59 protein-coding genes (2 of these 59 only partly in view) are annotated in these 56,623 nt (G+C 71.9%); 46 read left to right on the top strand and 13 right to left on the bottom strand.

Annotation, left to right across the window (positions count from 1 at the left end; translation table 11 throughout):
- From O7617_RS32130 to O7617_RS32075, 12 genes are all read left to right on the top strand, one after another.
- A protein-coding gene (locus tag O7617_RS32130) for a CHAT domain-containing protein (RefSeq protein ID WP_282260321.1) crosses the window boundary here: on the top strand, positions 1-550 show its end. It extends 800 nt beyond the left edge of the window; the window shows 550 of its 1,350 coding nt (coding positions 801-1,350); the start codon falls outside the window, past its left edge; it ends in the stop codon at positions 548-550.
- A 35-nt stretch (positions 551-585) separates the two neighbouring features.
- Positions 586-882: a hypothetical protein gene (locus O7617_RS32125; RefSeq protein ID WP_282260320.1), complete on the top strand. Its 297-nt coding sequence runs from the start codon at positions 586-588 to the stop codon at positions 880-882.
- Complete coding sequence (locus O7617_RS32120; RefSeq protein WP_282260319.1) at positions 879-1,490, top strand: hypothetical protein; 612 nt, start codon at positions 879-881, stop codon at positions 1,488-1,490. Before O7617_RS32125 ends, O7617_RS32120 begins: the two co-directional genes overlap by 4 nt.
- Positions 1,475-1,630: a TraR/DksA C4-type zinc finger protein gene (locus tag O7617_RS32115; protein WP_348774208.1), complete on the top strand. Its 156-nt coding sequence runs from the start codon at positions 1,475-1,477 to the stop codon at positions 1,628-1,630. The genes O7617_RS32120 and O7617_RS32115 overlap by 16 nt, the downstream gene beginning before the upstream one ends.
- Positions 1,631-1,776: 146 nt before the next feature.
- Positions 1,777-2,820, top strand: a complete 1,044-nt coding sequence (locus O7617_RS32110; RefSeq protein WP_282260317.1) for an aromatic ring-hydroxylating dioxygenase subunit alpha — start codon at positions 1,777-1,779, stop codon at positions 2,818-2,820.
- A complete protein-coding gene (locus O7617_RS32105) occupies positions 2,817-3,023 on the top strand; it encodes a hypothetical protein (protein WP_282260315.1) in 207 nt (68 codons plus the stop codon). The genes O7617_RS32110 and O7617_RS32105 overlap by 4 nt, the downstream gene beginning before the upstream one ends.
- Positions 3,020-3,973 (top strand): PDR/VanB family oxidoreductase, encoded by a 954-nt coding sequence (locus tag O7617_RS32100; protein ID WP_348774160.1) that lies wholly within the window; start codon positions 3,020-3,022, stop codon positions 3,971-3,973. The genes O7617_RS32105 and O7617_RS32100 overlap by 4 nt, the downstream gene beginning before the upstream one ends.
- A 54-nt stretch (positions 3,974-4,027) precedes the next feature.
- Positions 4,028-4,759 (top strand): IclR family transcriptional regulator, encoded by a 732-nt coding sequence (locus O7617_RS32095; protein WP_282260313.1) that lies wholly within the window; start codon positions 4,028-4,030, stop codon positions 4,757-4,759.
- 76 nt (positions 4,760-4,835) lie between these two features.
- Positions 4,836-5,762 carry an SDR family NAD(P)-dependent oxidoreductase gene (locus tag O7617_RS32090; protein WP_282260312.1) on the top strand — a complete coding sequence of 309 codons (927 nt, stop codon included), beginning with the start codon at positions 4,836-4,838 and terminating at the stop codon, positions 5,760-5,762.
- A 23-nt stretch (positions 5,763-5,785) separates the two neighbouring features.
- Positions 5,786-6,667, top strand: coding sequence for an amidohydrolase family protein (locus O7617_RS32085; protein ID WP_282260311.1), 882 nt, complete (start codon positions 5,786-5,788; stop codon positions 6,665-6,667).
- A 17-nt stretch (positions 6,668-6,684) separates the two neighbouring features.
- Positions 6,685-7,137: a MaoC family dehydratase gene (locus tag O7617_RS32080; RefSeq protein ID WP_282260309.1), complete on the top strand. Its 453-nt coding sequence runs from the start codon at positions 6,685-6,687 to the stop codon at positions 7,135-7,137.
- Positions 7,138-7,194: 57 nt separating this feature from the next.
- A complete protein-coding gene (locus O7617_RS32075) occupies positions 7,195-8,721 on the top strand; it encodes a long-chain fatty acid--CoA ligase (protein WP_282260306.1) in 1,527 nt (508 codons plus the stop codon).
- Here the strand turns inward: O7617_RS32075 and O7617_RS32070 are convergent.
- The 7 genes from O7617_RS32070 to O7617_RS32040 all read right to left on the bottom strand — a co-directional run bounded on the left by O7617_RS32070 (position 8,645) and on the right by O7617_RS32040 (position 15,897).
- Entirely contained in the window at positions 8,645-9,532 is an 888-nt protein-coding gene (locus O7617_RS32070; protein ID WP_282260304.1) for a PaaX family transcriptional regulator C-terminal domain-containing protein, read from the bottom strand. The two genes, O7617_RS32075 and O7617_RS32070, sit on opposite strands and share 77 nt — an antisense overlap.
- Before the next feature lie 39 nt (positions 9,533-9,571).
- Positions 9,572-10,384: an ABC transporter ATP-binding protein gene (locus tag O7617_RS32065; RefSeq protein ID WP_282260302.1), complete on the bottom strand. Its 813-nt coding sequence runs from the start codon at positions 10,382-10,384 to the stop codon at positions 9,572-9,574.
- Positions 10,377-11,201 (bottom strand): ABC transporter permease, encoded by an 825-nt coding sequence (locus O7617_RS32060; RefSeq protein WP_282260300.1) that lies wholly within the window; start codon positions 11,199-11,201, stop codon positions 10,377-10,379. The genes O7617_RS32065 and O7617_RS32060 overlap by 8 nt, the downstream gene beginning before the upstream one ends.
- Positions 11,198-11,998, bottom strand: a complete 801-nt coding sequence (locus O7617_RS32055; RefSeq protein ID WP_282260297.1) for an ABC transporter permease — start codon at positions 11,996-11,998, stop codon at positions 11,198-11,200. Before O7617_RS32055 ends, O7617_RS32060 begins: the two co-directional genes overlap by 4 nt.
- 66 nt (positions 11,999-12,064) lie before the next feature.
- Complete coding sequence (locus tag O7617_RS32050) at positions 12,065-13,039, bottom strand: ABC transporter substrate-binding protein (protein ID WP_282260296.1); 975 nt, start codon at positions 13,037-13,039, stop codon at positions 12,065-12,067.
- A 197-nt stretch (positions 13,040-13,236) separates the two neighbouring features.
- Positions 13,237-14,409, bottom strand: coding sequence for a 4-hydroxybenzoate 3-monooxygenase (gene pobA / locus O7617_RS32045; RefSeq protein WP_282260295.1), 1,173 nt, complete (start codon positions 14,407-14,409; stop codon positions 13,237-13,239).
- A 27-nt stretch (positions 14,410-14,436) separates the two neighbouring features.
- Positions 14,437-15,897 carry a benzaldehyde dehydrogenase gene (locus tag O7617_RS32040; protein WP_282260293.1) on the bottom strand — a complete coding sequence of 487 codons (1,461 nt, stop codon included), beginning with the start codon at positions 15,895-15,897 and terminating at the stop codon, positions 14,437-14,439.
- Positions 15,898-16,171: 274 nt separating this feature from the next.
- Between O7617_RS32040 and O7617_RS32035 the strand changes: the two genes are divergently transcribed.
- Genes O7617_RS32035 through O7617_RS32000 form a run of 8 tightly spaced genes read left to right on the top strand, consistent with a single transcriptional unit; the run spans position 16,172 to position 22,348 of the window.
- On the top strand, positions 16,172-16,990 hold the full coding sequence (locus tag O7617_RS32035) for a CoA-transferase (protein WP_282260292.1): 819 nt from the start codon (positions 16,172-16,174) through the stop codon (positions 16,988-16,990).
- A gap of 29 nt (positions 16,991-17,019) precedes the next feature.
- Positions 17,020-17,766, top strand: a complete 747-nt coding sequence (locus O7617_RS32030) for a CoA-transferase (protein ID WP_348774207.1) — start codon at positions 17,020-17,022, stop codon at positions 17,764-17,766.
- Entirely contained in the window at positions 17,763-18,512 is a 750-nt protein-coding gene (gene pcaH, locus O7617_RS32025; RefSeq protein WP_282260289.1) for a protocatechuate 3,4-dioxygenase subunit beta, read from the top strand. Before O7617_RS32030 ends, pcaH begins: the two co-directional genes overlap by 4 nt.
- Positions 18,505-19,077 (top strand): protocatechuate 3,4-dioxygenase subunit alpha, encoded by a 573-nt coding sequence (gene pcaG, locus O7617_RS32020; protein WP_282260287.1) that lies wholly within the window; start codon positions 18,505-18,507, stop codon positions 19,075-19,077. Before pcaH ends, pcaG begins: the two co-directional genes overlap by 8 nt.
- The gene (gene pcaB / locus O7617_RS32015) at positions 19,052-20,392 is read left to right on the top strand and encodes a 3-carboxy-cis,cis-muconate cycloisomerase (protein WP_282260285.1); all 1,341 of its coding nucleotides are present in this window, start codon (positions 19,052-19,054) and stop codon (positions 20,390-20,392) included. The genes pcaG and pcaB overlap by 26 nt, the downstream gene beginning before the upstream one ends.
- Positions 20,389-21,168 (top strand): 3-oxoadipate enol-lactonase, encoded by a 780-nt coding sequence (gene pcaD / locus O7617_RS32010; RefSeq protein ID WP_282260283.1) that lies wholly within the window; start codon positions 20,389-20,391, stop codon positions 21,166-21,168. Before pcaB ends, pcaD begins: the two co-directional genes overlap by 4 nt.
- Complete coding sequence (gene pcaC, locus O7617_RS32005; RefSeq protein ID WP_282260282.1) at positions 21,165-21,545, top strand: 4-carboxymuconolactone decarboxylase; 381 nt, start codon at positions 21,165-21,167, stop codon at positions 21,543-21,545. Before pcaD ends, pcaC begins: the two co-directional genes overlap by 4 nt.
- Positions 21,542-22,348 carry an IclR family transcriptional regulator gene (locus O7617_RS32000; protein WP_282260281.1) on the top strand — a complete coding sequence of 269 codons (807 nt, stop codon included), beginning with the start codon at positions 21,542-21,544 and terminating at the stop codon, positions 22,346-22,348. The genes pcaC and O7617_RS32000 overlap by 4 nt, the downstream gene beginning before the upstream one ends.
- Here the strand turns inward: O7617_RS32000 and O7617_RS31995 are convergent.
- A complete protein-coding gene (locus tag O7617_RS31995; protein ID WP_282260280.1) occupies positions 22,339-22,503 on the bottom strand; it encodes a hypothetical protein in 165 nt (54 codons plus the stop codon). The genes O7617_RS32000 and O7617_RS31995 overlap by 10 nt on opposite strands.
- Before the next feature lie 38 nt (positions 22,504-22,541).
- On the opposite strand from O7617_RS31995, the gene O7617_RS31990 reads away from it, so the two are divergent.
- The 3 genes from O7617_RS31990 (at position 22,542) to O7617_RS31980 (ending at position 25,556) form a co-directional block, all read left to right on the top strand.
- The gene (locus O7617_RS31990) at positions 22,542-23,870 is read left to right on the top strand and encodes an SWIM zinc finger family protein (RefSeq protein ID WP_282260279.1); all 1,329 of its coding nucleotides are present in this window, start codon (positions 22,542-22,544) and stop codon (positions 23,868-23,870) included.
- Between the two features lie 132 nt (positions 23,871-24,002).
- Entirely contained in the window at positions 24,003-24,572 is a 570-nt protein-coding gene (locus O7617_RS31985; protein WP_282260278.1) for a sigma-70 family RNA polymerase sigma factor, read from the top strand.
- A gap of 18 nt (positions 24,573-24,590) precedes the next feature.
- Complete coding sequence (locus O7617_RS31980; protein ID WP_282260277.1) at positions 24,591-25,556, top strand: CU044_5270 family protein; 966 nt, start codon at positions 24,591-24,593, stop codon at positions 25,554-25,556.
- A 71-nt stretch (positions 25,557-25,627) separates the two neighbouring features.
- Here the strand turns inward: O7617_RS31980 and O7617_RS31975 are convergent, their stop codons facing one another.
- Together O7617_RS31975 and O7617_RS31970 are read right to left on the bottom strand one after the other, a co-directional pair.
- The gene (locus O7617_RS31975) at positions 25,628-26,704 is read right to left on the bottom strand and encodes an SMP-30/gluconolactonase/LRE family protein (RefSeq protein ID WP_282260275.1); all 1,077 of its coding nucleotides are present in this window, start codon (positions 26,702-26,704) and stop codon (positions 25,628-25,630) included.
- A 258-nt stretch (positions 26,705-26,962) separates the two neighbouring features.
- On the bottom strand, positions 26,963-29,293 hold the full coding sequence (locus O7617_RS31970; RefSeq protein WP_282260274.1) for a S1 family peptidase: 2,331 nt from the start codon (positions 29,291-29,293) through the stop codon (positions 26,963-26,965).
- Between the two features lie 422 nt (positions 29,294-29,715).
- Between O7617_RS31970 and O7617_RS31965 the strand changes: the two genes are divergently transcribed.
- From O7617_RS31965 to O7617_RS31945, 5 genes are all read left to right on the top strand, one after another.
- Positions 29,716-30,894, top strand: a complete 1,179-nt coding sequence (locus tag O7617_RS31965) for an aminotransferase class I/II-fold pyridoxal phosphate-dependent enzyme (RefSeq protein ID WP_282260273.1) — start codon at positions 29,716-29,718, stop codon at positions 30,892-30,894.
- A gap of 127 nt (positions 30,895-31,021) precedes the next feature.
- Positions 31,022-31,696, top strand: coding sequence for an HNH endonuclease family protein (locus O7617_RS31960; protein WP_282260272.1), 675 nt, complete (start codon positions 31,022-31,024; stop codon positions 31,694-31,696).
- An 82-nt stretch (positions 31,697-31,778) separates the two neighbouring features.
- Positions 31,779-32,621 carry a helix-turn-helix domain-containing protein gene (locus O7617_RS31955; protein ID WP_348773822.1) on the top strand — a complete coding sequence of 281 codons (843 nt, stop codon included), beginning with the start codon at positions 31,779-31,781 and terminating at the stop codon, positions 32,619-32,621.
- Between the two features lie 178 nt (positions 32,622-32,799).
- On the top strand, positions 32,800-33,705 hold the full coding sequence (locus O7617_RS31950) for an alpha/beta hydrolase (protein ID WP_348774206.1): 906 nt from the start codon (positions 32,800-32,802) through the stop codon (positions 33,703-33,705).
- 5 nt (positions 33,706-33,710) lie between these two features.
- Positions 33,711-34,067 (top strand): DNA polymerase ligase N-terminal domain-containing protein, encoded by a 357-nt coding sequence (locus O7617_RS31945; RefSeq protein ID WP_282260269.1) that lies wholly within the window; start codon positions 33,711-33,713, stop codon positions 34,065-34,067.
- A 32-nt stretch (positions 34,068-34,099) separates the two neighbouring features.
- Here the strand turns inward: O7617_RS31945 and O7617_RS31940 are convergent, their stop codons facing one another.
- Complete coding sequence (locus tag O7617_RS31940; protein WP_282260267.1) at positions 34,100-34,819, bottom strand: VOC family protein; 720 nt, start codon at positions 34,817-34,819, stop codon at positions 34,100-34,102.
- 179 nt (positions 34,820-34,998) lie between these two features.
- Between O7617_RS31940 and O7617_RS31935 the strand changes: the two genes are divergently transcribed.
- From O7617_RS31935 to O7617_RS31925, 3 genes are all read left to right on the top strand, one after another.
- The gene (locus O7617_RS31935; protein ID WP_282260265.1) at positions 34,999-35,637 is read left to right on the top strand and encodes a TMEM175 family protein; all 639 of its coding nucleotides are present in this window, start codon (positions 34,999-35,001) and stop codon (positions 35,635-35,637) included.
- Positions 35,638-35,830: 193 nt separating this feature from the next.
- Positions 35,831-36,601, top strand: a complete 771-nt coding sequence (locus O7617_RS31930) for an ABC transporter ATP-binding protein (RefSeq protein WP_282260263.1) — start codon at positions 35,831-35,833, stop codon at positions 36,599-36,601.
- Positions 36,586-38,547 carry a hypothetical protein gene (locus tag O7617_RS31925; protein WP_282260261.1) on the top strand — a complete coding sequence of 654 codons (1,962 nt, stop codon included), beginning with the start codon at positions 36,586-36,588 and terminating at the stop codon, positions 38,545-38,547. The genes O7617_RS31930 and O7617_RS31925 overlap by 16 nt, the downstream gene beginning before the upstream one ends.
- A gap of 8 nt (positions 38,548-38,555) precedes the next feature.
- On the opposite strand, the gene O7617_RS31920 is transcribed toward O7617_RS31925, so the two are convergent.
- On the bottom strand, positions 38,556-39,977 hold the full coding sequence (locus tag O7617_RS31920) for a PLP-dependent aminotransferase family protein (protein WP_282260260.1): 1,422 nt from the start codon (positions 39,975-39,977) through the stop codon (positions 38,556-38,558).
- 329 nt (positions 39,978-40,306) lie between these two features.
- Here O7617_RS31920 and O7617_RS31915 point away from each other — a divergent pair, with 329 nt between their 5' ends.
- From O7617_RS31915 to O7617_RS31845, 15 genes are all read left to right on the top strand, one after another.
- Entirely contained in the window at positions 40,307-41,869 is a 1,563-nt protein-coding gene (locus O7617_RS31915; protein ID WP_348774159.1) for an anthranilate synthase component I family protein, read from the top strand.
- Entirely contained in the window at positions 41,866-42,474 is a 609-nt protein-coding gene (locus tag O7617_RS31910) for an aminodeoxychorismate/anthranilate synthase component II (protein ID WP_282260256.1), read from the top strand. Before O7617_RS31915 ends, O7617_RS31910 begins: the two co-directional genes overlap by 4 nt.
- Positions 42,471-43,181: an SDR family oxidoreductase gene (locus O7617_RS31905; protein ID WP_282260254.1), complete on the top strand. Its 711-nt coding sequence runs from the start codon at positions 42,471-42,473 to the stop codon at positions 43,179-43,181. The genes O7617_RS31910 and O7617_RS31905 overlap by 4 nt, the downstream gene beginning before the upstream one ends.
- Before the next feature lie 62 nt (positions 43,182-43,243).
- A complete protein-coding gene (locus O7617_RS31900) occupies positions 43,244-44,668 on the top strand; it encodes a phenylacetate--CoA ligase family protein (protein ID WP_282260252.1) in 1,425 nt (474 codons plus the stop codon).
- On the top strand, positions 44,652-45,302 hold the full coding sequence (locus O7617_RS31895) for a prephenate dehydratase (protein ID WP_282260251.1): 651 nt from the start codon (positions 44,652-44,654) through the stop codon (positions 45,300-45,302). Before O7617_RS31900 ends, O7617_RS31895 begins: the two co-directional genes overlap by 17 nt.
- Before the next feature lie 32 nt (positions 45,303-45,334).
- Entirely contained in the window at positions 45,335-46,624 is a 1,290-nt protein-coding gene (locus O7617_RS31890) for an amidohydrolase family protein (RefSeq protein WP_282260250.1), read from the top strand.
- Positions 46,624-47,904 carry an MFS transporter gene (locus O7617_RS31885; protein ID WP_282260248.1) on the top strand — a complete coding sequence of 427 codons (1,281 nt, stop codon included), beginning with the start codon at positions 46,624-46,626 and terminating at the stop codon, positions 47,902-47,904. The genes O7617_RS31890 and O7617_RS31885 overlap by 1 nt, the downstream gene beginning before the upstream one ends.
- Entirely contained in the window at positions 47,901-48,677 is a 777-nt protein-coding gene (locus tag O7617_RS31880; protein ID WP_282260246.1) for a phenylalanine--tRNA ligase beta subunit-related protein, read from the top strand. Before O7617_RS31885 ends, O7617_RS31880 begins: the two co-directional genes overlap by 4 nt.
- Positions 48,674-49,900 (top strand): ATP-grasp domain-containing protein, encoded by a 1,227-nt coding sequence (locus O7617_RS31875; RefSeq protein WP_282260245.1) that lies wholly within the window; start codon positions 48,674-48,676, stop codon positions 49,898-49,900. The genes O7617_RS31880 and O7617_RS31875 overlap by 4 nt, the downstream gene beginning before the upstream one ends.
- Positions 49,897-51,120, top strand: coding sequence for an MFS transporter (locus O7617_RS31870; protein WP_282260244.1), 1,224 nt, complete (start codon positions 49,897-49,899; stop codon positions 51,118-51,120). The genes O7617_RS31875 and O7617_RS31870 overlap by 4 nt, the downstream gene beginning before the upstream one ends.
- A gap of 21 nt (positions 51,121-51,141) precedes the next feature.
- Positions 51,142-52,446 carry a TrpB-like pyridoxal phosphate-dependent enzyme gene (locus O7617_RS31865; RefSeq protein WP_282260243.1) on the top strand — a complete coding sequence of 435 codons (1,305 nt, stop codon included), beginning with the start codon at positions 51,142-51,144 and terminating at the stop codon, positions 52,444-52,446.
- 53 nt (positions 52,447-52,499) lie between these two features.
- Positions 52,500-53,204 (top strand): flavodoxin family protein, encoded by a 705-nt coding sequence (locus O7617_RS31860; RefSeq protein ID WP_282260241.1) that lies wholly within the window; start codon positions 52,500-52,502, stop codon positions 53,202-53,204.
- The gene (locus O7617_RS31855; protein WP_282260240.1) at positions 53,194-53,541 is read left to right on the top strand and encodes a cupin domain-containing protein; all 348 of its coding nucleotides are present in this window, start codon (positions 53,194-53,196) and stop codon (positions 53,539-53,541) included. Before O7617_RS31860 ends, O7617_RS31855 begins: the two co-directional genes overlap by 11 nt.
- The gene (locus tag O7617_RS31850; protein ID WP_282260238.1) at positions 53,538-53,906 is read left to right on the top strand and encodes a chorismate mutase; all 369 of its coding nucleotides are present in this window, start codon (positions 53,538-53,540) and stop codon (positions 53,904-53,906) included. The genes O7617_RS31855 and O7617_RS31850 overlap by 4 nt, the downstream gene beginning before the upstream one ends.
- Positions 53,903-55,360 (top strand): UbiD family decarboxylase, encoded by a 1,458-nt coding sequence (locus O7617_RS31845; protein ID WP_282260236.1) that lies wholly within the window; start codon positions 53,903-53,905, stop codon positions 55,358-55,360. Before O7617_RS31850 ends, O7617_RS31845 begins: the two co-directional genes overlap by 4 nt.
- Here the strand turns inward: O7617_RS31845 and O7617_RS31840 are convergent.
- Positions 55,305-56,623, bottom strand: the 3' portion of a protein-coding gene (locus tag O7617_RS31840) for a PLP-dependent aminotransferase family protein (protein ID WP_282260234.1). 193 nt of this gene lie beyond the right edge of the window; the window shows 1,319 of its 1,512 coding nt (coding positions 194-1,512); its start codon lies off the right edge, out of view — the gene reads right to left on this strand; the stop codon is at positions 55,305-55,307. The two genes, O7617_RS31845 and O7617_RS31840, sit on opposite strands and share 56 nt — an antisense overlap.

Raw genomic sequence — 56,623 nt, 5'->3', positions numbered from 1 at the left:
GCCGCTCGGCGGGGTGGCGGACGAGCTGGCGACCCTGGCGGAGCTGCTCCCCGCCGACCGGCTCACCGAGCTGACCGGCTCGGCCGCGACGCGTGACGCGATCCGTGCGCAGCTCGTGGGTCACCGGTGGGCGCACTTCAGCTGCCACGGCATCCAGGATCTCCGCGATCCGTCCCGCGGCGACCTGGTGCTGGCCGACGGCACGCTGACGGTCACCGACATCGCCGCCGGGCAGTATCACGCGGACTTCGTCGGGCTCTCCGCCTGCAAGACCGCCACCGGCGGCGTCAATCTGCTCGACGAGGCGATAAGCCTCTCGGCCGCGCTGCACTACACCGGATACCGGCACGTCATCGGCACCCTGTGGTCGGTGTACGACAGCGACCACACCACCCGGTTGTTCCGCGCGCTCTACGAGGAGATAATCAGCGACGGACGCCTGTATCCGCACCGCAGCGCCCACGCGTTGCACCGGGCGACGCGCGCACTTCGCGACACCGCCGCCGACCAGCCGAGTGTCTGGACACCGTTCACCCACACCGGGCCGTGAAGGGAAACTCCTTGTCGACTGCCGAGGAGACCGACATGCGTTACCTCGAAGCCAGTGAGGACGACTTCGGGCAGGCCGCCTCGGCCTTCCTGCGGGAGACCACCGCCGACGGCACGGTCGTGCTCAGCGGGCCGTGCCCGCGCTGCGGGCACGCCATGGAATACCTGATAACCACGAGCGTGGTCAAAGGATGGCGAGCGCGGAAGGCCCCCGACCCGACCGTGGCCCGACGGGTCGAGGAGATGTGCTGTACGTGTGAGCAGGACCATCCAGGACGCCCGGTCGACTACCTCGGCTGTGGGGCGTTCTGGGACCTGCCGCTGGGCTCGTGACCGGGCCCGCGCCGACCCGTCGACCCGGCCGGCAGAACGCCCAGGCGCTCCAGCGCCTCTACCGCGAGGAACTCCCACGCGTACGGACCGCCGCCCTCGCCTGGCGCAACGGGCTCGGCGCCCTGCTCGCCGGGGTGCTCGGTTTCAGCCTCGTCAAGGGCCGCGCGGACATCAGCGGGTTGGCGAGTCCCTGGGCCGTCCTCGTCGGGGTGCTCCTGTTGGCCTCCCTGCTGGCCGGCGCGTACGCGGCGATGCGGCTGCTGCGCGCGGCGCACGGGCTGCCCGAGCTGGTCGAACGCGCCGTGGTGCGGTCCCGGATCGCCGCCGACCACGACGAGGCCGTCCGTGCCCAGCGGGCTCTGCGCGATGGCATCGGGGCGTTCGCGGCGTGCTCGGCTCTGCTGATCGCCGCGGTGGCGGTCACCTGGTACGGGCCGGCCAAGGAAGCGCAGCGGGTGCGGGTGGTCGTGACCGGCGAGACCGTCTGCGGCACCGTCGTCCGGGTGGGTGCCGGCACGCTCGTCCTCAAGACCCCACACGGTGAGCGGACCATCGACCTGAACGCGGTGTCCGGCCTGAGCCCGGCGGACGCCTGCCCGCCGGCCTGACCACCGGTGCGCTCGGCCGGATCAGCGACGGCACCTACGGCCTCTGCGAGAGGTGCCACGAGAGCATCCCGGCCGAGCGGCTCGACGTGCTCCCGCATGCCCGCTTCTGCGTCCCGTGCCAGGAGAAGCAGAACAGGTGACGTGGGTGTGGCTGCCGCGCCGACGGCACGGCAGCCACCCACGGAACGCCGAGGTTTTCACTCAGTGAAAGCTTCGGCCTCCGCTGCGGAGGGCGCGCGGGATGATTCGACTCCATCGACGTTCGTCTGGCTGGAGGGTCGATCGCATGGCATTCGCTCGTAACCAGTGGTATGTGGCGGCCTACGCCGCTGAGGTCGGTCGGGACCTGCTGGCCCGTACGGTGCTCGGCGAGCCGATGGTGCTGTACCGCACCGGCGCCGGACAGGCGGTCGCCCTCGCCGACCGGTGCGTGCACCGGCGCTTCCCGCTGTCGGGGAGCCGGCTCGACGGCGACACTATCGTCTGCGGCTACCACGGCTTCACCTACGACCCGACCGGCGCGTGCGTCTTCGTACCCGGTCAGCAGCGCATCCCGCGCACCGCCCGGGTCGTCTCGTTCCCGGTGGTGGAACAGGACTCCTTCGTCTGGGTCTGGATCGGTGACCTGGACCGGGCCGACCCGACGACGATTCCCCGCGCGCCCTGGCTGGCGGACCCCCGCTACGCCGTGGTGCGGGGCATGGCCCCGTTGAACGCGCGGTACGGCCTGCTGGTGGACAACCTGATGGACCTGTCCCATGAGACGTACCTGCACGGCGGCTACATCGGCACGCCGGAGGTGGCCGACACCCCGATCACCACCACCGTGGACGAGGACCGGGGCATCGTCTACGTCAGCCGGCACATGGACGACGCCGCGTGTCCACCGTTCTACGCGCGCTCGACCGGGATCCAGGGTCGGATCACCCGGTGGCAGGACATCGAGTACCACCCGCCCTGTCTCTACCTCCTGCACAGCCGGATAGCGCCGCAGGGCGTCTATCCGCCGGCCGAGGGTGCGGACGACAAGGCCTTCCACGCCGAGATCGTGTACGCGATCACCCCGTCGACCGAGCACACCACCTACGACTTCTGGGCCGTGGCGCGCGACTTCGCCGTCGACGACGAGTCGGTCAGCGAGTACCTGCACGACAGCAACCACACGGTGGTGATGCAGGACGTGACGGCGCTCGACATCCTGGAGAAGGTGATCGCCGCTGAGCCGGACCGCTACCAGGAGTTGAGCATCAACATCGACACCGGGGGCCTGGCCGCCCGGCGGCTGTTGGCCCGCCTGGTCGGGTCGGGGACGGTGGGAGCGCCGCGGTGAGCGACCGGGCCGGGGAGCGGCTCTACCGGGTCCACTGGTTGCCGGGCACCGACATCCTGCGGGGGAGCTGTCACTGCGGCGCGGAGCGTCTCGCCGAGGAGCCGATCGAGCTGTGGGAGTGGCTGCTCGCCCACCCGCAGGGCCACCAGGGCGCGGCCGTGCCCTCGTCCGAACCGCCGACCCGGCTGGCGATGCCGGCGTGACGGTGGACGAGTCGGCCGGCGTGGAGCTGGTGGTCACCCGCCGGGAGCAGGTGGCGGCGGAGGTCGTCGCGATCAGCCTGGGTCGGCCGGACGGTGGTGACCTGCCCGACTGGATGCCGGGCGCGCACATCGACCTGGAGTTGGGCACCGGGCTGACCCGCCAGTACTCGCTCTGCGGCGACCCGGCGGACCGGTCGATCCTGCGCATCGCCGTGCAGCGCGAACCGGACGGGCGCGGCGGCTCCCGGCTGGCGCATGAGCGGCTCACCGTCGGCGCGACCGTCCGGGTGCGCGGGCCCCGCAACACCTTCCGGCTGGTCGCGGCACGGCGATACCTCTTCGTCGCCGGTGGCATCGGCATCACACCCATCGTCCCGATGGTCGCCGCCGCCGACGCCGCGGGCGCCGACTGGCGGCTGGTGTACGGGGGCCGCAGCCGCGCCACCATGGCCTTCGCCACCACCCTGCGGGAGAGGTACGGCGACCGGGTGAGCCTGTGTCCGCAGGACGAGACCGGGTTGCTCGACCTGACCGGGTTGCTGGGTCGGCCGACCGACGGGTTGGTCTACTGCTGCGGACCGGAACCACTGCTCACGGCGGTCGAGGAGCAATGCCGTGGCTGGCCGCCCGGTCGACTGCACGTCGAGCGCTTCACGCCGTCGGCCGCCCCCGGCGGGCAGGAGACGACCATCGAGGTCGAGCTGGTGCTCTCCGGGCGGACGGTCACCGTGCCGCCGGGCACGCCGATCCTGCAGGCGGTCGAGGAGGCCGGCGTGTCGGTCCTCTCGTCCTGCCGGGAGGGCACCTGCGGCACCTGTGAGACGCCGGTGCTCGACGGGGTGCCGGATCACCGCGACAGCCTGCTCACCGCCCAGGAACGGGCTGCCGGGGACACCATGATGATCTGCGTGTCCCGGGCCCGTACGCCCCGACTCGTGCTGGAGCTGTGACCGACCGGCGCGGGCGGGGATGATGGCGGAGTGCGCGCGCAACCGGGACGGTCGGTGACGAGCAAGGTGCTGGCGATGCTCGACGCGTTCAGCCCGACCACCCCGGCGCTGACCCTGAGCGAGCTGGCCCGGCGCTCCGGGTTGCCGGTGCCCACTGTGCACAGACGGGCCGCGGAGTTGGTCGCGTGGGGGGCGCTGGAGCGCGGCGACGACGGGCGGTACCGGATCGGCCTGCGCCTGTGGGAGGTGGGTTCGCTCGCACCGAGAGGGCTGGGGTTGCGCGAGCTCGCGCTACCGGTCATGGAGGACCTGTACGAGGTAACCCACGAGAACGTCCAACTCGCCGTCCGGCAGGACCTCGAACTCGTCTTCATCGAACGGATCTCCGGGCGGCACGCGGTGCCCGTGCTCACCCGGGTCGGCGGCCGCTTCGCGTTGCACGCCACCGGAGTCGGGCTGGTGCTGCTCGCCCACGCGCCGGTCGACGTGCAGGAGCAGGTGCTGGCCGCGCCGTTGGAGCGGTACACCGAGATGACCGTCACCGACCCGAGGCGGCTGCGCCGCCGCCTCGCCGAGGTACGCCGGGTCGGGTACGCGGTCAGCGACCGCCAGGTCACGATGGACGCCCTCTCGGTGGCCGCGCCGATCCGCGTACCGGAGGGTGTGGTGGCGGCGATCTCCCTGGTGGTCGCCCACGACCGGGCGGACCCGGTGGCGCTGGCCCCGCTGGTGCGGGCGGCGGGCCGGGCGCTCTCCCGGGCACTGGGAAAGACTGCAGATCGTTGACGCCCGATCAAATTCTGCATTACGTTGCCGGTGCGCGTGGTACCCGGAGGTCCACCATCGACGGCAGGGAGCGCTCATGTCACTGGACGGCAAAGTCGCCATCGTCACCGGGGCCGGGCGCGGTCTGGGCCTCGCCTACGCGCTCGAGTTGGCGCGGCGCGGCGCGGCTGTCGTGGTCAACGACGTCGACGCCGACGCCACGGCCGACGCGGTGACGGCGATCCAGGCGTCCGGCGGCCGGGCCGTCGCGGTCGTCGCACCCGTCGGTCCGACCGAGACCGCGAAAGAACTCGTCAGCACCGCCGTCGGGCAGTTCGGGCGCCTGGACATCCTCGTCACCAACGCGGGCGTCCTGCGCGACACCGTGCTGTGGAAGATGAGTGACGACGACTTCGACACCGTCATCAACGTGCACCTGCGTGGCACCTTCACCACCGTGCGCGAGGCGGTGCAGCACATGCGGCAGGCCGGTGCGGGCGGGCGGATCATCTGCGTCGGGTCACCCACCGGGCAGCGGGGCACCTTCGGCCAGACCAACTACGCGGCGGCCAAGGCCGGCATCGTCGGCATGGTCCGCACCTGGGCGCTGGAACTCGAACGGGCCGGTATCACCGCCAATACCGTCGTCCCGGTCGCCGCGACCGCGATGACCGCCACCGTCCCCTACTTCGCGGCGGCGGTACGGGCCGAGGCGAACGGTGAGCCGATGCCCGCGTTCTTCCGACACGATCTGGGGTTCGGCACGGCGGACGACGTGGCCGGGCTCGTCGCGTTCCTCGGCTCCGACGCGGCGGCCTCGGTGACCGGGCAGGTGATCGGCGTCGGTGGGGACCGCCTGCAGATCTGGACGCACCCGGAGGCGGCGTTGACCGCGTACCGCGAGGGCGGCTGGACGTACGACGCGCTGGTGGACGCCTGGCCGACGACGTTCGCCGGCGCGGCGCAGAGCGTCGGCGAACGCTTCCCGAAACTCCCGGAGGAGTTCGAGCCCGCGGCGTCCTGACCCGCCCGACGAAGGTTGACCCCATGTACCAGCCCGCGATCGACCTCGACACGGTGACGGCGATCGACATGCACGTGCACATCGAGGTCGACGACCACGGCCACGGCTCACTGCCGGAACCTCTCGTGGCGGCGGCGTCGGCGTACTTCCGGACGGACGGCCCACGACCGGCGGTCGGTGAGGTGGCGCGGTACTACCGCGAGCGGCGCATGGCGGCGGTCGTCTTCACGGTGGACGCGCGTACCCAGCTGAGGCACCAGCCGCTGTCGAGCGCCGACATCGCCCGCGCGGCGGCCGAGCACGCCGACGTGCTCATCCCGTTCGGCTCGGTCGATCCGCGCACCGGGGAGGCGGCCCTCGACCTCGCCACCCGGCTGATCGAGGACGAGGGTGTACGCGGCTTCAAGTTCCACCCCACCGTGCAGGGTTTCGACCCGAGCCACGACGAGTACGCACCGCTGTGGGGCCTGCTCGAACGCGCGGGCGTCCCGGCGTTGTTCCACACCGGGCAGACCGGCATCGGCGCGGGCACCCCCGGCGGCTACGGCCTGCGGCTCGGCCTGTCCAATCCGATCCTGCTCGACCCGATCGCGGCGGACTTCCCCGACCTGCAGATCATCATGGCCCATCCGTCGGTGCCCTGGCAGGACGAGGCGTTGTCGGTCGCCACGCACAAGCACAACACCTGGATCGACCTGTCCGGCTGGAGCCCGAAGTACTTCCCGGCGGAGTTGGTGCGCTACGCCAACTCGGTGTTGAAGCGACGGGTGCTCTTCGGCACCGACTACCCCCTGCTCACCCCCGACCGGTGGCTGCGCGACGTGCAGACGACCGACCTCAAGCCGGACGTGCTCCCGGGAATCCTCAAGGACAACGCGGCCCGCCTGCTGGGCCTCGCCCGGTGACGACGAGAGGAAACGCCATGACGACGACAATCACCTACGAGCGGCTGGGCGACTTCGCCGGCACCGATCTCGGGCACACCGAGTACCGCACGGTCACCCAGGACCAGGTGGACCTGTTCGCCGACGCCACGGACGACCACCAGTGGATCCACGTCGATCCCGAACGGGCCAGGACCGGCCCGTTCGGCGCCCCGGTCGCGCACGGCTTCCTCACCCTCTCCCTCGCCGTCCCGTTCTGGACGGAGCTGTTGGAGGTCAAGGGCGTGACCACGAAGGTCAACTACGGCCTCGACAAGGTGCGGTTCCCCGCCCCGGTCGTGGTCGGGGCGCGGGTGCGCATGCGGGCGACCGTCGTCGAGGTCGTCGAGGTGCGCGGCGGCTACCAGATCGCCGTCGACCAGACCATCGAGATCGAGGGTGGGACCAAACCGGCGGTCGTCGCACGCGGGCTCTACCGGTTCTACGCCTGAGCCCCGGGGGCGTCCGCCGAGCCGGGTGAGCACACCACCTCCACCACCGGGAGACTGATGATGCACCAGCACGGAATCGGCGCCTGGTTGACCAAGCGCCGCCTCAAGTCCCCGGACAAGGTCGCCCTCGTCCACGGCGACGGCTCGACACTGACGTACGGCGAGTTCGCCGACGCGGCGGACCGGATCGCGGCGGTGCTCCGGGAGTGGGGCGTCGACAAGGGTGACTCCGTCGCCTACCTGGGTGAGAACAGCCCCGAGTTCCTTCAGGTGATGTTCGGGGCGGCGCAGGTGGGGGCCGTGTTCGTACCGGTCAACACCCGGCTCGCCGCACCGGAGATCGCGTACCTGCTCGCGGACTGCGACGCGCTGGTGCTGATCCACGATCCGGACTTCGCGGTGCCGGTCGCAGCCGCCGCGTCGACCGCCCGGACCCCGCACGTCGTCGTCACCGGCGAGGGCACAGCGGACCGCCCCGGGCTGGCTCACCTGGCGCGCAGCGCCGCCGGGATCACCGGCCACACCGACACCGCGCACCGGGATCCGGCGGCGATCGTCTACACGTCTGGCACGACCGGTCGGCCCAAGGGTGCCGTGCTGACCCACGGCAACCTCACCTGGGTGGCGCTCAACTGCGTGGTCGACTACGACGTCGTCTCCACCGATGTCGCGCTCATGATCTCGCCGCTGTTCCACGTCGCCTCGCTCGGGATGGGCGCGCTACCGGTCATCCTCAAGGGCGCCACGATGGTCGTGGAGAAGGGCTTCGAGCCGGGCCGCGCGCTGGCGCAGATCGAGCGGCACGGGGTCACCATGCTCAGCGGGGTGCCGACCACGTACCAGTTGATGGCCGACCATCCCACCTGGGCGTCGACTGACCTGTCGACGCTGACGAAGCTCACCTGCGGCGGTTCGGCGGTGCCGGCCCGCATCCTCAACGCGTACGAGCAGCGGGGTCTGTCGTTCTCGCAGGGTTACGGCATGACCGAGGCGTCGCCGGGCGCGACCGCGCTGCCCGCGACGATGACCCGCGTCAAGCAGGGCAGCGTCGGTCTGCCGCACTTCTTCACCGACGTGCGGATCACCGATGCGACGGGTGCGGTGCTGCCGACCGGCGCTGTCGGCGAGATCGAGGTGACCGGCCCCAACGTCTTCCCCGGCTACCACGGGCTTCCGGAGGCGACGGCCGAGGCGTTCACCGCGGACGGGTGGTTCCGCTCCGGCGACCTGGGCTACCTGGACTCCGACGGCTACCTCTACATCTCCGGCCGGCTGAAAGACATGATCATTTCGGGGGGCGAGAACATCTACCCGCTCGAAATCGAACAGCTCCTCACCGAGGTCGACGGGGTGACCTCGGCGGCGGTCATCGGGGTCCCGGACGAGCGTTGGGGGGAGGTGCCGTGGGCGATCGTGACAGTGCGGGAGGGGGCCGCGGTGGACACCGACACCGTCCGGGCGTGCCTCGACGGCAGGATCGCGCGCTACAAACTCCCGAAGAACGTCGTCATCGTTGACGAGCTGCCGCGGACGGCGTCGGGGAAGGTGCGGAAGGCCGACCTGCGGACCCGTTTCGGCGCCTAGTCGCGGGCCGGGCGGCGACGAGGTCGGCGAACTCCGCCGCGGACGCCGCGGCCAGCTTCTCGTGCATCCGGCGGTAGGTCTCCACCGATCGCGTGGCGGGCCACGCCGCGTCCATGAACTCGGCCGGCAGCCTCGGGTCGGCGCGCAGCAGCGCGAGCCAGTCCGCCACCAGCATCGTCCGTACGGTCAGGGCGCTGGACGCCATGGTCGCCGCCGACGGGTCGTCCCACACCTCGATGAACGCGAGGTGCGCGCGTCGGATCGCCTCGATGTCCCACGCCGCGCGCACGCTCTCGCCGATCGGGAACCCGGCGAGTTCGCGGGCGTGGAAGGCGACGACGGTGTTGGGCGCGAGATCCTGCCGCAGCGGCTCCAACGACCCGGCCAGGTCGACCTCGCCGGGCGCGAGCCAGAGCCCGTCCCGAATCGGCGCGAAGCCCTCCCAGGTGAGGGTCGAGCGCAGGCGGTGCCGTAGCGTCCGCTGACCCTCCGGGATCGAGAAGGTGACGAGCGTCCACCCGCTGCCCTGCGGGTCGAACGGGCGCGGCCCGCGCACCCGGTGCTTCGCCTCGCGCAGCACCGCGACGCCGTGCTCGGTCAGCGAGAACAGGGTCTCCCGGCCACTGCGGCTGCGGGCCAGGATGCCGCTGTGCACGAGACGGTCGAGGGTCGCCCGGGTGGCCGGCGCCGCGACGTCGGCACCCTCCAGCACGGTGATCAGGACACTCGCGCGGATCGGGCCGGTGACGCCGTCGACGACGTGCTCGCCGAAGAAGGCGAGCAACAACTGCTTCGGCTGACGACTACCCACAGCTGTTCCCTTCGGCGAACTCGTTGCCCTGGCCGCCGGTCACCGCGTGGATCGCGGGGCCTCAGCCTGCCCGCGCTTGGCCCGCTGGATCTGGTCGTAGACGTGCGTCCGCAGTTCCGTGAAACGGGGCAGAGCGCGGGTCGTGATCTGATCGCGCTCCGGCGGCAGGTCGATCGCGAGGTCCTCCTGGACCCAGGTCGGCGACGTGGACAATACTAGAACCCGCTGGCCCAGATACACCGACTCGTCGATGTCGTGGGTGACGAAGACGACCGAGATGGTCCGGCTGGCGTGCAGTTCCCGGACCAGGTCCTCCAGGTCGGCCCTCGTCTGGGCGTCCACCGCCGCGAACGGCTCGTCCATGATCAGCACATCCGGCTGGTAGGCGATCGCCCGCGCGATCGCCACGCGCTGCTGCATCCCCCCGGAGAGCTGCCACGGGTGGCTCCGGGCGGCGTGGGCGAGACCCACCGCCTCCAGCGCGTCGACGACCAGCTTGTGTCGTTGCGCCCGGGAGAGCTTCTTGTGCCGCAGCGGAAGCTCGACGTTGCCGCGTACCGTCAGCCAGGGGTAGAGGCTGCGACCGTACTCCTGGAACACGACCGCCATGGCCGGGCTGGGTCCGGTCACCGGCGCGCCGTCCATCTCCACCACGCCGCTGGTGGGTCGCAGCAGGCCGGCGAGGCACTTCAGGAGGGTGGTCTTGCCGCAGCCGGACGGCCCGACGATGCAGACCAGCTCGCCGGCCTCCATCGTGAAGCTGATGTCCCCGATCGCCTCGACGGTGCCCGTCGCGGACTCGTAGACCTTCCGCAGGTGCTCCACCCGCAGCAGGGCGCTCCGATCAGGCACGGTTGACCTCCCTGATTCCGTGGTACCAGCGCAGGACGCGCCGTTCGACGAGACCGAAAGCTACGGCGAGGAAGACGCCGACGAGACCGAGCAGGACGATGCCGCTCCACATCTCCGCGATCAGGTAGTTGCGCTGGAAGTAGGCGATCCGGTAACCGAGGCCGGAGGACGACGCGAACATCTCGGAGATCACCATCAGGATCAGCGCGACCGAGAGGGCCTGCCGGACCCCGGCCATGATCCGTGGGCTGGCCGCCGGGAGCACGAGGAACCAGAGCCGCTCCCACCACGACACCTGGAACGAGTCGGCCGTCTCCGTCATGACGCTGTCGGTGCCCCGGACACCCTCGATCGTGTTCAACAGGATCGGCCAGACCGCCCCGGAGACGATCACCACCACCTTCATGGTGTCGGTGATCCCGAGCAGGAGCATGGCCACCGGAATCAGCACCGGCGGTGGGATGGCCCGGAGGAACTCCAGCAGCGGTTCGAGCAGTTCACGCAACCAGTGGGTCAGGCCGATGACGGTGCCGGCGGCGATGCCCAGCACGATCGACACGGCGACACCGAGACCGAGCCGGGCGAGGCTCGGCAGCACGTCCGCGACGAACGCCGGCCCGACCCAGGTCTCCCGGAAGGCTTCGGCGATCGTCAACGGGTCGGGGAAGAACTGGCTCGTCGCCCTCGTCGCCACCACACCCCAGAGCACCAGGAGCAGCGCCGGCAGCCCCACGGTGTGGAGGACGCTCGTCGCGACCCGGGCCCCGACGGTGCGGCCGCGCGTCGTGGCGGTGATCCGATCGGTGTACGCGGTCACCGCACCTCCTCTCCTCGTACGGACTGGTGCCAGGACAGCACCCGACGCTCGACGAACCGGAAGACGAGGTTCACCCCGAGCCCGAGCAGGCCGGTGACCACGACCAGCGCGTACAGGCCGTCGGCGTCTCCGGCCGAGCGGGACAGCTCGATCATGCGCCCGAGGCCGGGGTTGCCGATCACCATCTCCGCGGTGATGGCCAGGATGAGCGCGACCGCCGCGGCGAGCCGCAGACCCGTCATGAGGTACGGCAGGGTGGTCGGCAGGACGAGGTGCGACAACTGCTCCCGCCGGGTCAGACCGAAACTGCGGGCGGTGTCCCGGGCCACCGCGTCGACGTCGGCGACACCGTAGATCACCTGCACGAACACCTGCCAGAACGACGCGTAGATGATGATGACGAGGGCGGCCTCCATCTGGATGCCGAACAGCAGCACGGCGAGCGGGATGAGGGCGACCGACGGGATCGGGCGCAGGAACTCGACGGCCGTGTGGGTGGCGCGCCGCAGGAACGGCACCAACCCGACGACGGTCCCGAGGACGACCGCGGCGAGCGTCGCCACCGTCAGACCGATCGCCCAGGACGTCATGGTGCTGCCCAGCCGCCGCCAGAACGCGAGGTCGACGAGCTGCTCGACGAGCCGGGCCAGCACGTCGGTCACGTACGGCAGGTAGAGCGGGTCGACCAGGCCCAGCGTCGGGATCAGCTGCCAGACGACGAGGAAGCCGGTCAGGCCGACGACGCCCAGCACCGCCTTGCGGATCGCGCGCAGGCGTCGGGTGGAGAACACGGGCATGGCACTCCCGTCGTCACGCGGGCGGCGAAGCCCTCCCCGGTCCCGGGGAGGGCGGGACCGCGCCGGCTACTTCTGCTGGATGAGACGGTCGAAGTTCGGTTGCTTGTCGAGCACCTTGTACTTCTGCGCGAGCTCGGCGAGCGTCTGCAGGCTCGACCGGTCGACCTCCCACCCGAAGGCCGGGAGCCGCACCGAGTCGGCCACCGGTGGGGGCAGCTGCAGGTTGTCCTTGATGGCCTGCCGCACCGGTGCCACGTTGGCGGGGTCGTTGGCCCACTGCAGCGTCTTCTTCATCGCCGCCGTGAAGTCCTCGACCAGCTCGGCGTCCTTCTCCGTGCGCTCCTTGGTGGTGATCGTGGTGAGGGTGGTCAGACCGGGCACCACCGCCTGGTAGGGCGCGACGACGAAGGTGTCCCCACGGGCCTTCAGTTGCGTGACGAACGGCTCCGGCACCCAGGCGGCGTCGATGTTGCCGGACTCCAGTTGGGCCGGGGCGTCCGGGAAGGCCACCTCGACGAACTTGATCGCCTTGGGGTCGCCGCCGTCCTTCTCGACCGCCGCCATGATCGTCACATCGCCGGCGGCACCGAGGCTGTTGACCGCGACCCGCTTGCCCGCGAGGTCGGCCGGCCGCTTGATGCCGGACTTCGCCGAGGCCACCACGGCGTTGATGTCGTCGCCGTCGGCGTACGAGGAGGCGTAGTTGCCGATGATGACGACGCCGAGGTCGCGCAGGTCGGCCCGGAAAGCGCCGAAGGGCTGGCCGATCGCGAAGTCGATGTCGCCGTTCATCAGGGCGGGAATGGCCTGCGCGCCACCCTGGGCGGGCAGCACCTCGACCTGGAGCCCGCGCTCGGCGAAGTGCCCCGCCTTGATGCCGCCCCAGAGCGCGGCGGTCTCGGTGATGGGCAGCGCAGCGACCCGGACCTTGCGCAACTCGCCCGAGGTCTGTTCGGACGGTGCGGACGCGTCGGAGTCGGTACATCCGGTGAGGGCGATCGCGGTAGCGGCGATCAGCCCGAGAGCCATGACCTTCTTCATTGACGAGGCCCTTCCTGGGCGGGGGTGGTGGGTGCGTCGGAAGTCGGCGGATGCCTCGGATCTGCAGGTGAACTACCGCTGCGTGGGGGCGCACGCCGCTGTGGTGGGGCCATGGTCAGTCACCCCGGCATTGAAAGTCAATAATTTCTGACGCCCGTCATGAATAAGTTGAACGATGATGGGCGTCGGAGCGGCGCTCAGACCTCGGGCAGACCCACGTAGTTCTCCGCCAGGCTCGTGGCGTAGGCGTCGGAGGTGGCGACGTACCGCAACGTGGCGGTCTGCAACTTCGTCTCGTACGGGTCGTCGCGCTCCAGCCGGTGCAGCATCGACGTCATCCACCAGGAGAAGTGCTGGGCCCGCCACACCCGACGCAGCGCCGTCGCCGAGTAGGCGTCCAGCAGATCGGCGCGCCCCTCGTCGTACCACGCGGCGAAGGCGTCCCCGAGCAGCGCGACGTCGGCGAGGGCCAGGTTCATCCCCTTCGCCCCGGTGGGCGGGACGATGTGCACGGCGTCCCCGGCCAGGAAAAGCCGCTCCCACCGCATCGGCTCCACCACGAAGCTGCGCATCGGCGTGATGGACTTCTCCAGGATCGGCCCCTCGTTGAGCGACCACCCCGGCACCGTCTCAAGCCGCGCCCGCAGCTCCGTCCAGATCCGATCGTCCGGCCACTCGGCGATGTCCTCGTCCGGCGCGACCTGCAGATACAGCCGGGACAGCTCGGGTGAGCGCATGCTGTAGAGCGCGAAGCCCCGCTCGTGGTTGGCGTAGATGAGCTCGTGCACCGCCGGCGGGGCGGCGGCGAGGACCCCCAACCAGGCGAACGGGTACGCGCGCCCGTACGTGGTCAACATCCCGTCGGGCACCGCGCCACGGCTCACCCCGTGGAACCCGTCGCACCCGGCCACGAAGTCGCAGTGCAGCTCCTCGTCGCGCCCGTCACGTCGAAAGTGGACCACCGGCGAGTCGGTGTCGAGACCGTCCAGCCGGACGGCCTCGGCCTCGAAGAGGAGCGAACCGCCGGCCGACAGTCGGGCGGCGATCAGGTCCTTGACCACCTCCTGCTGCCCGTAGACGGTGATCGCCCGTCCCGTCAGTTCGGTCATCGGCACCCGGTGCGACTCCCCGGCGAAGCGCAGCTCGATGCCCTCGTGCCGCAGCCCCTCCCGGCGCAGCCGCTCACCGACACCGGCGCGGCACAGCAGGTCGACCGAGCCCTGTTCGAGGACCCCCGCCCGTAGCCGGTGCTCGACGTGGTCGCGGCTGCGGCTCTCCAACACCACCGACTCGATCCCGCGCAGGTGCAGCAGGTGCGACAGCATGAGCCCCGCCGGCCCGGCGCCGACGATGCCGACCTGGGTACGCATTCCCGGCATCCTCCTCTCTCCCTGGGGTCAGAACGGGTACCGCGCGATACTGCCGCGCACGGTCAGCCACTGCGTCTCGGTGAACGCCTCGATGTTCGCCGCGGGCCCGCCGAACCGGGAGCCGGTGCCCGAGGCCCCGACGCCGCCGAACGGCGCCACCGCCTCGTCGCTGACCGTCTGGTCGTTGATGTGCACGATCCCGCTGGGGATCCGGTCGGCGAGGGCCATCGCCCTCGTCACGTCCCGGCCGAGGATGCCCAGCGACAGGCCGTACTCGGTCCGCCGGGCCAACTCGACGGCCTCGTCCTGGTCGGCGAAGGTGGTCACCGGCGCGACCGGACCGAAGACCTCCTGGGCGTACGCCGGGGTCGTGGGCGTGACGTCGGCGAGGACCGTCGGCCGGTAGAACAACCCCTCGTAGGTGCCTCCGGCCGCCAGCCGGGCGCCCGCGTCGACGCTCGCCGTGACCAGCGCGTGGATCTTGTCGCGTTGGCGCTCGTCGATGATCGGCCCGAGTGCCACCTGCTCCTTGCTCGGGTCGCCGACCGGCAGGTGGTCCGCCTTCTCGGCCAACCGCTCCACGTACCGCTCGGCCAGGCTCTCGTGCACCAGGTGCCGTCCGGTGGTCATGCAGATCTGGCCCTGGTGCAGGAAGGATCCCCACGCGCCGGCCGAGACGGCGAGGTCCAGGTCGGCGTCGTCGAGCACGATCAGCGCCGAGTTGCCGCCGAGTTCGAGGTGCGCCCGCTTGAGGTGCCGGGCGGCCGCCTCGCCGACCTTACGGCCGGCGGCCGTCGAGCCGGTGAAGCTGACCACCCGTACGCGCGGGTCGGCCACCAGCGCCTCGCCGACCTCGACCCCGCCGGGCAGGACGTGCAGCAGACCGTCGGGTAGGCCGGCCTCCTCGAAGACCCGCGCGATCGAGACACCACCGCAGACCGCGGTGCGCGGGTCGGGCTTGAGCACCACGGCGTTGCCCAGCGCCAGGGCCGGCGCGACGGAGCGGGTGGCCAGGATGAGCGGGAAGTTGAACGGCGCGATGACCCCGACGACGCCGACGGGCAACCGGCGGGCCAGGCTGAGCCGCTGTTGCGCGCTCGGGATGATCTCGCCGAGCGGGTGCGAGGCCAGCGCCGCCGCCTCGTAGCACTCCTGTGCCGCGGTGTCGGTCTCGACACCGGCCTTGGGTGGGATGCCCCCGGACTCCCGCACGATCCAGTCACCGATCTCGGCGGCGTGTTGTTCGAACAGCTGGCCGGCCCGACGCAGCACCGCCGCCCGCTCGACGTAGCCGGTGGCGGCCCAGGCGCGTTGCGCGGCGTCGGCCCGGGCGCAGGCCCGCGTCACGTCGTCGGAGTTCGCCACCCCGACCCGGCCGATCTCCTCCCCGGTGGCGGGGGACCGCACAGCCGCCGTGCCCCCGGCCGGCTCCACCCAGCCGTCGCTGTGCAGCGTGCCGTGCCAGGTCGTGGCGTCCAGCAGTGTCATGGCGGTCCTCCTCGGAGCGTGGATCGGTGGGGTGGTCCGGGGTGACCGGGCGTGGCGGGCTTCCGCTCACGAGCGGCCAGGTGTGTTCGCGTACCGAACGGCCGTTCTCTTCATGAACGTTGGCACGTGGTCCGGCTCGCGTCAACGCATCGGCCGCCGTGACTCGGCAACACTGTGGACGGTCCGACCGACTCGCCGTTGACGGATGCCGCTGTCCGTCGTACGTTCGAAATGAGTACGACAGTCCGCATAGCGAACAGAGGCGGGGAGGCTCATGGCGAAACTCGTCTCGCTGGCCGAGGGTGTGGCACACCTGGTCCGCGACGGTGACGTGGTCGCCCTTGAGGGGTTCACCCACCTCATCCCGTTCGCCGCCGGTCACGAGATCATCCGGCAGGGGCGGCGGGATCTGACCCTGGTGCGGATGACCCCCGACGTCATCTACGACCAGCTCATCGGCGCCGGATCTGCCAGTCGCCTGGTCTTCTCGTGGGGCGGCAACCCCGGCGTCGGGTCGCTGCACCGCTTCCGCGACGCCGTGCAGAACGCCTGGCCGGGTCCACTCGAGTTGGAGGAGCACAGCCACGCGGGCATGGCGAACCGCTACGTCGCCGGGGCGTCCGGGCTGCCGTTCGCCGTCCTGCGCGGCTACACCGGGACGGACCTGCCCCGCCACACGACGAACATCCGGCCCATCACCTGCCCCTTCACCAATGAGACGCTCACCGCCGTGCCGGCCCTGCGCCCCGACGTGACAGTGGTGCACGCCCAGCGCGCCGACCGCGACGGCAACGTGCAGATGTGGGGCATCACCGGGGTGCAGAAGGAGGCGGTGCTCGCCGCCGACCGGTCCCTGGTCACCGTCGAGGAGATCGTGGACGAGCTGGAACCCGTACCCGGGCAGGTCGTCCTGCCCGGCTGGGCGGTCACCGCGGTGGCCGAGGTGCCCGGCGGCGCCCACCCCTCCTACGCCCACGGCTACTCGGTGCGGGACAACGACTTCTACCGCGACTGGGACGCCGTCAGCCGGCACCGCGACACCTTCCGCGCCTGGCTCGACCAGCACGTGCACCGCGCCGGAGCGGCGGCGTGACCACGACGACCGGCTGGACCGCCGACGAGATGATGACCGTCGCCGCCGCCCGCCAACTGCGCGACGGCACCGCCTGCTTCGTCGGGATCGGGCTGCCCAGCACCGCCGCGAACCTGGCCCGGGCCACCCACGCCCCGAACCTGGTGCTCATCTACGAATCCGGGTGCCTCGGCGCGAAGCCGGACCGGCTCCCGCTGTCCATCGGCGACGGGGTCCTCGCCGACACGGCGGACGCGGTGGTCCCGGTGCCCGAGGTGTTCAACTACTGGCTCCAGCCCGGCCGGATCGACGTGGGCTTCCTCGGCGCCGCCCAACTCGACCGGTACGGCAACATCAACACCACTGTCGTCGGAGGTGACTACGACGCCCCGACGGTCCGGCTGCCCGGCGCCGGTGGCGCCCCCGAGATCGCCGCCTCCTGCGGTGAGGTCGTGGTGATCGTCCGGCAGGACCTCCGGACGTTCACCGAACGGGTCGACTTCGTCACCTCGGTCGGGTACGGGACGGGCCCGGGCGACCGGGAACGACTCGGCCTACGCGGTGGAGGCCCCCGAGTGGTGATCACCGACCTCGGCGTCCTCGAACCCGATCCGGTCACCTGCGAACTCACGCTGACCCGCCTGCACCCCGGCGTGACGCGGGAGCAGGCGCGGGCGGCCACCGGGTGGGACCTCGCCGTCGCCGAGGGGCTGACCACGGGCGAGCCGCCGACCGCGCGGGAACTCGCGGTGCTGCGGGCACTGGAGGCGACGAAGGCTGACGGGAGACGACGATGACCACCCAGGACACCCCGGTCGCTGGCGACCTGGTGCTACCGAGCTACCGGCGCGACGACGTCGACGCCCACCCGCCCCTGCTCAGTCCCGGCTACAAGTCGACTGTGGCACGGGCGCCGAGACACCCACTCGTCCACCTGCCGCAGCGGCTGACCGAGGTCACCGGGCCGCTGCTGGGGGAGGGGCGGCTCGGCGACCTCGACCACGACCTGACCCGCCAGCACGACGGTGAGCCGCAGGGACAGCGGATCATCGTGCACGGCCGGGTCCGCGACGGTGACGGGCGACCCGTGCCCCGCACGCTCGTCGAGATCTGGCAGGCCAACGCCGCCGGCCGCTACCGCGACGCCCGGGACACCTGGCCGGCACCGCTCGACCCCAACTTCGACGGGGTGGGCCGGGCGCTCACCGACGACCAGGGGCGGTACCGGTTCGTCACCGTGCAGCCCGGCGCATACCCCTGGCGCAACCACGACAACGCGTGGCGGCCGGCGCACATCCACTTCTCCCTCTTCGGCCGGGCGTTCACCCAGCGGCTGGTGACCCAGATGTACTTCCCGGGTGACCCGCTCTTCTTCCAGGACCCGATCTTCAACTCGGTACGCGACCCGAAGGCCCGGGAACGGATGGTCGCCCGGTACGACCACGCCGGCACCGCACCCGAGTGGGCGCTGGCGTACCAGTTCGACATCGTGCTGCGCGGCCGGGAGAGCACCCCCTTCGAGGACGAGGACGACGATGAGTGAGCGGTTGGGCGTGATGCCCGCGCAGACCGTCGGGCCGTACCTGAACATCGGTCTGCGCTGGCCCGACGGCCCGTACGTCGTGCCCGAGACCACGCCGGGAGCGTTCTGGATCAGGGGTCGGATCGTCGACGGCACCGGGACGCCGGTGGTCGACGCGATGGTGGAGAGCTGGCAGGCCGATCCGGACGGCCGGTTCGACCACCCGGACGACCCGCGCGGCGCCCGCCCACCCGCGCTCGCGGGCTTTCGCGGCTTCGGGCGCAGCGAGACCGACGGGCAGGGGTGGTACCGCCTGTGGACCGTCAAGCCGGGCGCGTTGCCCGCGCCGGAGGGCGGCACCGAGGCGCCCCACCTGACCCTGTCGGTGTTCGGGCGGGGGCTGCTGCACCGCCTCGTCACCCGGCTCTACTTCCCCGACGAGTCGGCGGCCAACGCCGTCGACCCGGTGCTGCGCACTGTCGACGCCGACCGCCGGGACACCCTGCTGGCGCAACCCGCGACCGACGGGATCCGGTTCGACATCCACCTGCAGGGCGACCGTGAGACAGTCTTCTTCGCCGTCTGACGGGCTGCTCGGCGGCGTCTCCGGCGTCCCGGACGTCGACACCGAACTCGGCGACCCGTCAGTGCTCCAGGCGATGCTCGACGTGGAGGCGGCCCTCGCCCGGGCGGCGGCGGACGTCGGCGTCCTGCCCGCCCCGGCGGCCGAGGCGATCGTCGAGTGCTGTCGGGCCGACCGGTACGACCCGGGGGCGCTCGGCCGGGCGGCCGACGAGGCGGGCAACCCGGTCGTCCCGCTCGTGCGCGAGCTGACCGCCGCCGTACCCGAGCACGCCCGTGGCTGGGTGCACTTCGGCGCGACCAGCCAGGACGTCCTGGACACCGCGCTGGTCCTGGTGTCCGTACGGGCGCTCGGGCCGCTGCTGCGACACCTCGACGCCGGGGTGGACGCCGCCGCCCGGCTGGCCGACGCACACCGGGACACCGTGCTGGTCGCCCGCACCCTCGGGCAACAGGCGGCACCCACCACGTTCGGGCTCAAGGCCGCCGGTTGGTTGACCGGTCTGATCGAGGCCCGGGACCGACTGCGTCAGGCCCAGGCCGCCCAACCGGCGCAGCTCGGCGGGGCGGTCGGCACCCTGGCCGCGTTCGGCCCGGCCGGCGCGCAGGTCGTCGAGCGGTTCGCCGCGCACCTCGGCCTCCCGTCGAGCCCGCTGCCCTGGCACACCCGCCGACAGCCCTGGCTCGACCTGGCCACCGCCCTCGGCGGGCTCCTGGTGAACACCGGCAAGGTGGCGCTCGACGTCGGGCTGCTCGCGCAGAACGAGATCGGCGAGGTCGCCGAGGGTGGCACCGGCCGGGGTGGCTCCTCGGCCATGCCGCACAAGCGCAACCCGGTGGACTCGATCCTCGTCACCGCCGCGGCGCGGCGCGGCCCGGGTCTCGTCGCCACAGTGTTCGCCGCCGCGGTGCAGGAGCACGAGCGGGCCGCCGGTGCCTGGCACGCCGAGTGGGAGCCGGTGCTCGACCTGCTGCACGTGGCCGGCGGCGCGGCCGCGCGCTGCGCACGGATGCTGGGCGGGTTGCGGGTCCACCCGCAGCGGATGCGGGAGAACCTCGACGCGACCGGCGGGCTGGTGCTCGCCGAGGCCGTCGCCGCGCGCCTGGCACCTGTCGTCGGTCGCGGCGTCGCCCACGACCTGGTGACCCGCGCCGCCGTCGGACCCTCGTTCCGCGCCGCGCTGCTCGCCGACCCGGCGATCCGCGCCCACCTGTCCGAGGCCGAGATCGACGAGACGCTCGACCCGTACCGCTGGCTCGGCTCGGCCGACCGGTTCGTCGACCGCGCCCTGGCCGCCGCCCGGGGAGCGGACCGGTGACAGTCCGGTTGCACCTCGCCGTCGACGGCCCGCAGGACGCGCCGACGCTGCTGCTCGGCAGCTCCCTGGGCACCGCCGCCGCGATGTGGGAGCCGCAGATCCCGGCGCTCGCCGAGCGGTTCCGGGTCGTCCGATACGACCACCTGGGCCACGGGCGCTCGGCGACGCCGCCCGGGCCGTACACGATGGATCTTCTGGGCCGGGAGCTGCTGCGGACGCTGGACGACCTGGACGTGCCGTGGGTCCACTACGCGGGGTTGTCGCTCGGCGGCATGGTGGGCATGTGGCTCGCCGCGCACGCGCCCCACCGGGTGCGGCGGATGGTGCTGCTCTGCACGTCGGCGTCGCTCGGTCCGCCCGAGCAGTGGCACGAACGGGCGGCGACGGTACGGGCCGCCGGTCTGCCGACGATCGCCGACGCGGTGGTGGCCCGCTGGTTCACCCCGGCCTTCGCCACCACCCGGCCGGACGTGGTCGCCGCTCACCGCGCCATGCTGACCGCGATACCCCCGGACGGCTACGCCGCCTGCTGCGAGGCGATCGCCGCGATGGACCTCCGACCCGCCCTGGGCCGGATCACCGCGCCGACGCTCGTCGTCGCGGGGGCGGACGACAGGGCCACCCCGGTCGACCATGCCCGCGAGATCGTCGGGGGCATCGCGGGGGCCCGACTGGTGGTGGTCGGCCCGGCGGCGCACCTGGCCAACGTCGAGCAACCCGAGCAGGTGGGCCGACTCCTGCTGGAACACCTGCACGAGGAACCCGGTGCCAGATGAACGACAGCGAGCGGCACGAGACGGGCATGACGGTACGCCGACAGGTGCTGGGCGACGCCCACGTGGACCGCGCCATCGACGGCACCGACGAGTTCACCGCCGACTTCCAGGACTTCATCACCCGGTACGCCTGGGGTGAGGTGTGGAACCGCCCGGGCCTCGACCGGCGTACCCGTAGCTGCATCACCCTCGCCGTGCTCGCCACCCTGCACCACGACGAGGAGTTGGCGATGCACGTCCGAGCGGCGCTGCGCAACGGGTTGAGCCCGGCGGAGGTGGCGGAGGTCCTGCTTCAGGTCGGCGTCTACGCTGGCGTACCGGCGGCGAACCGGGCGTTCAAGGTGGCCCGGGAGACCCTGCGACAGGAGGCCGGGTGAGCGTGAGCGAGGACGCGGCGAGGTCGCCGGAGTTCGTCCAGTCACTGGAACGCGGCCTTGCGGTGATCCGGGCGTTCGACGCCGAACACCCGCAGCTCACCCTCAGTGAGGTGGCCCGCAGGACCGGGCTGACCCGGGCCGCGGCGCGCCGGTTCCTGCTCACCCTCGTCGAGTTGGGCTACGTGCACACCGACGGCCGGCTCTTCTCGCTGCGCGCGCGGATCCTCGAACTCGGCTACGCGTACCTGTCGGGTCTGAGCCTGCCCGAATTGGCCCGGCGGCACATGGAGGCGCTGGTCGCGCAGGTGCACGAGTCCTGCTCGGTGTCGGTGCTCGACGGCGACGAGGTGGTCTACGTGGCCCGCGTACCCACCAAACGGATCATGACGGTGGGGATCAGCGTCGGCACCCGCTTCCCCGCCTACGCCACCTCGATGGGCCGGGTGCTGCTCGCCGCGCAACCGGTGGACTGGTTGGACGACTACCTCGCCACGGCGGAGCTGCGGCAGCTGACCCGACGCACCGTCACCGACCCGGCGAAGCTGCGCGCCGCCCTGACGAAGATCGCCGCACAGGGGTACGCCATCGTGGACCAGGAGTTGGAGGAGGGGCTGCGGTCGGTGGCCGCACCGATCCACGGCGAGAACGGGTCGGTGATCGCCGCGGTGAACGTCTCCGCGCACGCCAGCCGAGGGTCCTTCGAGATGATCCGTCGGGAACTGCTCCCGCCGCTGCTGGTCGCCGCGAGGCGGATCGAGGAGGACGTCCGGGGCGGCCCGAGCCACCGCGCCGGTCAGGCGTAGCCGAACAGCGGGGGGAAGACCAGGACCACGAACCACGCCCATCCGGCGTACACCGGCAGGTAGCCGGTCTGCCATCGTTCGAGGGCCGCGAACGGCGCGCGTCGGCGGATGAAGGTCAGCAGGAGCCACGCCGACCATGCGAGGTTGACCAGCACGGCCGTGAGTGTCGGTAGGGACTCCTACGGTGTGTCCCGTGAACGCCGTCCAGACGTACCGATATCTTCAGCCGTCGGCTCTGCGCGCCGCCGGCCTCGACCTCCAGACCAGCGGCGGCCCGTCCGCCAACCCGCGTTTCTTCTCGGGGTTCCTCACCACCCCGGCGGCAGCCGCCGCCGGCCTGCTCGCCGTGGCCGAGGTGGCCCGCACCCGCTACCACCAGCCGGTCAGCCCCGCCAGCCTGGACCCGGTCGTCACCGGCAGCCGCGAGCGGTTGCGCTTCGAGTCGTTCTCCGGCTGCTGCGGCGTGTACGCCCGGATGGACGTGGTCCCGGCCGGCTTCGACGGCGAGGTCGTCGGGCACGGCACCACGAACGTGGACGTCAACCCGCCACTGCGCGAAGCGCTCGCCCGGGTCGGCGGGATCGAACCGCTGCACGTGGCGGTCGGCCCGGACGACCTCACCGTCTCCACCATGGACGGTGCCCTGGTGGAGCGGAAGGTGCCACTGCCGCGCCGCTGGTTGCGCGGCTTCGCCGAGGTGCAGGTGCTCACCGCCGGCTTCGAACCGCGCGCCGAGATCCCCGCCGCCGAGGCGGTGGCGTTCCTGCGCCGGCTGCCCGGCGCCCGCGACCGCTCGGTGCTCTGGGCGGTGCCCGCCGGGCGCACCCTCCGACTGACCTCGCGGCCGGTGCCCGGTGCCGTCTGCCTGGCCGGCGCGGGCCGGCTCGCGGCACTGCGCGGGCTGCTCCGGCACGCGCGGAGCCTCCGGGTGTACGGGCCGGCGGTGCGCCCCGGGTCGCCGGCCGTGCCGAGCACCTGGGAACTGGACACCGGCGCCCTGCGGCTGTCCCTGACCCTCTCACCCGAGCCGTACCGGGGGTTCTCCGGCGAGGGCGCCGCCCTGCTCGCGCTCGCCGGTGACGACGTGATCGACGACGCGGAGTTGGTGGGCGGGCTGCTCGCCTGGGATCCGACCGTCGACGTCGCCGCGCTGGCCGACGCGACCGGGTTGCCCGACGACCGCGTCCGCGCCGCGCTGGCCCAGCTCGGCACCGCCGGGCGGGTCGGGTTCGACGTCGCCGAGGGGGCGTACTTCCACCGCGCGATGCCCTACGACGCGGGTCGGGCCGAACGGGACAACCCTCGCCTGGTCGGCGCGCGGACGTTGGTGGAGCAGGGCGCCGTCCGCCGCGACGAGGAGCACGCCACGGTACGCAGCGGCGACGAGGACTATCGGGTCCGCCGACTGCCCGACGGGAGCTTCACGTGTACCTGCCGTTGGTGGGCGAAGCACCGGGGGCGGCGCGGCCCGTGCAAGCACGCCCTCGCGGTCGCGATCAGGCACTCCATGGCCGCACCCTGACCTGCTGGTACGTCCGTGTCGGTTGCGCCGGGCGGGTCCCGCGCGTCGTCCACCCGTTTCTCCCGCGACGTTGTAACACCCGCGTCCCGCCGTACGAAGAAGGGGTGTGACGGCAACCAGAGGGGACGGCCTGTGAGTGACCCCAGTCCATCCGACGACGACATCTCCGGCATCGGCGTCGATCCGGTGGCCTTCGCGGTGTTCTACCGAAGGCACGTGGAGGCGGTGAGCCGGTTCGTGGCGCGGCGGGTCGACGACCCGCACCTGGCCGCCGACCTGACCGCCGACGTGTTCCTGGCGGTGATCGAATCCGCGGCCGGCTACCGACCGGACCGGGGCAGCCAGATCGGCTGGCTCTTCGGGGTGGCCCGCAACGTCATCGGTGACGAGCGGCGTCGGGCGGCCCAACGGCTGCGAGTGTCCGGCCGCCTGGCCGGACGACGGGACCTGGGTCCGGACGACATCGCCCGCATCGAGGAACGGATCGACGCCGAGTCGGCGGCCCGCCGCACCTATCGGGCGCTGCGCGAGTTGCCCGAGGGCACCCGGACGCTCGTCGAACTCGTCGCCGTGGACGGCCTCACCGTCGCGGAGGCGGCGACCGCACTCGGGATCTCCCCGGTCGCCGCCCGGGTCCGTCTGCATCGTGCCCGTCGCGTCGTCCGCGCCGTGCTCGCCCGCCCGGCCGCCACCCTCGCCTGATGACACGGAGATGACCCTGTGCACACCATCGACCAGCCGCCGCGCGGCTTCGAAGAACAACTCCTCACCGATCTGACGGCCCACGTCAGCCAGCGTGCCGAGAAGGCCGGGGCGACCCGTTCGGCCGGACGCCGTAGGCGCTTGCTTCCCGGTTGGCGCCTCGGCGGAGCGTTCGGGCTGGCAGTCGCATTGACCGCCGGTGGTCTGGTGGTCCAGACCACGAGGGTGGGCGACCGCACGCCGCCCACGGCCAGCGCCTCGGAGATCCTCCGGCTGGCCGCCGACGCCGCCCGGCAGCAGCCCGAGCTCACCGCCCGACCCGATCAGTACGTCTTCACGGAATCCGTGACGACGTTCCGGGAGGAGCCGGACAGCGGCCCGTACATCGATTCACGGGTGCGGCTGTGGCAGTCGGCCGGGGGCGTCGCGCACACGCAGAGACGATACCGACTGGAGTCCGAGCCGAACGGGTGGACCGACCTGGAGGTGCTCCGCCTGGACGATCCGGGCGACCCCACCAAGGAACTCGACGTGTTCCCGCCGCCCGCGTACCACGGCGATCTGCCCGCCGACCCGGACGAGCTGTTTCGCTACCTCCGGGACCACCCGGTCGACCTGCACCTACCCGAAGGTGCCGACGAGGAGGCCGTCTACGGAGACGAGAGCATGGTGTACACCACCGCGCGGTCGATGCTCGACGGCTACGTGCCCCCGCGAGCGTTGGCGGCGCTGTACGAACTGCTGGCCCGGGAGCCCGGCGCGGTCGTCCTGTCGGGCGGTGTGGTGGACGCCGCTGGTCGGCCCGGCGTGGCGATCCGGGTGCCCGGCGCGATCGGCGGAAACACCGACCTCCTCTTCGACCGCGACACCCACGTCTACCTGGGCCGCCGCATGACGGTGATACGCAACGGCAAGGAGTCGCTGTACGGGGCCGGGGCGTTGATCCGGCTCGCCATCGTCGACCGGCCGGGCCAGCAGCCCTGACCACGCCGGCGCCCGGCTCGGGGCGGGCGCCGGCACCGGTCGAGGACAGATCCGCCGGAGCGCGTCGGGGCTCAGTAGGGATAGCCGGGCACGTCGAGCCGCACGCTGTACAGGCCCGAGTCGTACCGAGGGCCCGAGGTGACGAAGAGGGTCTGCCGGTCGGGCCCGCCGAACGCCACGTTTGTCGTGCCGGTGTTGCCGGACCGGATCGTGCCGAGCTGGACGCCCGCGGGGGAGTAGACGTGGACCAGCGAGTCGAAGCCCGACGTCCAGTACACGTTGCCGGCGCAGTCGATCGTGCCGCCGTCCGGGCCGCCGATGTAGTCGACGAAGACACTCCGTGCGCCGGTGCTGCCGTCGGGCTGCACCGCGTACTTGTAGATCTTGTTCTCCGCGTACGCCCCCACGTACAGCGCCGTTCCGTCCGGGGAGAGCGAGATGCCGTTGGGCTGGCGCAGCCGGTCGTCGACCAGCGACACCTGGCCTCCGGCGACGCGGAAGACGCTGGTGCGGCCGTTCATCTGGTCCGGGCGGTTGCCGCGCTGGAAGTTGGGGTCGGTGAAGTAGACGACGCCGTCCGAGCGGACTGCCACGTCGTTGGGCGAGTTGAACGCCCGGCCCTGGTGGTTCGCCGCGACGGTGCTGCGGCTCCGGTCGCTCAGCCGGTACGCGGAGACGCTCCGCTGGTCGTGGGTGGCCGCGATGACTTGCTGCCCGTCGGCGCTCAGGGCGAGGCCGTTGCTGCCGGAGTCGGCGAGGAACGTGTCGAAGGTCGACGGTGGGGTGAGCCGGTGGATCGTGGACGGTTGGACGTTGTCCGGCCCACTGCCGGCCGCCATGTCGGACACCAGCAGGTAGCCGCCGTCGGCGACCCAGACCGGCCCTTCGAGGAAGGCGAATCCACTCCGGATCTTCGTCGCGGTCAGGGAACTCGTCGGCAGCGGTGGCCCGTAGCCCGTGCCCGCCGGGCAGGCGCCGGGCGGCGTGCCCGGCGGGTTGGCGAGTGTCGCACCGGCTGCGGCGTGAGCGTTGACATGGACGGCGCGCGGATTGTCGGTGGGTGCTGCGACTGCCCCGGTGGGCACTGCTGCGGCACTGAGCGCGAGGCACAGGCCGGCCAGCGAGGCCGTGGTCGGACGCCAGTTCATCGAAGACTCCAATCGGCATCGGCCGGTCGTGGAGACCGGCGATCGACGGCGCGCGTGGTCGCGGGGGCGGCGCGGCGTGAGCGTGGCCGTTGCTCTAGGCATCCAAAGCATAGATGACTGAAGATCTTCTAGGTTGGCTCCGTGCCTGCGGTCCCGCTGGGCGGCGACCGGAAACGCAATGCGGAAAGTCGGTGCACGACGTGATCGCCGGCCGTGGCAGGGACTCGGATCCTCGTCCGCTGCCACGGCCGGCGGTCGTCACCTACCCGGGCCGACCTCGACGGCCGGTGCCCATCGGGTGACGTTCGACGCGACGCCAGGGAAGAGCAACAGCTTGCCGGTGGCGTCGTCGATGAGAAGGAGGTCGTCGTGGCCGTCCCGGGTGAACGAGCCGGTGAGCAGTTCGCTGCGGGAGGCCCAGGTGTCTCCGGGGACCTCCACCCGGGTGCCCCAGGTGGTGCCCGTGGACGTGCCGGGGTAGAGCCAGAGCTTCCCGGTGGCCTGTTCGACAGCGAGCAGATCGTCGTAGGCGTCCGGGTTGAACCGGCCGACCAGCAGTTCGTCCATGGAGGTCCATCCGCCGGTGCCGGCCACGACCGGGGTGCCCCAGGTGGTGCCCGCGGACGTGCCGGGGTAGAGCCAGAGCTTCCCGGTGGCCTGTTCGACAGCGAGCAGGTCGTCGTATGCGTCGCGGTTGAACTCACCGCTGGCGAGCTTGCTCATCGCGTTCCAGCCGCTGCGGCCGGCCTCGACCCGGGTACCCAGCGCGCCGCCGGTTGCCGTTCCGGGGTAGAGCCACAGCTTTCCGGTCGATGTCTCCACGGCCAGCAGGTCGTCGTAGTCGTCCCGGTTGAACCGGCCGCTGACCAGCTTCGTCACACTCTGCCAGTTGGTGCCGATCTGAATTCGATTGCCCCAGGTGAGGCCGGTGGCGGTGCCCGGGTACAGGAACTGCCGTCCGGTGAGAGTCTCCACCCCGATCAGGTCCTGGTAGGTGTCCCGGTTGAACTCACCCACGACGAGCTGACCGAGCCCGTACGGCTGTGGAGCCGGGCGGCGGCCGGCGGGCGGCACCGGAGTGCCCCAGGTGACCCCTTCGGCGATACCCGGGTAGAGCCACGACTGCCCGTTGGCGGCCTCGACCGCGAGCAGGTCGTCGTAGGCGTCGGCGTTGAAACGGCCGACCACGATCCCACTCATCGCGTTCCAGCCGCCGCGGCCGGCTTCGACGGGAGTGCCCGGGGCGGTGCCGGCGGCAGTGCCGGGGTAGAGCCACAGCTTTCCGGTCGAGGACTCGAGCGCAAGCAGGTCGTCGTATGCGTCGCCCCGGTTGAGTTGCCCACTGGCGAGCTTGCTCATCGCGTTCCAGCCGCTGCGGCCCGCCTCCACCCGGGCACCCAGACCCCCGCCGGCGGCCGTCCCCGGGTAGAGCCACAGCTTCCCGGTCGATATCTCCACGGCCATCACATCGTCGTACCCGTCGCGGTTGAACCGGCCACTGACCAGCTTGCTCATTGTCTGCCAGTTGCCGCCGATCTGGATTCGGGCGCCCCAGCCAACGCCGGCGGTCGTTCCCGGATACAGGAACTGCAAGCCGGTGCTGCTCTCCACGGCGATCAGATCGTCGACGGCGTCCCGATTGAACCGGCCCACCACCAGGTTCGTCATTCGGTTCCAGTCGGTAGCGCCGGTGTCGACCAAAACCCGCGGGCCCCAGCTGCCCGAGGTGGCTGTACCGGGATACAGCCAGAGCTTGCCGGTCGCCGGGTCGACCCCGATCAGATCCTCGTAAGCATCCCGGTTGAACTCACCCACCACGGGGGACGCGAGGTCGTACGGCTGCTCGGCGCGGACCTGCGTGAACCAGTCGGCCAGGTCGTCGAGTCGAACCCCGGTCGCGTCGGTGCGAGTCTCGGTCTCGCCGAGACAACCACCCTGCCACGCGGCGTGGTTGATCGCGACCAGCTCGATGCGGTCGCTGACCTGCCGGAACGCCGGCCCACCGGCGTCACCCCTGCAGATGCTCGCTCCAGTCGAGGTGCCGACGATGTCGATCGAGGCGGCGTCAACGGTGTCGACGATGAAACTCGCCGTATGGAGCCGGCTCGGGACCCACTCGGTGGCGGTCCGCCCATAGCCGCCGACCCGGATCAGCTCCCCGGCTACCGGTGCGGCACCCAGATCGGGCACCGCGACGTCCGTGACCGGGGCAGCCAATTCGACCAACGCCACGTCACGGTCCGGATGGGGTTCCACCCGGGTGACCGCGACAACGTGTCCACCGGTCCCGGTCAGGTCGGAACGGCCCACCGTCACCGTGGTGGGCCGAGTAGGCGCTCCCGCCGTGAGTGCCTGACCGTTGTCGACCAGACACTGCTTCGCGGTTACCACCCAGTCGAGGTCGATGAGGGCACCGCTGCAGGCGCGAACACCTCCGATGTCGATCTTCGTCACGAAGTCGTAGCTGCCGTCGGCGGGCGCAACGCCACCTCCGACCGCCTGGGCGGATGCTCCGGTCAGCGAGCCGGCGGCGAGGCCGAGCGCGATCAGGGCCGCCGCCCCTCCGGTACGGCTGCGTCTACCAGTCATGATTGACCCCTCTACGTTGACGTGGACCGCTCGTGACGTGAGGCGTCGACACCGTGAGGTGCGACGCGGAAACCACAGTCGGGAGATCTCACATCACCCCAGCGGACTTCTCACGCGTCGCGGGAGCGGCCACCCGGCTCGCGTTCAGCAGCACTCGGTCCAGTAGCGCGCGATGCCGAGGCTGACCCGTTGGCAGTCGGTCCTCAGACCTGAAGGCATCTGTCGAGCGCATGACGCCGAAATTCATACCTCACCCCCGTGACGTGGATGCGAGTCTATCGATGTGTGCGCGACTTGGGGTTCCGCCCGATCGACGGAACCGCGGGCGTCGGCGACAGCGGACACGCGAACGTCGCGCATGGGCCGGCCGTTGACCGGACGGTGTCCACCGGGTCCGAAACGCAGCGGACTAGGCTTCGGCCATGAGTGGTGTACTGAGTGTTGCCCGGGACTCGACGAACCCCCTTCGCCAGCTCACGATCGGCCAGCTCCGGCAACGGACCAGCCTGAAGTGGCGGGAGTACCCCGAGGACGTGCTGCCGCTCTGGGTGGCGGAGATGGACGTGCCGCTGGCCGAACCGGTCGCGCGGGCGATCACCGACGCCGTCGCGCGGGGCGACACCGGCTACACCGCCGGCACCGCGTACCCGCAGGCGCTGGCGGAGTTCGCTCGGCGTCGGTGGGGCTGGGACGGGCTGGCGGTGGAGCGCACGGCGCTGGTGCCCGACGTGATGCACGGCGTCGCCGAGGCGTTACGGTTGGTGACCGGTGTCGGGGACGCGGTGGTCGTCAACTGTCCGGTCTACCCGCCGTTCTACGAGTTCGTGACGCACGCCGGCCGGCGGATCGTGGAGGCGCCGCTCGGCGAGGACCTGCGGCTCGACCTCGGGGCGCTGGAGGACGCGTTCCGGCAGGCTCGGGCCGGTGGGAGGTCGGCCGCGTACCTGCTGTGCAGTCCGCACAACCCGACCGGTGTCCTGCACACCGCGGCCGAGTTGACCGCCGTCGCCGGTCTCGCCGACCAGCACGGGGTACGAGTCGTCGCCGACGAGATCCACGCCCCGCTGGTGACCGGGGGAGCGCGCTTCGTGCCGTACCTCTCGGTGCCCGGCGCGGAGAACGGCCTGTCACTGATGTCCGCCTCAAAGGGGTGGAACCTGGCCGGTCTGCGCGGCGCGCTGCTCGTCGCCGGCCCGGCGGCGGCGGGAGACCTCGCCCGGGTGCCGTTCGAGGCCAGTGTCAGCACCAGCCACCTCGGCGTGATCGCCCACACCGCCGCCTTCCGCGACGGCGAGACGTGGCTCGACGCCGTGCTGACCGGGCTGGACCACAACCGCCGGCTCCTCACCGCACTGCTCGCCGAGCACCTGCCGGCCGTCGGGTACCGCCCCGGCCAGGCCACCTACCTCGCCTGGCTCGACTGTCGCGCCCTCGGCCTCGGCGACGACCCCGCGAGCGTGTTCCTCGACCGGGGACGGGTGGCGCTCAACTCCGGTACGGCCTTCGGCAGCGGTGGAGCCGGTCACGTCCGGCTGAACCTCGCCACCGCACCGGAGCTGATCACCGAGGCGGTCCGCCGGATGGCTGCCGCCGTGGCCTGACGAGGCCGAACGGTCGGCAGCCGATCCTTCTGCTCAGAAGCTGTACGACAATTCTTCAGAAGCGGATCGATCGATGGCCATGGTCGCCGTAGATGGTTGTCCTCCACCCCCACGAAGGAGACCCCTGATGCCGACGACCCCATCCGCACCTCGCCGTGTCCGCGTGCTGCGGCGCGCCGCCGCGATCGCCGTCAGCGCGCTCGCGATGGCCGGCCTGGCCGCCACGAACGCCCAGCCCGCGTCCGCCACACCTCCCGGGATCCCCTCCAAGGCGACCGCGCAGTCGCAGCTCAACGCCCTGACCGTGGCAGCACAGGGCTCGAGCAGCGGCTACTCGCGGGACCTGTTCCCGCACTGGATCACCGTCAGCGGCAGCTGCAACACCCGCGAGCAGGTTCTCAAGCGCGACGGCACCTCCGTCGTCGTCGACAGCGCCTGCGCGGCCACCTCGGGTCGCTGGTACAGCCCGTACGACGGCGCGACCTGGACGGCGGCCTCCGACGTCGACATCGACCACGTGGTGCCCCTGGCGGAGGCGTGGCGCTCCGGCGCGAACTCGTGGACGACCAGCCGTCGGCAGAGCTTCGCCAACGACCTGAGCCGTCCGCAGCTGATCGCGGTGACGGACAACGTCAACCAGGCCAAGGGCGACCAGGACCCGTCCACCTGGCAGCCGCCGCTGTCGTCGTACCGGTGCACGTACAGCAAGATGTGGATCACCGTTAAGTACAACTGGGGTCTGACGTTGCAGTCGTCGGAGAAGTCCGCCCTGCAGAGCATGCTCAACACCTGTAGCTCCTGAGCACACAGCCCGGGCCCGGCGGCGCGTCCTGGTGACGCGCCGCCGAGGCCGGGCTGTGGTCGATGGGCCGTACGATCGTCACGTGCGTCCTGGTGGGCAGACTCGCGCCGGTGTGCCTCAGTGGGACATCGCCGTCCCGATGCGGCCGAGTCGGCTGGCGGGCACCACCATGGCGGGGTTCAGCGACCGGGCCAACAGTTTCGTCGACGTCGAGGTGATCCCTCACCCGGGCGTCACGATGGTCTTCGACCTCGGCGACCTCCCGCTGGTCATCGATGACGGCAACGGGCAGGAACGGCGAGGGCGTGTCGTCGCGGGGCTCGCTCCCAACCGTGTTCGCGGGCTGGGCCAGCCGGGCAGCTTCACCTGCCTTCAGGTGCGGATGTCGCCGGTGGTGGCGCACGCGGTCCTCGGTGCCGCGTCCGAGGTGAGCGGAGCTGTGCTCGACCTCGACGATCTCTGGGGAAGCGACGCCCTGCGGACCCAGGAACGGCTGCGCGCCGCCACGTCGTGGGAGGACCGGTTCGCGGTCGCCGAGGCCGCGTTGGCGCGGCGTCACGACGCGGGACGCGCGGTCGATCCGGAGGTCGCCTTCTCGTGGGGACGCATGGTGGACAGCCGAGGACGGCTGCGGATGGATCGACTGGCCGCCGAGGTCGGCTGGAGCCGTAAGCGGTTGTGGTCACGCTTCCGGTCGCAGATCGGCGTCACCCCCAAGCGGGCCGCCCAGCTCATCCGGTTCGACCACGCCGCGCATCTCCTCGCCGCCGGTCACACCCCGGCCGCGGTGGCGGCGGACAGCGGCTACGCCGACCAGTCCCACCTTCATCGGGACGTCACCACGTTCACCGGCTCGACGCCCGCGAAGGTGGCCAGGGCGCCGTTCCTCGCCGTCGACGATGTGGCGTGGCCGGTCCGGCGCTGACGCACCCTGACGCACTCGCGCAGAGCCGATGGCTGCCGGCCGGGAACATTCGTCCAAGCCACCCGAGGGCACCGACTGTGACAGTGAACTCCTAGCGTCGTCACGGCCAGGAGGACTCATGAGAACCACGGCTCCGCTCGGCACCCGTCTCCTCAGGGACACGCAGGACTGGGAAGCCATGAGCGACGACCAGGTGATCCTTGCGCGGGACAAGGCCAACCGGGCGGCGACGTCCCGAGCCGCCTGGATCGTCACCGGCCGTGTCGACCGTCGCGCCCGGGTTTCGGAGCAGACGATCGAGCTTCCGGGTCGCCGTCTGGTGCTGCGCGTACACCGACCGAAGGCCGCAGGCCGCGAGCTGCCGCTGATCGTGTCCTTCCACGGCGGGGGGTTCATCGCGGGGACGGCGGCACAGAACGACTGGCTCAACAGCCACCTCGCGGCCCGATGCCCCGCCGTGGTGGTGTCGGTGGAATACCGCCTCGCCCCGGAGCACCCGCTGCCCCAGCCGATCGATGACGGCTACGACACCCTCGTCCGGCTCGTCGAACACGCCGTCACCTGGGGTGTCGACCCGGGCGCTGTCGCGGTCATGGGTGAGAGTGCCGGCGGCACGATCGCCGCGCTCATCGCCCAGCGCGCGGCCAAGGACGGTCCGCCGCTCGTCGCCCAGGTACTGAACTACCCCGTCACCGACTGGACCGAGACCATGACCGGGTACCCGTCGATCGACGAGAGCGCCGACAATCCCACACTGCCGCTGTCTCGGTTGCGCGCGGCCCGACGGTTGAGCGTCCCGTCCACCGTCGACCCGCGCGGTGTGTCACCCCTCATGACCGACACCGTCGCGGGGCTGCCACCGGCACTCGTCGTCACGGCCGCGCTCGATCCGTTGGCCGACCACGGACGACACTACGTCGAGCGACTCCGCGAGGGCGGCATCGATGCTCGCCTGACCTGCTACCCGAGGGCCGTCCACACCTTCCTGAGCATCCCCGGCCTGGTGCCTGCGGCCCGCCCGGCGCGACGCGAGATCCTGGCCTTCCTGAGACGCCACCTGCACCCGGCCCAGCGGCGAGAATAGGAAGCGTGGCAGCTGCCTTCGTCCTGCACCACCACCGCAAACCACGACCGCACTTCGACCTGCGGCTCGAGGAGGAGGGCGTGCTGCGCTCCTGGGCGGTGCCCCGTGGCCTGCCGGACACCCCCGACGACAACCGCCTCGCGATCGCCGTGCCCGACCATCATCTCGATCACCTCACCTACGAGGACGCCGACAAGTCGATCGCCGACATCGGCACGTGGGAGGAGCACGACCGGACCGACCGCCGCATGCTGTTCACGTTGCACGGCCGCACCGGCCCACGGCGCTACGCGCTGATCCGTACCGGCGAGGGATGGCTGCTCCACCTGACGAAGGAACAACCGTCGGACGAGCGCGGGTAGCCGGTCCGGTCGCGGTTTCCGCGGAGGTCGGCTCAGCGCAGCGCTGCGGCGAGGTCGGCGGCGGCCTCGAACGTCGACGCGGCCCGTTCGGCCTCGTCCACGGTGAGAACGACACGGTCGACGCGAGCCAGCATCTCCGCCGCAGTCTCCCGGTCGTGCAGCACCATCGCCAGTTCGGCACGGTAGACGAGGACCTGCACCTGCGTGACCGGATCGTCGTCGGGTTGTGGGTGCGCGAGTGCGCTGTCCAGGATGCGGACGGCCTGGTGGGTGTCGCCCCGGGAATCGCCCTGCACGACGGCGTTCGCCAGGGCCTTGGCGAGCCGCCCGGTGGGCGACGGCTCCGGTGACTCGGTCGCGGCCGGGTCCTGCACCACGCGGATCCAGTTGCCACCGGGGTCGATGACGCTGAACCCGCCGAGCCCGTCGTAGTTCTTGCGTGCCCGAGGCCGCGTCATCCGCGGAATGCCGGCCATCAGCACCTTGCCGTACGCGGCCCGCATGCCCGCGGCGAATGCCCGGTGCAGTTCCTCGATGTCCGGGGTGAGGACGAGGCATGAGCCGTACGACTGCTCCGGGTCGAACCCGTCGAGCTCGAAGAAGTGCAGGTGAAGGTCTTCGCGTCGCATTGCCACGTACGGGTTGGGCCTGCGCTGGCGGTGCGTGCTGTGGAAGCCGAGAGCCTCGTAGAAGGTGGCGATGTCGTCGATCGACGCACAGGGCAGCAGGGGAACGGTCACCTCGTTGGTCATGGCTCATTCCTAGGCGACATCGAGGGCCTGTCGCCCATGGAAATGGCCGATCGTCGTCGGGCGCGGTCTGATCGGCGGATGCGGTCGGCCGTCATCGGCTCCCCTGGAGCCCGTCCACTGTTGAGCCGCGAAGCGTTGGAATGCGACGGTCACGGGTTTCGCCAACGCATAATCAGGGCGTGGAGTCCGATGATGACAATCCTCGGCTGGTGCGTCAGCCGGGCCGGCTGATCTCATTCAGCGACGCGGTCTTCGCCATCGCCGTGACGCTTCTGGTGCTGGAGATCCAGCCGCCGGAGGATTTCCGGCACCTCGTACGAGGGCTCGGCGCGCTGTGGCCGTCCTATCTGGGATACGCGTTGAGCTTCCTGCTCGTCGGGCAGGTGTGGGTCAATCACCACGTCATGTTCGACCGGGTCCGGCACGTCGACCGGCGGGTCCTGTTCCTCAACACGGTGCTGTTGATGGTCATCGCCTTCCTGCCGTTCTCCACCTCGCTGCTCGCCGACGCGATACGCGCGGACCTGGGACTTCGCACGGCGGTCGTCGTCTACGGTGCGACGCTGTGGACGGCGGCGGCCCTGTTCAACGTCATCTGGGCCCATCTTCGCCGGGCGGGGCTGCTGGACCCGGGCCTCGGTTCCGCCGGCATCCGGGCCATCGGCCGACGATTCGCGCTCGCGTTGGTCTGGATCGGCTCCGGCATCCTCGTGGGCGCGTTCGTGCCGATCGCGGGCGTGGTCATCATCGCCGGATTCCTGCCCGCCTACTACCTTCCCATCCGCGGCGAGTACGGCGAGGAGAGGGCGGCGGCCTAGTAGTGCTGTGTGGAGAGTCGGTCGCCTCGGCAAGGGCACCACGCCGTGTGCACGTGGTGGGATCATTGCCGCGCGACGCCCTGGGGAGAGTGCGGACAGCTCTACTGTCGCTGCCGGAGTGAGGGACCCTGCCGGGCTGTGTCCGACGCAGCCCATTCCGGTGACTGCCAGTCCACGACCTCCGGAGGTACCAGTGACGACCTCGACGCCCACGCCTGCTCTGCGGCTCATCGGGCTGTCCAAGGCATTCGGTGACAAGCGCGCCGTCGACCAGGTCGACCTGGAGGTTCCGGGCGGCTCCTTCTTCGGGCTGGTCGGCCCCAACGGGGCCGGTAAGACCACGTCACTGTCCATGGCCGTCGGGCTGCTGCGCCCGGACAGCGGTCGCGCCGAGATCTTCGGCGTCGACGTCTGGGCCGACCCGGTCCGTGCCAAGGAGTTGATCGGCGTCCTCCCCGACGGCCTCGGCATGCCGGAGCGGCTCACCGGCCGGGAGGTCCTCACCTACCTGGGCCTGCTGCGGGGCATGGCACCCGAGGCCGTCGCCGAACGCAGCCAGGAGCTCCTGGAGGTCCTCGAACTCGACCGGGCCGACAGCGCCCTGGTCCTCGAATACTCGACCGGCATGCGGAAGAAGATCGGCCTGGCCACGGCGCTGCTGCACGCGCCGAAGCTGCTGGTCCTCGACGAGCCTCTGGAGGCCGTCGACCCCGTCTCGGCGGCGACGATCAAGGTGATCCTCCAGCGGTTCGTCGCCGCCGGCGGCTCGGTGGTCTTCTCCAGTCACGTCATGCCCGTCGTCGAGCAGCTCTGCGACCACGTCGCGGTCGTCACCGGCGGCCGGGTGGTCGCCTCCGGCCCGCTCGACGAGGTACGCGGCGGCAGCACCCTGGAGAACCGGTTCGTCGACCTGGTCGGCGGCCAGCCGGTGAGCGCGGGGGAGCTGTCGTGGTTGGCCTCCTGATCCGGATGAAGCTGGCCGTCCTGCGGCACTCGATGACGGGGCGGCGCGCCGCCGACATGATCGGTGGCGGCGTGCTGGGTCTGGTCCTCGCCGGGGGCACGATCTGGCTCGCCGTGCACGCCTGGCCGGTCGACGGGCTGCCGCTCGACCTGGTCGGCGCGGCGTTCGCGATCTGGATGATCGGCTGGTTGTTCGGCCCGGTGCTGTTCGGTGGCGGCGACGAGACCTTGCGCCCGGAACACCTGGCGCTGCTGCCGATCCCGCCGCGCCGGCTCGCGTTCGGTCTGCTCGCGGTCGCTTTCGTCGGCGTCGCCCCGGTGGTCAGCCTGGTGGCCTTCACCGCGCTGGTCGTCGTCGCCCTCCCGGTCGGCGGCGTGGCCGTCCTGGTCGCGGTGCCGGTGGTGTTCCTCCAACTGGTGTTCGTGGTGCTCGCGTCCCGACTGGTCACCGCCGCGCTCAGCACGCTCATGCGCGCCAAGATCGGTGCGGTGCTGGCCGCTGTGATCAGCGGTGGCATCCTGGCGCTCACGCACACCGGCTGGGTGCTCAAACCCACCATCCAGTACGCCCTCACCGCCGGCTTCCCGGACGACCTGGCGGACTGGGTGCGCCGGCTGCCGTCCGGCTGGGGCATCGTCGCGGTGGAGGCCGCCGGTCGTGGTGACTGGCTGCTGGCCGCCGCCGTGCCGGCCGGGTTCGCCCTGCTCAGCGTGTTGGCGATGCTCGGTTGGTCCGCGTTGCTGGTCCGTCGGCTCAGCCACCGCAGCGCCAGCGGCCGCCCGGCCCGCGGTCGCACCGCGGTCCGGAGGGTCCGCGGTGGCGGTGTGCGAGCCGTCGTCGGTCGTGAGCTGCGCACCGCGTCGCGCGACCTGATGCGCTTCCACTACCTGGTCTTCTCGCTGGTCTACGCCCTGGCGTTCGGCCTGCTGCCGCTCCTGGTCGACCTGCCGATCTTCGTGCCGTTCGTCGGTGTCGCGTTCGGCATCTGGGCCGCCGCCGTCTCCGCCAACCTGTACGGCGAGGACGGCACGGTGATCTGGCAGACCGTACTCACCCCCGGGGCCGCCCGCCGGGACGTCCGTGGCCGCCAGTTCGCCTGGCTGCTGCTGACCGCCCCGGTGGTCGTGGTCCTCAGCGTCGTGCCCACCCTGCTCAGCGGGCAGACGTGGGCCTGGCCGTGGTTGGCCGCCCTGGTGCCGGCCCTGGTCGGCGGAGGCGCGGGCGTCATCGTGTTGATCTCGGTGCTGCGTCCGGTGCCGATGACCGATCCGCATCGGCGCAGCGGCAACCTCCTGGAGAACGGCACCGACTTCACCCAGGTGCTGCTCATGCTGGTGCTGGTCGCGGCGACCGTGGCCCCCGCCTACCTCACCGTCCGCTACGGCCCCGACTGGGCGGGCGTCGCGGTCGGACTGGTCACCGGCATCCTGCTGGCCTGGCTGTTCGGCGACCTCGCCGCGAAGCACCTGGAAGCCACCGGCCCCGACCTGCTGGCCACCATGCGGGCCGCCACCTCCCGCACGAGCAACCTCACCGGTGACGTCGACTGGGACCAGATCACGGCGTCCCTCGGCGGGGTGGATCTCGGTGAGAGCCGCCTCGGCATCGACAAGGCGTCGGCGGCTCGCCGTGCGGCCGTCTACGTGTGCTTCACCGTCTGCTGGGTCCCGCTTGTCGCACAGGGCATCGTCCCGGCCTTCCTGAAGTACACCGACCCCGGCCGCGATTCGTGGTTCGTGGCCCGCCTCGTCCCCGAGGCGCTGCACTGGCCGGTCGTCGGCGTCATGGTCCTGCTCGGCCTGGGCCTTGTCGCCGCGGGCTTCCACCAGCTCCGAACGGCCCGCGCGGAGAGCCGGCAGGCGACCGTGGACCGCGCGGGCCCTGCCGTCCCGATGTCGACAGGTCAGCCGGAGAGGATGGACGAACTGCTGCGCCGAGGGCTCTGACGCGCGGCCTAGGTTCGCCTCGCCCGGGAGGCCGCCCAGCGGGACGACACCGAGGCGACAGGGGTGTCGGGTGCGGTCCCGGGGCCGGCACGGCCGGTCGTCTCCCGGTACGCCCCGGCGATCCCGGCCAGGCCGCGACTCAGGTCTGCGCCGCGTACCCCGGCGTAGCCGACGACCAGCGCCGGCGGTCGGTCGTCGGCTCGCAGCGCGTAGAAGCGGCCACCGCGGACCAGCACCGAGCGCCGCCGCGCCGCCTGCACCACCGCCTCCTCGTCGCACCGCGCGGGCAGCACCAGGTACGCCTGCAGGCCGTTCTGCCCGCCGAAAACTCTGGTGCCGGGCATCTCACGGGCGACGAACTGGTGGACCGCCTGACGGCGCTTCTTGACGTCGGCGGTGATCCGGCGCAGGTGCCGGTCGAAGGCTCCGCTGTCGATCAGGCGGGCCAGGGCGAGTTGTTCCAGGCTGGAGCAGCCGATGTCCCAACCGGCGCGGATCCGCTCGATCGGCGCGGTGAGCGCGGCCGGAGTGGCCAGCCAGCCGAGGCGCAGCGCCGGGGCGAGGACCTTGCTGGCGCTACCGGCGTAGATCACCCGGTCCGGGGCGAGACTCTGCAGTGCCGGCATCCGCTGCGCCGGAGCCACGAAGGCGGCGTCGAAGTCGTCCTCGATGATGTAGCCGTCGACAGCTTCGGCCCAGGCGACGAGTTGCTCCCGGCGGTGGGCACCGAGGGTGGCCCCGGTCGGAAACTGGCTGGCCGGGGTGACGAGCACGGCGCGCACCCCGCTCGCGGCGAGCGCGTCGACCCGGATGCCGTCGGCGTCCACCGGGAGGCCCACCGGGCGCAGGCCCGCGTCGGCGATGAACTCCCACTCGCCCGGGTGGCCCGGGTCCTCCACTCCGACGCTGTGGTGGCCCCGGTCACGCAGTTCCCGGCAGAGCAGTGCGAGCCCCTGCGCGAACCCTGAGGTGATCATGAGGTGTTCCGGTCGGCTGCGGACGCCCCGTACCCGACCGAGGTAGCCGGCGAGTGTGTGCCGGACGACCGGGAGGCCCGACGGTGGGGCGTACCCCAGCTCGCGGTGACCGGCCGAGGTGATCACCGCGCTGACCGCCCGGATCCAGTCCTGGCGGGGGAAGGTGGAGTCGTGTAGGCCGCCGGTGCGCAGGTCACACACCGCTGCGCTCGGCGTGCGGTGGTCGGGGGTGAGCGCCGAGCCGGTGTCGGTTCGCGCCGTCGCCGCCACGGAGGTGCCCGAGCCGTGTTGGGAGACGAGGTATCCCTCGGCGCAGAGTTGTTCGTACGCCTCGACGACCACACTGCGGGACACCCCGAGGTCGACGGCGAGCTGCCGGCTCGACGGCAGGCGGGTGCCGGGACGAAGCGTGCCTTCCTCGATCTGTGTGCGGAATGCGTTACGGAGCTGCACTGCCAGCGTTTCACGCGATTGACCATCTATTGACAGACTTAGATTCAGGGACAAGTGGTCCGCTCCGGCGTTGTCGAAGTGGTATGGACAGCGTGATCTGTGCCTGAGGAAAGTGTTGGTCGGACGCGCAACCACCCGGCTGTCGGCGAATCAGGGCGTACGTTCCGAGTATGTCCAATATGCACCTCGGCGTCGCCGCCGGCCTCGGCCCAGAGGTGGTCGTGCGAGTCCTTTTGTGCTTGGGGGGAAGAGCCCGACCTGCCGCGTCACGCGGTGGGGTCAACGCCGATGGGGGCGCGTGAATCGGGCTGCTCAGAGGGGGTTTCGCAGTGTCCTCATTGTCGGCCAGGACTGCCACGCGGCTCATTGGGTCGCATTCCGTGGCGACCCGGCGTACGCCACCGACCAACTCAATTCCAATAGAAGTGACATCTGTCACACTGTCGTCAATCAATCCTTTGTCGCTCTACACGGCGCTCGCCGAACGTCGTTCTCCGGACGATGTGTATCTCTTCGAAAGCCTGGACGGCCCGGCTGAGGACCGTCACGCGGCAGCCGTCGGCTGGGATGCCCTCGCCGAGGTGCGGTTCATCGCCGACCGCCTCGAGGTGATCGCCGACGGGCCGCTCGGCGACGCCCTGGCGGCCGTGCTCACCGAGGCCCTGGGCGAGCCGGTCCGGCACCATGCCCGGCAACGGGTCTGGTCGGTCGCCGGGCCGCCCGAGGTGTGGGCGGCGATCCGGGCCGTGCAACGGGCGTTCGCGGTGCGGACCACCGCGCCCGCCGACACCTTCGCCTTCGGCTTCCTCACCACCCTGGCGTACGAGGCCGCGCGGGACATGGACGAACTCTCCGTCGACCGGGTGGTCGACGACATCCCGCGCTGCACCCTCGTCCTGTTCCGGCACACCGTCTGGTGGGACCTGCGCACCGACACCGTGCGGCACCTCGCCGCCACCGGCCCGCACCTGCCGGAGGACACCGGGGCCCACCGGCTGCCGGACCTTCTCGCCGGGCTGCCCGACGGCGACCGGGAGGTGCCGGCCGCCCCACCGCCCAGCCTGGTCCGGGACACCGTCGACGAGAAGACCTTCGCCGCCCGCGTGGAGCAGTGCCTGCGGCACATCCAGGTGGGCGACAGCTACCAGATCCAGATCGGCCACCGGATCGACGTGGAGACCGCTCTCACCCCGCTGGAGGTCTACCGGCGGCTGCGCCACCGCAACCCGTCGCCGTACATGTACCTGACGCCCTGGGCCGGGGGGACCGTCATCGGCGCGAGCCCTGAGTTGTTCCTCCGCATCGCCCAGGGCCGGTTGTCGATGCGTCCGATCGCCGGCACCGCGGCCCGCAGCGCCGACCCGGAGACCGACCGCAGACTGGTGGCCGAGCTGGCGGCCAGCGAGAAGGAACGCGCCGAGCACGTCATGCTCGTCGACCTGTGCCGCAACGACATCGGCCGGGTCTGCGTGCCGGGCACGCTCAGCGTCGACGCGATGTTCGACGTCGAGCCGTTCGCGTACGTGCATCACCTGGTCTCCACCGTCTCCGGGCAGCTCGCCGACGACGCCGACGTCTGGGCGGCGATCTGCGCGGCCTTTCCCGCCGGCACCATGACCGGTGCCCCGAAGCTACGGGCCATGGAGATCATCGACGGGCTGGAGGACGAGCCCCGGGGCGTGTACGCCGGCTCCGTCGGCCTGGTCGACGTACGCGGGTTCGCGGTGCTCGCACTCTGCATCCGCACCGCCGTGCACGACGGCCGCCGCTACCGCACCCAGGCCTCCGCCGGGGTCGTGGCCGACTCCGACCCCGACGCCGAGTGGCGCGAGACGCTGGCCAAGATGAGCGCCACGTTCTGGGCCCTGACCGGTACGGAGCTGCTGCCGTGAAGGTCCTGCTCGTCGACGCGTACGACAGTTTCACCCACATCATCGACCAGTACCTGCGGACCCTCGGCGCGCGGACCGTGGTGGTCCGGTCCCGGTCCCGGACCAGCGACGAGCTGGCCGCCCTGCGGCCGGACGCGGTGGTGCTCGGCCCCGGGCCCGGCCACCCCGCCGAGTCCGGCCACGTGGAGCTGGTGCACACCTTCGCCGGCCACGTCCCACTGCTCGGCGTCTGCCTCGGCCACCAGGCGATCGGCCTGGCCTACGGCGGGTCGGTCGCCGTCGCCCGGCACCTGATGCACGGCAAGACGAGCGTGGTCGGCCACGACGGCCGAGGTGTCTTCGCCGGGGCGCCCGCCCCGCTCACCGTCACCCGCTACCACTCGCTCATCGTCGCGGACCCGACCCCGCCCGCCCTGGAGGTCACCGCGCGGTCCTCCGACGACGGCTACGTGATGGGGGTACGCCACCTGAGCCTGCCGGTGGAGGGGGTGCAGTTCCACCCGGAGAGCGTGCTCACCGAGGACGGGCTGCGGCTGTTCGACAACTTCCTCCGCGCCGCCACGACGCTGCCGGTGGCCGGGTCACGGGCGGCGGGGTCGTCATGACCGACCAGTCGGCCCCCCTCGCCGTGGTCACCGGCGCGGCGGGCGGTATCGGCCGAGCCGTGACGGCCGCCCTGACCGGCTCCGGGCACCGGGTGCTCGGCGTCGACGTCGAGCCGGCCGGCGACCCGGCGGCGTACGCCTCGTTGGTCGCCGACGTGGCCGTGCCGGAGCAGGTGGAGCAGCTCTTCGCGCGCATCAACGAGCGGTACGGCCAACCGACCGTGCTGGTCAACAACGCGGGCGTCTACCACGCGAGGGACTTCCTCGACTACGACCCGAAGACGTACGCGCAGGTGCTCGACGTCAACCTGGGTGCCGCGTTCTTCTGCACCCAGGCGTTCACCCGCGCGCTGATCGCCGCCGGTCGCCCCGGCACGGTGGTCAACATCGCCTCGATCAGCGGGCAGTCCGGCAGCCCGGACGCGGCGTACGGGGCGTCGAAGGGCGCGTGCATCGCGCTCACCCGCAGCCTCGGCCGGGCGCTCGCCGCGCACCGCATCCGGGTCAACGCGGTCGCCCCCGGCCTGGTCGAGACCCCGATGGCCGCCCGGATCCCGGTCGAACGTCGCGACGACTACCGGGCCCGGATCCCGGTCGGCCGGTTCGGCTCACCGGCCGAGGTCGCCGCGGCCGTCGCCTGGTTGGCCGGCCCGGAGAGCAGCTACGTCACCGCGTCCGTGATGGACGTCAACGGCGGCCTGCACTGACAAGGCGTCTCGGCCCGCCGCGACCGCACGGCAGCCGGCTCACTCCTGGAAAGGATCCGACCATGTGGCTTCCGACCACCGGACCGGCGGCGGACTTCGCCGTCGACTACCTGGCCCTGCACCAGGCCTTCTACGACCGCACCCTCGACCCGGCCGACCTGGAGGCCTGGCGCGACCGGCAACTGCGCACGGTGCTCGACCAGGTGTCCACCGGCTCACCGTTCTACGCCCGTCACCTGGCCGACGTCGACCTCTCGACGATCACCCCGGCGACCCTCGACCGGTTGCCCTTCACCACGAAGACGCACCTGCGGCAGGAGATGCTCGACGTGCTCAGCCGGCCGCTGACCGACGGGGTCTTCTTCTACGAGACGACCGGCACGACCGGGCGCGCGACGCCGTGCCCCCGCGACGGTCGGGAGGTGGTGGCCAGCAACGCCCACGTCACCGAGTCCTGGGCGTCGATCTTCCGCCACCACTTCGGCGACCAACCGCCCCGGATCGGGCTGATGGGCCCGACCGAGGTGCACTCCTTCGGCGACACCCTCGGTGACGTCGCCCGTAACGTCGGTTCGCTGAACGCGAAGATCTGGCCGTACTCGCCGGTGATCGGGTTCGCCAAGGCGTTGCAGCTGATGAAGGACCTCGAGCTGGAGGTGGTCTGCTGCACGCCGGGCGTGGCGATGATGCTGGCCAAGGCCGCCGAGCACTACGGGTACCGGCTGCGCGAGGACTTCGCCGTCAAACTCCTCTTCGTCACCGGCGAGATGTGCACCCCGGCGCTGGCCCGCAACCTGGAGTCCGTCTGGGGCGCGGACGTCTACAACATCCTGTACGGCTCGCAGGAGGCGTTCGTCATCGCCACCGCCTGCCGCAACAAGCGGATGCACCTGTCGCAGACCAACTACCTGATCGAGGTCGTCGACCCGGAGACCGGCACGTCGTACGGTCCGCGGGGCAGCGGGGAACTCACCGTCACCATGCTCGTCGACGGGGTGAAGCCGCTGGTCCGCTACCGCACCGGCGACGCGGTGATCATCGAGGCGTCGGACTGCGCCTGCGAGATGCCCGGCGACCTGGTGCAGATCGTCGGCCGCACCCTGGACCGCATCGAGCTGGGCGGTCGACGTCTCACCGCCGGGCAGATCGAGACGGCGGTCCTGACCGGGGTCACCGGTTCGGGCGGCTACCAGGTGGTGATCGACAACGACCCGAACGCCGGCGGCGACCGGCTGACGGTCCGGCTGGAGTTGCTCAAGGACCTCGTCGACGACCCCGCCGGGGTGGCCGACGGGGTCCGGGAACGGGCCGCCGCCGCGCTCGGCGTACCGGTCGAGGTGGAGCTGACCGACGGGCTGGACCCGATCGTCAGCACCGGCGCCTTCGTCAGTTGGAAGGCCGCCCGGATCGTCGACCGGCGGGTCGAGGTGGACCACGAGACCCGGGTGGCGCAACGCATGGCGGGCAACCGTGGCTACACCACCTGAGGCGGCCACCGACGAGTCGGTGCCCGCGCTGCCCGGGCCGCTCGCCGACGCGTACGGGCGGCGGTGGCGCAGCGTGGTGGACCGGTGGGCGAGCCGACCCGGCACCACGCTGGCCACCCTCGGTCCGCCCGGGACGTCCAGCCACCTGACCGCGGCGTTCCTCGCCGAGCGGCACGGGCTGCGCATCGAGCTGTCCGACACCTTCGACGCGGTGCTCGCCGCGCTGGTGGACCGGCGGGTCGACCAGGCCCTCGTGCCGAGCGCCTACCAGGGGCTCACCCGCTTCCACTGGCACCGTGACCTGCGGTTGGATGCCTACTTCGCACAGGCGACACCGGAGTACGGCATCGCCGCCCAGCCGGGCCACGACCCGGACCGGGCCACCGGTCCGCTCACGGTGGCCGCCCTGTGGGAGGTCCGGCGGATCTTCACCGACCTCGCGCCGCCCGCCCTGCGGGACCGCCGGACGCGGTGGGTCGACGCCGACTCCACCCAACACGCCGCCGTGATCCTCGCCGCCGGCGGCGCCGACCTCGCGGTCACCAACGCGCCCGGGGTGCACCGCCACGCGTTGCGGTGGGTGGCCCGCCGCCCGGGCGCCGAGATCGTGTGGACCCTGTTCGGCCGCCGCTGAGACCAGACACCGAGAGAACCGGAGTGACAGTCGTGTCCCGACGAACGTTGCTGCACCGCGCCACCGTCCAGGAAGGACTGGGGGTGGCCTCCCGACCGCACCACAGTGTGCTGCTCGACGGCGAACGCATCGTCGCGGTGCTGCCCGAGGCGCAGGCCCCGCTGCACGACCCGGACGTGGACGTCCTCGACCTCGACGGCCGGACGGTGATGCCGGGCATGACGCTCGGCCACACCCACATCGCGTACCTGGACGTGCTCGACGGTCGGGAGATGCTGTTCAAGTACAGCATCCCCGAGGTCACCCTCGGCGCCGCCGCCAACGCCGCCGCCATGCTCCGGCTCGGCTACACCGCCTTCGTCGGCGCCGGCTCGGTGTCCGGCATCGACATGGCGCTGCGCCGGGCGATCGACGCCGGGAAGCTGCCCGGCCCGCGGATCACCCCGTGCAGCCGGGACCTGATGGTGTCCGGCCCGCCGGAGCGCCGCAATCCGGGGGTCAAGCAACGCATCCCGAGCGACCTGATGCGGCTCGCCGACACCCCGGAGGAGCTGATCGAGTACGTCGACACCGAGGTCGCCCAGGGCGCGGAGATCATCAAGGTCTTCTCCACCGGTGACGACACCTTCCCCAACGGCCGCTCGCACGAGCTGCTGTTCACCGCCGAGGAGTTGGTGATCGCGGCCCGGGCCGCGCACGAGCGGGGCGTGCGGATCCGCGCGCACTCGCGTGGCCTGGGCGGCATCCGCAACGCCATCGCCGCCGGGGTCGACGTGATCGACCACGCCACGTACGCCGACGACGCCGCCCTGGAGGCGATCGCCGAGCGGGGCATCTTCGTGGTGCCGAGCCTGCACCAACCGCACCGCCTGCTCACCGACGGCGTCCGGCACGGCAAGACCCCGGAGTACCTGGAGACGCTGGAGTTCGAGGCCGAGGTCGAGAACACCCTGCGCATCCTTCCGCTGATGGTGCGGATGGGCATCCCGATCGTGGCCGGCGACGACTTCGGGTTCGCCTGGACCCCGCACGGCCGCTACGCCGAGGAGCTGGAGACGTACGTGACGATGGCCGGTATACCCGCGCCGGTGGTGCTGACCTGGGCCACCGCCAACGGAGCGCGGCTGGCCGGTCGGGGCGACGAGGCGGGCACGGTGCAGCCGGGGCGGCTGGCCGACCTGGTGGTCACCGACGGGGACCCGGCCGAGGACATCACCGTGCTGGGCCGACCCGAGTCGATCGAGCTGGTGCTGCTCGGCGGCCGGGTGGTCGCCGGGGACGCCGCCCGGTACCGCGCCGGGCAGCCCGCCGGGGTGGCCTGATGCGTCGGGGCGTACCCGTCGTCGGCCTGCTCGCGGTGGGTGCCTTCGCCATCGGCACCGACACGTTCGTGGTCGCCGGTGTGCTCCCCGAGGTGGCCGACAGCCTGCGGGTGAGCGTCGCCGCGGCCGGATGGGTGAGCACCGTCTTCGCCCTCGCGTACGCGGTCGCCGCGCCGCTTCTCGGCGCCCTGACCGGCCGGCTGGAACGGCGTACCGTGCTGGTGGTCTCGCTGGTCGGGTTCACCGTGGGCAACGTCGCCTCCGCGCTCGCCCCCGACCTGCCGCTGCTGCTGCTGGCCCGGGTCCTCACGGCGGCCAGCGCCGCGCTCTACATCCCCGCGGCCACCGCGTCGGCGGCCGCCCTGGCCCCACCGCAGCGGCGGGCCCGGGCCATGGCGGTGGTGCTCGGTGGCCTCTCCGCCGCCACCGTCGCCGGGGTGCCGTTCGGCACCTGGCTCGCCGCCGACCTCCAGTGGCGGGCCACCTTCTGGCTGCTCGCCGCCGTCGGCGCGGCCTGCGCGGTGGCGGTGACCGTCGGGCTGCCCGCGCTGGCGCTGCCGCCGGGCCCGTCGCTGGCCGCCCGGCTCGCCCCGGCCCGCGACAGCCGCGTCGGCCTGGCCGTGCTCACCACCGCGCTGTTCATGACCGGCGGCTACCTCGCGCTGACCTACGTCGGGGCGCTGCTCGCGCCGGCCACCGACGGCGACGGCACCGTCCTCGCGGTGCTGCTGCTGGTCTTCGGCGTGCCGGCGGTCGCCGGGACCGTGCTCGGCGGACGCGCCACCGACCGGTGGGGTGGCGTGCCGGTGTTGCTGGTGTCGGTCGCCGGGCTCGCCCTGGTGCTGGTCACCCTGCCGCTGACCCGGCAGGCGCTGCTGCCCGCCGCGCTGGCCATGGCGGTCTGGGGCGTCTTCGCGATGGCCACCCAGCCGGCCCAGCAGCACCGGCTCTTCACCGTCGCGCCGACCTCCGGTCCGTTGCTGCTCTCGCTCAACTCGTCGGCCACGTTCGTGGGCATCGCGCTCGGCGGATTCCTCGGCAACCGGCTGCTGCGACACGGTGGCGCGGACGCCCTCGACCTGCTCGGGCCGGTCGGCGCGGCACTCTGTGTGCTGGCGTTGAGCACCACGCTGCTCGGCGCGCGGACCCGCTCCGACGGTCGGCCGCCGACCGCCGGATTGGCCTCACCGGATCACCCCGGATTGGCCACACCCGGTGGTCACCCCGCTGCGTACGGTCGGACCGACAATCGGACCCGAACCCTACGAGGATCACGATGACCCAGCTCAGCGACGGTGTGGACACCCTCACCGTGCGCATCGACGACCGGGTGCTGACCGCGGTGCCGGACTACGTGCTCGGCGTGATCGCCGTGCCGGTGGTCGATGTCGCTCCGGCTCCTCCCGCCGTGTCGGCGCTTCTCACCGCCGCCGAGGACGCGCTGCACGCGGCCGGTCTGGACAAGGCGGGCGTGGCCGACCTGCCGGGCATCGCCGCTTGGCGGGAGGCGTACCGGGCGGTGGGGGTGAACCCGAACCGGTTCCCCTGCGCCGCCGAGTCCATCGCCCGCCGGGTCGCCAAGGGTGACCGGCTGCCCCGGATCAACGCCCTGGTCGACCTCTGCAACGCGGTGTCGCTCGGCGCGGCGCTGCCGGTGGCCTCGTGCGCCGTCGACGGCCTCGCCGACCTCGTCGTCCGGCCGGCCGACGGCACCGAGACGTACCTGCCGCTCGGCGCTCCCGACGCCCCCGAGCGGCCCGAGCCGGGCGAGGTCGTCTACGCCGACGCCGACGGGCGGGCCCACTCGCGGCGCTGGAACTGGCGGCAGGGCCACCTGGTCCGCACCGATCTGGGGCGGCACCGGCTGCTGCTCACCGTCGAGTCGGCCCACCCCGGCGGCCGGGCCGAGGTGGTGGACGCGCTCGCCCGGCTCGCCACCGTCCTCGACGAACTGTCCGACAGCACGCGGCAGGAGGCGGTGCTCGACGGCGCGGCGACGAGCGCCGTCCTGCGTACCGCCCCGGTCGGCAGCGACAGTGGGAGCCGCTCGTGAACCGCGCGATCCTGGTGATCTACCGACCCGCGGCCGGTCGGTACGCGGCCCAGTTCCGCAGTGTCGTCGCCGCCGCAGCCGAGCTGGGCGTGGCCGCCGTCGCGCTGTTGCCGACCGGGCAGCCGGCCGCCGAAGCCGCCGGACTGCCCTGCTACTTCGCCGACCTCGACGACTCCGAAGCCGTTCGCGCGGTGGTCACCACGATCCTCGCCGCGCACCCGGTGGAGCGCATCTTCCCGCTCTTCGAGGGCGACGTGCTCACCGCCGCGCGCTGCCGCCGCGACCACGGCATCCCGGGTCTCGACCCGGAGGAGGCGCTGACCTTCCGGGACAAGAACGTCATGCACCGCCGGGCCGTCGAGCTGGGCGTGCCGGTGGCCCGCTCGTGCCGACCCGAGACGATCGGCGCGGTCGCCGAGTTCGCCGCCGAGGTGGGCTGGCCGGTGGTCATCAAGCCGTACGCCGGCTGGGCCTGCGGCGACACGCACCGGGTGGACTCCGCCGAGGACCTGGCCCGGGTGTGGCCGCTGGTCGCCGACGACCGGCACGACTACCGGGTGGAGGAGTACGTCCGGGGCGTCGAGTACCACGTCGACTCGCTGCTGCGCGACGGCGAGGTGGTCTTCGACCAGCTGTCCCGCTACACGTACTCCATCCTGGAGTTCCGCGACGAGCCCGGCGGCACGGTCTCCCGCAAGCACGACCTGACCCCGGCGGAGCGGCGCATCGTGGCCGCCAGCGCCACCGTGCTGCGCGGCTTCGGCATGCGTACCGGCGTGGCGCACGTGGAGTTCTTCCTCCTCGACGACGGCGGGCTGGTCTTCGGCGAGGCGGCCGCCCGGGCGGGTGGCGGCTCGATCGTCCCCGCCATCCAGGCCGGGCGGGGGATCAACCTGGCCGGGGAGTGGTGCCGACTCGAACTGGACCCGGGGCACGTGCCGGCGGCCACCGTCGGCCCGGAGATCGGCACCGAGTACCTGTGCTCCGACCGGTACGGCCGGATCACCGCGATCACCACGGCGGACGAGCTGCGGGCACTCGACTCGGTGCTCGACGCGGACGTGTGGAAGAGCGTCGGTGACGTGCTCGCCGCGCCGACCGCCTCCAACGACGTCCTCGGCTGGTACGTCTGCGAGGGGCGCGACTTCGACGACGTCCGCGCCCGGTTCAAGGTGATCCGGGACGCCTTCCAGGTGGTCACCGAGCCGGTCGGTGACGCGTGAGCTGGCTGGGCCGGTTCCAGGCCCTACCGCGCCCGCTGCGGATGCTGGTCTACGCCTCCTTCATCAACCGGGCCGGCATGTTCGTCTTCCCGCTGCTGGCGGTCTACCTGGTGCAGAGCCGGCACCTCAGCACCGGCGAGGCGGGTGTGCTGATCTCCGTCGGCAGCACCGGCCTGCTCGCCGGCAGCCTGCTCAGCGGCCCGGTGTGCGGTCGCGCCGGCCGACGCGCCGCGTTGGTGTCGAGCCTGCTGCTCAACGCGGTCGGCTACCTGGGTCTCGCCCTGCTCGACGGCCCCACCTGGACGTACGCGGCGCTGCTCTTCGTCGCGCTGGTCGGGATGGGGATGTTCGCCCCGGCGGCGAACACGCTCATCGCCGACCTGACCGAGCCCGAGCAGCGGCCGTTCGCGTACACCGTCAGCTACCTCGCCAACAACCTCGGCATGGGTGTCGGCCCCCTGCTCGGCGGGATCGCGGCGGCCTACTCCTACCAGCTGATGTTCGCCGGGAACATCCTACTCGGCCTGGTCGCGGCGGCCACCATCTGGTTGTTCGTGCCGGCCGACACCCGGCGCGTGCCGGTGGCCTCACCGGTCGCCGGCACCCGTCGGGCCGGGCTGCTGCGCGACCTCGACGTGGCGGTGCTGGTGGTCGTCTCGTTCTGTTACGTCGCACCACTGATCGGTCTGGAATACACGCTGCCGCTCGCGGTCACCACCGTCCTGCACTCGTCGGTGGCGGTGGTGGGTGCGGTCTACACCATCAACAGTGTGGTCGTGGTCAGCGCCAGTCTGCTGATCGAGAAGCGGATGAAGGCGTACTCCACGCGTACCCTGCTGGTCGTCGCGGGCCTGCTCTGGTCCACCGGGATGGCGGTGCTGGTGTTCGCGTTCTCGCTGCCCGCCGTGCTGCTGTCCACGGTGGTCTGGACGCTGGGGGAGATCATCGCCTCGGTGGTGGTGCCCACCTACATCGCCGACCACGTCGAGGAGCACCGGGTCAGCGGCTTCATGGCCCTGAACGGTTTCGTGCTCAGCTCCGCCCGCCTGGTCGTGCCGATGGGCCTCGGCTTCGTCTGGCAGACCGGTGGTCACCAGCCCGTCCTCCTCCTGCTCCTGCTGACCCCGGTGGTCGGCGTGGTCGCGTTCGCAGTGCTGCGGATGCGACCGGCTGCCCGGTCCGTGCCGTCACCTGCCGAGCCGGCCACCACCAGTTCCTGACATCCACCCCTGGAAGAGGCCATGACCGCGACGAAGTTCGTGCTGCCCGAGAGCGACATCCCGACGACCTGGTACAACGTGGTCCCCGATCTGCCCAAGGGGCTCCCTCCGATGCTGCACCCCGGCACCCGGGAGCCCATCACCCCGGCCGACCTCGAACCGCTCTTCGCCACCGGCATGGTCGAGCAGGAGTTCTCCACCGAGCGGGACATCGACATCCCCGGGCCGGTGCTCGACATCTACCGGCAGTGGCGGCCCAGCCCGCTGGTGCGGGCCCGTCGGCTGGAGCAGGCCCTCAGCACGCCGGCCCGGATCTACTTCAAGTACGAGGGGGTCAGCCCGGCCGGCAGCCACAAGCCGAACACCGCCGTCCCGCAGGCGTACTACAGCAAGCAGGACGGTGTGCAGCGGCTGACCACGGAGACCGGTGCCGGCCAGTGGGGCAGCTCGCTGTCGATGGCCTGCTCCTACTTCGGCCTCGACTGCGAGGTCTTCATGGTGCGGGTCAGCTACGACCAGAAGCCGTACCGGCGGGGCCTGATGGAGACGTTCGGGGCGTCGGTCACCGCGAGCCCGAGCGACCGCACCGGGGCGGGCCGGGCGGCGCTCGCCGCCGACCCGGACTCCAGCGGCAGCCTCGGCCTGGCCATCTCCGAGGCGGTGGAGGCGGCGATGAGCAGCGGCGGCAGCGCCAAGTACGCCCTCGGTTCGGTGCTCAACCTGGTGCTGATGCACCAGACCATCATCGGTCAGGAGGCGTTGCTCCAGTTGGCGATGGCCGACGACTACCCGGACATCGTGGTCGGCGCGGCCGGCGGCGGCTCCAACTTCGCCGGGCTGGCCCTGCCGTTCCTGCGCCGCCAGTGGGGCGGCGGCCCGGCGGTGCGGTTCGTCGCCGCCGAGCCCGCCTCCTGCCCGTCGCTGACCCAGGGCAGCTACGAGTACGACTTCGGCGACACCGCCGGGCTCACCCCGCTGGCCAAGATGCACACCCTGGGCCACGACTTCCACCCGCCGTCGATCCACGCCGGTGGGCTGCGCTACCACGGCATGGCGCCGGTGGTGAGCGCGCTGCGGGAGATCGACCTGATCGAGGCGCGGGCGGTGCCGCAGACCGCCTGCTTCGAGGCCGGTGTGCTGTTCGCCCGCAGTGAGGGGATCGTGCCGGCCCCCGAGTCCACCCACGCGGTGCGGGTGGCGGTGGACGAGGCGATCCAGTGCCGGGAGACGGGCGAGTCGAAGGCGATCGTCTTCTCCCTGTCCGGGCACGGCCACTTCGACATGCAGGCCTACATCGACTACTTCGCCGGGAAGCTGACGGACTGACCTCGCAAGGGGGTGGGCGCGGTGCGGCGCCCACCCCGCGACGAGTACCGGGGGTGAAAGTGCACAGCGAAGCAGGGACCATCCTCGCCATCAACGGATCGGAGCGGGTCGGCGGCAACACCGACCACGCCATCGCGTACGCGGGACGACTCATCGCCGAGCGGGGTGCCGTCCTGCGCACCATCCAGTTACGTGAGCACCGGATCTCGCCGTGCAGCCCGTGCGGCGACTGCAACAGCCGCACCCTGCCCTGCCAGGTGGACGACGACGTCCCCGCCCTGGTGGAGCAGATGACAGCCGCCGACGGGCTGATCTACGCGGCCCCGGTGCACGGCTTCGGCCTGGCCCACCTCATGCAGGTCTTCATCGAGCGCGCGGGCGTCGGCTACCTGCGTTTCACCCGTCCGCTGGCGGACAAGGTGGGCGGCATCATCGTAACCGGGCGGCGCTACAGCGACTCCTCCGTGCACAACCAGATCGTCAACAACCTGCTGCTCAACCGGATGATCCTGGTGGGCAGCGGGTTCCCCGTCCTGCTGCGCAACACCACCGGCACGCCCGGCCTGCACGACGCCGAGGGCGTCGACGCGCTGGAGCGGATGGTGCACCGGATGCTCGACATGGTGCAGCTGCTCAAGCAGCACCAGCGCGTCGACGGCGATCCGGTCCTGCCGCGGCGGGACCGCAACGAACGAGTGCCGCGGCCCCGCCGCACCGATTCCGCCCCGACCAGAGGAGATATCGAGAATGTCCACTGAGCAGGTCGCCACGCCGGTCGGCATCGACTTCCCGGCCACCGAGTGGGAGAGGTGGGACAAGCCGGGCGCCGAGGGGCGCGTCAAGATCTCGTACGTCGGCGGGCAGCGGCTGCGCCTGCTGGAGCTTCCGCCCGGGTTCGACGAGCACCACTGGTGCCTGCGCGGGCACACCGGCTACGTCCTGCAGGGCGAGTTCACCATCCACTTCCGGGACCGGTCGGTGCCGTGCCGCCCCGGCATGGGCTTCGTGATCCCCGACGAGGAGGAGCACCGGTCCCAGGGCAGCGACGCCGAGCCCACCGTCGTCTTCGTGGTCGACCAGGTCCCCCAGCCATGAGCGACCAGCACTGGTTCGCGGCACCGGCCGGCTCCCCGCCGGCCGGTGCCGCCGGCGGTCCGGGCCGGATCGCCGAACTGCGGGGCGTCATCGACCACCTCGACCAGCGGATCATCGCCCTGCTGGCCGAGCGCACCCGGGTGGTGCAGGAGCTGACCGCGTACAAGACGGACGAGGCGACGGTCCGGTCGCCCGACCGGGTGCGGCAGGTGCTCGACCGGGTGTCCGACCTGGCCGTCGGAAACGGTATGCCACCGGAGGTGGCGGTCGGCACCTACCGTGCCCTCATCGACGAGCTGACCCGGATGCAACTCGACATGCTGGCGGCCCGCCGCGCCGCCGGGTCGGCGGGGGAGGAGCGGTGAGCCGAACACCGGTCGACCTGCGGCACGCCCTGGCCACCCTCGATCCGCTCCCCGGCGAGCTGGTCCGCGTCGCCACCGAACTACCGGCCCGGTACGGCGTCTCCGCGCACTACGCCCGCTGGGCCGGTGCGCCCGCCGCCCCGCCCACCGGTGCCGGCCCGGCGGTGCTCTTCGACCGGGTACGCCCCGACCACGGTCCGACCCGAGCGGTGCTGATGGGCCTGTACGGCACCCGTCGGCGCGCGGCCGGCCTGCTCGGGTGCACGCCCGCCGAGCTGCCGCACCGGCTGCTCGACGCGGTGGCCTCGCCCCGCCCGCCGGTGCCCGCGCCCGACCCGGCCCGCTGGCCCCGCGAGGCGCTGCCGGTGGACCTGACCGCACTGCCGGTGCCGGTGCTCACCGACGAGGACGCCGGGCCCTACCTGACCCTCGGCGCCGTACTCGCCACCGACCCGGACACCGGCGTCCGCAACCTGTCGGTGCACCGGATGTGCGTCCAGGGCCCGGACACGCTGACCATCTGGATGGTGCCCGGCCGGGACCTGGAGCTGGCTCACCAGGCCGCGTTGCGTCGGGGGAGCCCGTTGCCGGTGGCCGTCCACCTCGGCCTGTGCCCGGCGGTGCTGCTCTCGTCCTGCTGCCCGACCTCGTTGGTGCCACCCGACCTCGACGAGTTGGCGGTGGCCGGCGCCCTCGCCGGGCAGCCGGTGGAGCTGCTGCCCTGCCGCACGGTGGACGCCGAGTTCATCGCGCACGCCGAGTACGTCATCGAGGGCGAGTTGCTGGCCGACCGAGCGCCGGAGAGCCGGCACGGCACTGTCGCCACCCCGGAGTTCCTCGGCTACCAGGGCCGGGCGCATCCCGCGCTGCCGTTGATCCGGGTCACCGCGATCACCGCCCGGGAGAGTCCGATCCTGCAGGCCGTGTCCGGGCCTGGGCACGAGCAGTCGGTGCTGCTCGGCTTCGGGATGGAGGCCGCGGTGCTGGACCTGCTGCGTCGGCGGGGCACGCCGGCGCTGGCCGCGCACTGCCACACGGCGGGTGGCGGTCAGCTGATGGTGGTGTTGCAGTGGCCGGCCAAGCGCGGTCCGGAGGACGACGTCGCGGTACGCGCCGCCGCCGAGGCGGTGCTGGAGCGGTTCCGGATGGCCAAGCTGGTGCTGTGCGTGGACGACGACGTCGACATCGAGTCCGACCAGGACCTGTGGTGGGCGATGGTCACCCGCTTCCAGGCCGATCAGGATCTGCGGGTGTTGCCGGACCGGGAGGGTTTCCCGCTCGACCCGAGCCAGCACACCGGCTACTCGCCGTCGCTCTCGGCCGACGGGCGCACGGCGAAGGCGGTCTTCGACTGCACCGTCCCGTACGCCCAGCGGCCCCGGTTCACCCGGCCTCGCTTCACCGAGCCGTCGATTCCCGCACCGCGGCGGCCAGCAGTGCCACGCCCTCGGTGATCCGGGCGGTGGGCAGTGCCGCGTACCCGATCAGGAAGGTCGGCTCGGTCGGTGGCCGGCTGACGAAGTATCCCGAGGCCGGGTAGACCCGGACGTCGCGCGCGGCGGCGGCGCGTACGATGGCCGCCTCGTCGGCGTCGGACGCGCCGCCCAGGGTCACCAGCACGTGCAGCCCGGCCGCCGTGCCGGAGATCCGTACGCCCGCGCCGAAGTGTTCGTAGAGCGCCTCCAGCAGCCGGGCGCGTCGCTGCCGGTAGAGGCGGTCCATCCGGCCGATGTGCCGGGCGTACGCGCCGGAGGAGATGAATTCGGCGAGTGCCTCCTGGGTCAGCGTCGGGGTCAGCCGATCGGTGATCCACTTGACGCCGAGGAATGGCCGGACGAGGTGGGGCGGCAACACCGCGTACCCGATGCGCAGCGACGGGAAGAGGGTCTTGCTGAAGCTGCCGACGTAGACCACGTCCGCGTCCTGCGGGTCGGCGGCCAGCGACGGGCGCCGCTCCTCGGCGAACGTGAACTCGTTGTGGTAATCGTCCTCCAGCACGGTGGCGGTGTGTTCGCGGGCCCAGCGCAACAGCGCTCGTCGCCGCCGCTCGGACATGATGAACCCGGTCGGGAACTGGTGCGACGGGGTCACGTAGATCAGGCGTACCCGGGACGGGTCGTGCCCGTGCGCGCGGACCTGGCGGTCGATCTCGTCGACCCGCAGGCCCTCCTCGTCGACACCGACCGGCACCACGGCGGCCCGGGAGTAACCGAAGATCTGCCGCAGCACGGTGTGGCTCGGGTCCTCGATGACCACCACGTCGTCCGGGCCGACGAGCAGCCGGACCAGGATGTCCATGGCCTGGGTGGCGCCGCTGGTCACCACTGTGTGCTCGCGGTCGGCGTCGAGCGCGCGGCTGCGGCGCAGCAGGGCGCTGATCTGGGTCCGCAGCGACAGGGCGCCCTCGGCCGGGCCGTAGCCCAGCGCCACCGCGTCGGCCCGACTGACCGCCTCGGCGAGCGACTGCCGCCACCGGGTCACCGGGAAGCTGGCCAGCGCCGGGGTGCCGTGCCGGAAGTCGTACGCGCCGTCGGGCCGGTGCATCGGCGCTGGTTCCCAGGGCTTCCACAGCGGGCTGCCCGCGTCGGTGGGGAGCGGGGGCTCGGGCCACAGTGGCGAGCGGGCGGCGCGTCGGGGCGGTGGCGGGGTGTCGGTGGGCGCGCCGCTGACCCGGGTGCCGGACCCGCGCCGTGCGGTGAGCACCCCGTTGGCCCGCA

Source organism: Micromonospora sp. WMMD1155, from assembly GCF_029581275.1.
Lineage (GTDB): Bacteria > Actinomycetota > Actinomycetes > Mycobacteriales > Micromonosporaceae > Micromonospora.
Note: the sequence above shows the minus strand (reverse complement) of the source record. Positions and strands in the feature narration are given on the sequence as shown.

What these genes read in the sequence shown, in the direction of transcription:
- O7617_RS32125 (WP_282260320.1), top strand. Translation starts at nt 586, where the DNA reads ATGCGTTACCTCGAAGCCAGTGAGGACGACTTCGGGCAGGCCGCCTCG.
- O7617_RS32110 (WP_282260317.1), top strand. Translation starts at nt 1,777, where the DNA reads ATGGCATTCGCTCGTAACCAGTGGTATGTGGCGGCCTACGCCGCTGAG.
- O7617_RS32090 (WP_282260312.1), top strand. Translation starts at nt 4,836, where the DNA reads ATGTCACTGGACGGCAAAGTCGCCATCGTCACCGGGGCCGGGCGCGGT.
- O7617_RS32085 (WP_282260311.1), top strand. Translation starts at nt 5,786, where the DNA reads ATGTACCAGCCCGCGATCGACCTCGACACGGTGACGGCGATCGACATG.
- O7617_RS32080 (WP_282260309.1), top strand. Translation starts at nt 6,685, where the DNA reads ATGACGACGACAATCACCTACGAGCGGCTGGGCGACTTCGCCGGCACC.
- O7617_RS32075 (WP_282260306.1), top strand. Translation starts at nt 7,195, where the DNA reads ATGATGCACCAGCACGGAATCGGCGCCTGGTTGACCAAGCGCCGCCTC.
- O7617_RS32055 (WP_282260297.1), bottom strand. Translation starts at nt 11,998, where the DNA reads ATGCCCGTGTTCTCCACCCGACGCCTGCGCGCGATCCGCAAGGCGGTG.
- O7617_RS32050 (WP_282260296.1), bottom strand. Translation starts at nt 13,039, where the DNA reads ATGAAGAAGGTCATGGCTCTCGGGCTGATCGCCGCTACCGCGATCGCC.
- pobA (WP_282260295.1), bottom strand. Translation starts at nt 14,409, where the DNA reads ATGCGTACCCAGGTCGGCATCGTCGGCGCCGGGCCGGCGGGGCTCATG.
- O7617_RS32040 (WP_282260293.1), bottom strand. Translation starts at nt 15,897, where the DNA reads ATGACACTGCTGGACGCCACGACCTGGCACGGCACGCTGCACAGCGAC.
- O7617_RS32035 (WP_282260292.1), top strand. Translation starts at nt 16,172, where the DNA reads ATGGCGAAACTCGTCTCGCTGGCCGAGGGTGTGGCACACCTGGTCCGC.
- O7617_RS32030 (WP_348774207.1), top strand. Translation starts at nt 17,020, where the DNA reads ATGATGACCGTCGCCGCCGCCCGCCAACTGCGCGACGGCACCGCCTGC.
- pcaH (WP_282260289.1), top strand. Translation starts at nt 17,763, where the DNA reads ATGACCACCCAGGACACCCCGGTCGCTGGCGACCTGGTGCTACCGAGC.
- pcaG (WP_282260287.1), top strand. Translation starts at nt 18,505, where the DNA reads ATGAGTGAGCGGTTGGGCGTGATGCCCGCGCAGACCGTCGGGCCGTAC.
- pcaC (WP_282260282.1), top strand. Translation starts at nt 21,165, where the DNA reads ATGAACGACAGCGAGCGGCACGAGACGGGCATGACGGTACGCCGACAG.
- O7617_RS31975 (WP_282260275.1), bottom strand. Translation starts at nt 26,704, where the DNA reads ATGAACTGGCGTCCGACCACGGCCTCGCTGGCCGGCCTGTGCCTCGCG.
- O7617_RS31970 (WP_282260274.1), bottom strand. Translation starts at nt 29,293, where the DNA reads ATGACTGGTAGACGCAGCCGTACCGGAGGGGCGGCGGCCCTGATCGCG.
- O7617_RS31965 (WP_282260273.1), top strand. Translation starts at nt 29,716, where the DNA reads ATGAGTGGTGTACTGAGTGTTGCCCGGGACTCGACGAACCCCCTTCGC.
- O7617_RS31960 (WP_282260272.1), top strand. Translation starts at nt 31,022, where the DNA reads ATGCCGACGACCCCATCCGCACCTCGCCGTGTCCGCGTGCTGCGGCGC.
- O7617_RS31950 (WP_348774206.1), top strand. Translation starts at nt 32,800, where the DNA reads ATGAGCGACGACCAGGTGATCCTTGCGCGGGACAAGGCCAACCGGGCG.
- O7617_RS31940 (WP_282260267.1), bottom strand. Translation starts at nt 34,819, where the DNA reads ATGACCAACGAGGTGACCGTTCCCCTGCTGCCCTGTGCGTCGATCGAC.
- O7617_RS31905 (WP_282260254.1), top strand. Translation starts at nt 42,471, where the DNA reads ATGACCGACCAGTCGGCCCCCCTCGCCGTGGTCACCGGCGCGGCGGGC.
- O7617_RS31900 (WP_282260252.1), top strand. Translation starts at nt 43,244, where the DNA reads ATGTGGCTTCCGACCACCGGACCGGCGGCGGACTTCGCCGTCGACTAC.
- O7617_RS31885 (WP_282260248.1), top strand. Translation starts at nt 46,624, where the DNA reads ATGCGTCGGGGCGTACCCGTCGTCGGCCTGCTCGCGGTGGGTGCCTTC.
- O7617_RS31880 (WP_282260246.1), top strand. Translation starts at nt 47,901, where the DNA reads ATGACCCAGCTCAGCGACGGTGTGGACACCCTCACCGTGCGCATCGAC.
- O7617_RS31865 (WP_282260243.1), top strand. Translation starts at nt 51,142, where the DNA reads ATGACCGCGACGAAGTTCGTGCTGCCCGAGAGCGACATCCCGACGACC.
- O7617_RS31855 (WP_282260240.1), top strand. Translation starts at nt 53,194, where the DNA reads ATGTCCACTGAGCAGGTCGCCACGCCGGTCGGCATCGACTTCCCGGCC.
- O7617_RS31850 (WP_282260238.1), top strand. Translation starts at nt 53,538, where the DNA reads ATGAGCGACCAGCACTGGTTCGCGGCACCGGCCGGCTCCCCGCCGGCC.